General features: G+C 71.0%; 61 protein-coding genes (1 of these 61 only partly in view). 15 read left to right on the forward strand and 46 right to left on the reverse strand.

Translation table 11 applies throughout. The annotated features are described in order from the left end of the window. Nucleotides 1–630 precede the first annotated feature (630 nt). The 4 genes from ACWCQM_RS37630 (at nucleotide 631) to ACWCQM_RS37645 (ending at nucleotide 5,035) form a co-directional block, all read left to right on the forward strand. Entirely contained in the window at nucleotides 631–3,033 is a 2,403-nt protein-coding gene (locus ACWCQM_RS37630) for a Helicase associated domain protein (protein ID WP_450919584.1), read from the forward strand. Next, nucleotides 3,033–3,416 (forward strand): hypothetical protein, encoded by a 384-nt coding sequence (locus ACWCQM_RS37635; RefSeq protein ID WP_450919585.1) that lies wholly within the window; start codon nucleotides 3,033–3,035, stop codon nucleotides 3,414–3,416. The genes ACWCQM_RS37630 and ACWCQM_RS37635 overlap by 1 nt, the downstream gene beginning before the upstream one ends. Before the next feature lie 411 nt (nucleotides 3,417–3,827). Beyond that, nucleotides 3,828–4,727 carry a replication initiation protein gene (locus ACWCQM_RS37640; protein ID WP_450919586.1) on the forward strand — a complete coding sequence of 300 codons (900 nt, stop codon included), beginning with the start codon at nucleotides 3,828–3,830 and terminating at the stop codon, nucleotides 4,725–4,727. Continuing rightward, nucleotides 4,724–5,035 carry a DUF6115 domain-containing protein gene (locus ACWCQM_RS37645; RefSeq protein ID WP_450919587.1) on the forward strand — a complete coding sequence of 104 codons (312 nt, stop codon included), beginning with the start codon at nucleotides 4,724–4,726 and terminating at the stop codon, nucleotides 5,033–5,035. The genes ACWCQM_RS37640 and ACWCQM_RS37645 overlap by 4 nt, the downstream gene beginning before the upstream one ends. Before the next feature lie 13 nt (nucleotides 5,036–5,048). On the opposite strand, the gene ACWCQM_RS37650 is transcribed toward ACWCQM_RS37645, so the two are convergent. The 6 genes from ACWCQM_RS37650 to ACWCQM_RS37675 all read right to left on the reverse strand — a co-directional run bounded on the left by ACWCQM_RS37650 (nucleotide 5,049) and on the right by ACWCQM_RS37675 (nucleotide 8,661). Further along, a complete protein-coding gene (locus ACWCQM_RS37650) occupies nucleotides 5,049–5,741 on the reverse strand; it encodes a zinc finger domain-containing protein (protein ID WP_450919588.1) in 693 nt (230 codons plus the stop codon). Further along, nucleotides 5,738–6,250, reverse strand: a complete 513-nt coding sequence (locus ACWCQM_RS37655; RefSeq protein ID WP_450919589.1) for a GNAT family N-acetyltransferase — start codon at nucleotides 6,248–6,250, stop codon at nucleotides 5,738–5,740. The genes ACWCQM_RS37650 and ACWCQM_RS37655 overlap by 4 nt, the downstream gene beginning before the upstream one ends. Then, nucleotides 6,244–7,128, reverse strand: coding sequence for a protein kinase domain-containing protein (locus tag ACWCQM_RS37660; protein ID WP_450919590.1), 885 nt, complete (start codon nucleotides 7,126–7,128; stop codon nucleotides 6,244–6,246). The genes ACWCQM_RS37655 and ACWCQM_RS37660 overlap by 7 nt, the downstream gene beginning before the upstream one ends. Continuing rightward, nucleotides 7,044–7,742: a DUF6875 domain-containing protein gene (locus ACWCQM_RS37665; RefSeq protein ID WP_450919591.1), complete on the reverse strand. Its 699-nt coding sequence runs from the start codon at nucleotides 7,740–7,742 to the stop codon at nucleotides 7,044–7,046. The genes ACWCQM_RS37660 and ACWCQM_RS37665 overlap by 85 nt, the downstream gene beginning before the upstream one ends. Continuing rightward, nucleotides 7,739–8,140, reverse strand: coding sequence for a hypothetical protein (locus tag ACWCQM_RS37670; protein WP_450919592.1), 402 nt, complete (start codon nucleotides 8,138–8,140; stop codon nucleotides 7,739–7,741). Before ACWCQM_RS37670 ends, ACWCQM_RS37665 begins: the two co-directional genes overlap by 4 nt. A 122-nt stretch (nucleotides 8,141–8,262) precedes the next feature. Then, on the reverse strand, nucleotides 8,263–8,661 hold the full coding sequence (locus tag ACWCQM_RS37675) for a DUF6415 family natural product biosynthesis protein (RefSeq protein ID WP_450919593.1): 399 nt from the start codon (nucleotides 8,659–8,661) through the stop codon (nucleotides 8,263–8,265). A 181-nt stretch (nucleotides 8,662–8,842) separates the two neighbouring features. Between ACWCQM_RS37675 and ACWCQM_RS37680 the strand changes: the two genes are divergently transcribed. Both ACWCQM_RS37680 and ACWCQM_RS37685 read left to right on the forward strand, forming a co-directional pair. Further along, nucleotides 8,843–9,898 (forward strand): helix-turn-helix domain-containing protein, encoded by a 1,056-nt coding sequence (locus ACWCQM_RS37680; RefSeq protein ID WP_450919594.1) that lies wholly within the window; start codon nucleotides 8,843–8,845, stop codon nucleotides 9,896–9,898. Between the two features lie 14 nt (nucleotides 9,899–9,912). Then, the gene (locus tag ACWCQM_RS37685; protein WP_450919595.1) at nucleotides 9,913–10,485 is read left to right on the forward strand and encodes an HD domain-containing protein; all 573 of its coding nucleotides are present in this window, start codon (nucleotides 9,913–9,915) and stop codon (nucleotides 10,483–10,485) included. Nucleotides 10,486–10,608: 123 nt separating this feature from the next. Here ACWCQM_RS37685 and ACWCQM_RS37690 read toward each other — a convergent pair whose 3' ends face one another. From ACWCQM_RS37690 to ACWCQM_RS37700, 3 genes are all read right to left on the reverse strand, one after another. Further along, nucleotides 10,609–11,529 (reverse strand): hypothetical protein, encoded by a 921-nt coding sequence (locus ACWCQM_RS37690; protein WP_450919596.1) that lies wholly within the window; start codon nucleotides 11,527–11,529, stop codon nucleotides 10,609–10,611. Next, complete coding sequence (locus ACWCQM_RS37695; protein ID WP_450919597.1) at nucleotides 11,529–12,350, reverse strand: helicase HerA domain-containing protein; 822 nt, start codon at nucleotides 12,348–12,350, stop codon at nucleotides 11,529–11,531. Before ACWCQM_RS37695 ends, ACWCQM_RS37690 begins: the two co-directional genes overlap by 1 nt. Before the next feature lie 89 nt (nucleotides 12,351–12,439). After that, nucleotides 12,440–14,383, reverse strand: a complete 1,944-nt coding sequence (locus tag ACWCQM_RS37700; protein ID WP_450919598.1) for a helicase HerA domain-containing protein — start codon at nucleotides 14,381–14,383, stop codon at nucleotides 12,440–12,442. A 262-nt stretch (nucleotides 14,384–14,645) separates the two neighbouring features. Between ACWCQM_RS37700 and ACWCQM_RS37705 the strand changes: the two genes are divergently transcribed. After that, a complete protein-coding gene (locus tag ACWCQM_RS37705) occupies nucleotides 14,646–15,092 on the forward strand; it encodes a hypothetical protein (RefSeq protein ID WP_450919599.1) in 447 nt (148 codons plus the stop codon). Nucleotides 15,093–15,114: 22 nt separating this feature from the next. Here the strand turns inward: ACWCQM_RS37705 and ACWCQM_RS37710 are convergent, their stop codons facing one another. The 37 genes from ACWCQM_RS37710 to ACWCQM_RS37890 all read right to left on the reverse strand — a co-directional run bounded on the left by ACWCQM_RS37710 (nucleotide 15,115) and on the right by ACWCQM_RS37890 (nucleotide 44,884). After that, entirely contained in the window at nucleotides 15,115–15,417 is a 303-nt protein-coding gene (locus ACWCQM_RS37710) for a hypothetical protein (RefSeq protein ID WP_269288007.1), read from the reverse strand. 109 nt (nucleotides 15,418–15,526) lie between these two features. Then, nucleotides 15,527–15,811, reverse strand: a complete 285-nt coding sequence (locus ACWCQM_RS37715; RefSeq protein WP_450919600.1) for a hypothetical protein — start codon at nucleotides 15,809–15,811, stop codon at nucleotides 15,527–15,529. Between the two features lie 249 nt (nucleotides 15,812–16,060). Next, entirely contained in the window at nucleotides 16,061–16,795 is a 735-nt protein-coding gene (locus tag ACWCQM_RS37720) for a DUF402 domain-containing protein (RefSeq protein ID WP_450919601.1), read from the reverse strand. 147 nt (nucleotides 16,796–16,942) lie between these two features. Next, nucleotides 16,943–18,349 carry a replication-relaxation family protein gene (locus ACWCQM_RS37725; RefSeq protein ID WP_450919602.1) on the reverse strand — a complete coding sequence of 469 codons (1,407 nt, stop codon included), beginning with the start codon at nucleotides 18,347–18,349 and terminating at the stop codon, nucleotides 16,943–16,945. 1,769 nt (nucleotides 18,350–20,118) lie between these two features. Beyond that, entirely contained in the window at nucleotides 20,119–22,008 is a 1,890-nt protein-coding gene (mobF, locus tag ACWCQM_RS37730; protein ID WP_450919603.1) for a MobF family relaxase, read from the reverse strand. Nucleotides 22,009–22,547: 539 nt separating this feature from the next. Next, nucleotides 22,548–23,387, reverse strand: a complete 840-nt coding sequence (locus ACWCQM_RS37735) for a hypothetical protein (RefSeq protein ID WP_450919604.1) — start codon at nucleotides 23,385–23,387, stop codon at nucleotides 22,548–22,550. Continuing rightward, complete coding sequence (locus tag ACWCQM_RS37740) at nucleotides 23,387–24,109, reverse strand: ParA family protein (protein ID WP_138894425.1); 723 nt, start codon at nucleotides 24,107–24,109, stop codon at nucleotides 23,387–23,389. Before ACWCQM_RS37740 ends, ACWCQM_RS37735 begins: the two co-directional genes overlap by 1 nt. Before the next feature lie 214 nt (nucleotides 24,110–24,323). Then, nucleotides 24,324–24,854 carry a hypothetical protein gene (locus ACWCQM_RS37745; RefSeq protein ID WP_450919605.1) on the reverse strand — a complete coding sequence of 177 codons (531 nt, stop codon included), beginning with the start codon at nucleotides 24,852–24,854 and terminating at the stop codon, nucleotides 24,324–24,326. After that, complete coding sequence (locus ACWCQM_RS37750; protein WP_450919606.1) at nucleotides 24,851–25,270, reverse strand: RapZ C-terminal domain-containing protein; 420 nt, start codon at nucleotides 25,268–25,270, stop codon at nucleotides 24,851–24,853. Before ACWCQM_RS37750 ends, ACWCQM_RS37745 begins: the two co-directional genes overlap by 4 nt. A 94-nt stretch (nucleotides 25,271–25,364) precedes the next feature. Next, a complete protein-coding gene (locus tag ACWCQM_RS37755) occupies nucleotides 25,365–25,541 on the reverse strand; it encodes a hypothetical protein (RefSeq protein WP_450919607.1) in 177 nt (58 codons plus the stop codon). Beyond that, a complete protein-coding gene (locus ACWCQM_RS37760) occupies nucleotides 25,538–26,023 on the reverse strand; it encodes a hypothetical protein (RefSeq protein ID WP_450919608.1) in 486 nt (161 codons plus the stop codon). Before ACWCQM_RS37760 ends, ACWCQM_RS37755 begins: the two co-directional genes overlap by 4 nt. Next, on the reverse strand, nucleotides 26,023–26,229 hold the full coding sequence (locus ACWCQM_RS37765) for a hypothetical protein (protein WP_450919609.1): 207 nt from the start codon (nucleotides 26,227–26,229) through the stop codon (nucleotides 26,023–26,025). The genes ACWCQM_RS37760 and ACWCQM_RS37765 overlap by 1 nt, the downstream gene beginning before the upstream one ends. 24 nt (nucleotides 26,230–26,253) lie before the next feature. Then, a complete protein-coding gene (locus ACWCQM_RS37770) occupies nucleotides 26,254–26,535 on the reverse strand; it encodes a hypothetical protein (protein WP_450919610.1) in 282 nt (93 codons plus the stop codon). Continuing rightward, on the reverse strand, nucleotides 26,532–26,972 hold the full coding sequence (locus ACWCQM_RS37775; RefSeq protein WP_450919611.1) for a hypothetical protein: 441 nt from the start codon (nucleotides 26,970–26,972) through the stop codon (nucleotides 26,532–26,534). Before ACWCQM_RS37775 ends, ACWCQM_RS37770 begins: the two co-directional genes overlap by 4 nt. Further along, nucleotides 26,969–27,646: a GGDEF domain-containing protein gene (locus tag ACWCQM_RS37780; protein WP_450919612.1), complete on the reverse strand. Its 678-nt coding sequence runs from the start codon at nucleotides 27,644–27,646 to the stop codon at nucleotides 26,969–26,971. The genes ACWCQM_RS37775 and ACWCQM_RS37780 overlap by 4 nt, the downstream gene beginning before the upstream one ends. A gap of 88 nt (nucleotides 27,647–27,734) precedes the next feature. Further along, nucleotides 27,735–28,010, reverse strand: a complete 276-nt coding sequence (locus tag ACWCQM_RS37785; protein ID WP_450919613.1) for a hypothetical protein — start codon at nucleotides 28,008–28,010, stop codon at nucleotides 27,735–27,737. Nucleotides 28,011–28,133: 123 nt separating this feature from the next. Continuing rightward, entirely contained in the window at nucleotides 28,134–28,979 is an 846-nt protein-coding gene (locus ACWCQM_RS37790) for a hypothetical protein (RefSeq protein ID WP_450919614.1), read from the reverse strand. A 92-nt stretch (nucleotides 28,980–29,071) separates the two neighbouring features. Next, nucleotides 29,072–30,076, reverse strand: coding sequence for an AAA family ATPase (locus ACWCQM_RS37795; RefSeq protein ID WP_450919615.1), 1,005 nt, complete (start codon nucleotides 30,074–30,076; stop codon nucleotides 29,072–29,074). After that, nucleotides 30,073–30,411 (reverse strand): hypothetical protein, encoded by a 339-nt coding sequence (locus ACWCQM_RS37800; protein WP_443037101.1) that lies wholly within the window; start codon nucleotides 30,409–30,411, stop codon nucleotides 30,073–30,075. Before ACWCQM_RS37800 ends, ACWCQM_RS37795 begins: the two co-directional genes overlap by 4 nt. Next, nucleotides 30,408–30,992: a hypothetical protein gene (locus tag ACWCQM_RS37805; RefSeq protein WP_450919616.1), complete on the reverse strand. Its 585-nt coding sequence runs from the start codon at nucleotides 30,990–30,992 to the stop codon at nucleotides 30,408–30,410. Before ACWCQM_RS37805 ends, ACWCQM_RS37800 begins: the two co-directional genes overlap by 4 nt. Before the next feature lie 115 nt (nucleotides 30,993–31,107). Beyond that, nucleotides 31,108–31,527 carry an RRQRL motif-containing zinc-binding protein gene (locus ACWCQM_RS37810; RefSeq protein ID WP_450919617.1) on the reverse strand — a complete coding sequence of 140 codons (420 nt, stop codon included), beginning with the start codon at nucleotides 31,525–31,527 and terminating at the stop codon, nucleotides 31,108–31,110. Nucleotides 31,528–31,760: 233 nt separating this feature from the next. Then, nucleotides 31,761–31,976, reverse strand: coding sequence for a hypothetical protein (locus ACWCQM_RS37815; RefSeq protein WP_450919618.1), 216 nt, complete (start codon nucleotides 31,974–31,976; stop codon nucleotides 31,761–31,763). A 116-nt stretch (nucleotides 31,977–32,092) separates the two neighbouring features. After that, entirely contained in the window at nucleotides 32,093–32,902 is an 810-nt protein-coding gene (locus ACWCQM_RS37820) for a hypothetical protein (protein ID WP_450919619.1), read from the reverse strand. Between the two features lie 118 nt (nucleotides 32,903–33,020). Further along, a complete protein-coding gene (locus ACWCQM_RS37825; RefSeq protein ID WP_450919620.1) occupies nucleotides 33,021–33,554 on the reverse strand; it encodes a DUF6197 family protein in 534 nt (177 codons plus the stop codon). Nucleotides 33,555–33,621: 67 nt separating this feature from the next. Continuing rightward, on the reverse strand, nucleotides 33,622–33,810 hold the full coding sequence (locus ACWCQM_RS37830) for a hypothetical protein (RefSeq protein WP_450919621.1): 189 nt from the start codon (nucleotides 33,808–33,810) through the stop codon (nucleotides 33,622–33,624). A 75-nt stretch (nucleotides 33,811–33,885) separates the two neighbouring features. Further along, nucleotides 33,886–35,997, reverse strand: coding sequence for a chromosome segregation protein ParM (locus tag ACWCQM_RS37835; RefSeq protein WP_450919622.1), 2,112 nt, complete (start codon nucleotides 35,995–35,997; stop codon nucleotides 33,886–33,888). 80 nt (nucleotides 35,998–36,077) lie between these two features. Next, on the reverse strand, nucleotides 36,078–36,494 hold the full coding sequence (locus ACWCQM_RS37840; protein WP_450919623.1) for a conjugal transfer protein TraB: 417 nt from the start codon (nucleotides 36,492–36,494) through the stop codon (nucleotides 36,078–36,080). Between the two features lie 15 nt (nucleotides 36,495–36,509). After that, nucleotides 36,510–38,330, reverse strand: coding sequence for an ATP/GTP-binding protein (locus ACWCQM_RS37845; RefSeq protein WP_450919624.1), 1,821 nt, complete (start codon nucleotides 38,328–38,330; stop codon nucleotides 36,510–36,512). Nucleotides 38,331–38,914: 584 nt separating this feature from the next. Then, nucleotides 38,915–39,109, reverse strand: a complete 195-nt coding sequence (locus ACWCQM_RS37850; RefSeq protein ID WP_450919625.1) for a hypothetical protein — start codon at nucleotides 39,107–39,109, stop codon at nucleotides 38,915–38,917. Nucleotides 39,110–39,147: 38 nt separating this feature from the next. Then, a complete protein-coding gene (locus tag ACWCQM_RS37855) occupies nucleotides 39,148–39,645 on the reverse strand; it encodes a hypothetical protein (RefSeq protein WP_386855870.1) in 498 nt (165 codons plus the stop codon). A gap of 124 nt (nucleotides 39,646–39,769) precedes the next feature. Beyond that, nucleotides 39,770–41,983 carry a hypothetical protein gene (locus tag ACWCQM_RS37860; RefSeq protein WP_450919626.1) on the reverse strand — a complete coding sequence of 738 codons (2,214 nt, stop codon included), beginning with the start codon at nucleotides 41,981–41,983 and terminating at the stop codon, nucleotides 39,770–39,772. Nucleotides 41,984–42,043: 60 nt separating this feature from the next. Further along, nucleotides 42,044–42,409, reverse strand: a complete 366-nt coding sequence (locus tag ACWCQM_RS37865; protein WP_386855964.1) for a hypothetical protein — start codon at nucleotides 42,407–42,409, stop codon at nucleotides 42,044–42,046. Nucleotides 42,410–42,520: 111 nt separating this feature from the next. Next, entirely contained in the window at nucleotides 42,521–42,697 is a 177-nt protein-coding gene (locus tag ACWCQM_RS37870; protein WP_386855963.1) for a hypothetical protein, read from the reverse strand. A 95-nt stretch (nucleotides 42,698–42,792) separates the two neighbouring features. Further along, nucleotides 42,793–42,987 (reverse strand): DUF5999 family protein, encoded by a 195-nt coding sequence (locus tag ACWCQM_RS37875; protein ID WP_450919645.1) that lies wholly within the window; start codon nucleotides 42,985–42,987, stop codon nucleotides 42,793–42,795. A gap of 204 nt (nucleotides 42,988–43,191) precedes the next feature. Continuing rightward, entirely contained in the window at nucleotides 43,192–43,488 is a 297-nt protein-coding gene (locus tag ACWCQM_RS37880) for a WhiB family transcriptional regulator (protein ID WP_450919627.1), read from the reverse strand. A gap of 252 nt (nucleotides 43,489–43,740) precedes the next feature. Next, nucleotides 43,741–43,950 (reverse strand): hypothetical protein, encoded by a 210-nt coding sequence (locus ACWCQM_RS37885; protein WP_450919628.1) that lies wholly within the window; start codon nucleotides 43,948–43,950, stop codon nucleotides 43,741–43,743. Between the two features lie 166 nt (nucleotides 43,951–44,116). Beyond that, nucleotides 44,117–44,884: a hypothetical protein gene (locus ACWCQM_RS37890; protein ID WP_450919629.1), complete on the reverse strand. Its 768-nt coding sequence runs from the start codon at nucleotides 44,882–44,884 to the stop codon at nucleotides 44,117–44,119. A 479-nt stretch (nucleotides 44,885–45,363) separates the two neighbouring features. Between ACWCQM_RS37890 and ACWCQM_RS37895 the strand changes: the two genes are divergently transcribed. From ACWCQM_RS37895 to ACWCQM_RS37930, 8 genes are all read left to right on the forward strand, one after another. Next, nucleotides 45,364–46,173 (forward strand): GntR family transcriptional regulator, encoded by an 810-nt coding sequence (locus tag ACWCQM_RS37895; RefSeq protein ID WP_450919630.1) that lies wholly within the window; start codon nucleotides 45,364–45,366, stop codon nucleotides 46,171–46,173. Between the two features lie 83 nt (nucleotides 46,174–46,256). Further along, nucleotides 46,257–46,817 (forward strand): UTRA domain-containing protein, encoded by a 561-nt coding sequence (locus ACWCQM_RS37900; protein ID WP_450919631.1) that lies wholly within the window; start codon nucleotides 46,257–46,259, stop codon nucleotides 46,815–46,817. A gap of 82 nt (nucleotides 46,818–46,899) precedes the next feature. Beyond that, on the forward strand, nucleotides 46,900–47,226 hold the full coding sequence (locus ACWCQM_RS37905; RefSeq protein WP_450919632.1) for a hypothetical protein: 327 nt from the start codon (nucleotides 46,900–46,902) through the stop codon (nucleotides 47,224–47,226). Nucleotides 47,227–47,585: 359 nt separating this feature from the next. Further along, nucleotides 47,586–48,815 (forward strand): XRE family transcriptional regulator, encoded by a 1,230-nt coding sequence (locus tag ACWCQM_RS37910; protein ID WP_450919633.1) that lies wholly within the window; start codon nucleotides 47,586–47,588, stop codon nucleotides 48,813–48,815. A 338-nt stretch (nucleotides 48,816–49,153) separates the two neighbouring features. Further along, nucleotides 49,154–49,423, forward strand: a complete 270-nt coding sequence (locus ACWCQM_RS37915; protein WP_450911983.1) for a helix-turn-helix transcriptional regulator — start codon at nucleotides 49,154–49,156, stop codon at nucleotides 49,421–49,423. Nucleotides 49,424–50,349: 926 nt separating this feature from the next. Further along, entirely contained in the window at nucleotides 50,350–52,593 is a 2,244-nt protein-coding gene (locus tag ACWCQM_RS37920) for a hypothetical protein (protein ID WP_450919634.1), read from the forward strand. After that, nucleotides 52,590–53,429 (forward strand): DUF721 domain-containing protein, encoded by an 840-nt coding sequence (locus tag ACWCQM_RS37925; protein ID WP_450919635.1) that lies wholly within the window; start codon nucleotides 52,590–52,592, stop codon nucleotides 53,427–53,429. The genes ACWCQM_RS37920 and ACWCQM_RS37925 overlap by 4 nt, the downstream gene beginning before the upstream one ends. 113 nt (nucleotides 53,430–53,542) lie before the next feature. After that, nucleotides 53,543–54,465, forward strand: partial view of a protein kinase domain-containing protein gene (locus tag ACWCQM_RS37930; RefSeq protein WP_450919636.1) — the 5' portion only. 232 nt of this gene lie beyond the right edge of the window; the window shows 923 of its 1,155 coding nt (coding positions 1–923); it begins with the start codon at nucleotides 53,543–53,545; its stop codon lies off the right edge, out of view.

Below are 54,465 nucleotides of genomic sequence, written 5' to 3' on the forward strand. Positions count from 1 at the left end.
GGATCTCCCGGATGCTCTCCGTCAGATCGCGGAGCGCCCAGCTCACGTCGGTTCCCTGTTGCGTCATGTGGACTAGTCGCTCTCTGCCGGGTCATAGTGAATGAATTGCGCAAGCGCAATTCGAATTCCGGCGCAAGCGCCGGAATGGAATTCCGTAAACGGAATTCCGGAAGGGAATGCAATTCGCGCAAGCGCTCATTGCGGGCACCCGCGTAAGCGCGGTCGCCTGGGCTGGCAACAAGGGGAGGTGCATCACGTGCGGCCCTGTGTAGGGCTTGGGATTCCTGGCCACCACCCCCGCAACGGATGTGACGGACTGTCGGCCCGATCGGGTGCCGGCCTCGCCGCAGTGACGGGTTCCGCTGCGCTCCACCCTGACCACTCCCCCACCCTCGAAACTGCCCTGTCAAGCTCACCAATACCCCATCAGCATACAGGACAACCGGCCGCTTCGGGGTAGGATTCGGCCATGTATCACCCTGGGGGTGAAAGTTGGCGCGTGGGTGATGCATCACGGGTTGTGCCTGTGTAGTGTTTGGGTCCAGACATCACAACCCCGGGCCACACCATCGCGCCGGGACCTTCCATTCTGATTACGCGCGACATTCCGCGAAAAGGAGAACACGGGAAATGGCCGTGAAGTTGCGTGACCACCAGATCGAGGCCGTTGCCGCCATCGTGCGGGGCTTCGATATCCCGCCGGGCGGTATCCCCGTGAATGGCCTTCGCGGGCAGGTGCACGCTGCGTGCGGCACGGGAAAGACCATCATTGCGGCGACGTCGGCAAAGCGCATTGTCCCCAAGGGCCGCATTCTCGTCCTGGTGCCGACGCTGGACCTTCTGACCCAGACGGTGCAGGCGTGGCGCGGCGCTGGGCATTCGGGGCCAGCGGTGGCGGTGTGCAGCCTCACCGACGACCCGGAGCTGTGGAACCTCAAGGTGCGCTCCACCACGAATCCCGTGCAGCTGGCTCTGTGGCACAGCACAGGGCCGGTCACCATCTTCGGGACGTACGCCTCGCTGGGAGTCCTGGCGGAGGCTTTCGAGGGCGCCTACGGGCAGCAGCTGGCCCCGATGGACCTCACGGTGGTCGATGAGGCCCACCGGACGTCGGGCTCGATGGGTAAGGCGTGGGCCGACGTCCACAGCCAGGGCGTCATCCCCTCGCACCGCCGGCTGTACCTGACGGCCACGCCGCGGATCTGGGAGGAGCGGCTGAACCGCGAGGTCTCAGAGGGGGTGCGTGACCCGCTGCCGCGTGAGATGGCGGCCTCCATGGACGACGAGCGGGTCTTCGGGCCGGTCCTCTACAAGCTCTCGTTGGCGTCGGCCGTGTCGCGGAAGCTGCTGGCGCGGTACCAGATCATCGTCCTGGAGCTCCAGGACCCGGTCGTCACGCCTGAGCGGCTGATGGGCGAGGAGCGGCACAGCGAGAAGGTCCGCGGTGAGCGTCTCGGGGCGCTCCAGGCCGCGCTGCTGCACACGATGGCGCAGCACGACCTGTCGACGTGCATCACCTTCCACCACCGGACGATAGAGGCACAGGCGTACGCGGAGGGTCTGGAGCGCGTGGCGGCGAAGCTGCACGCGGACCAGCCCGAGAAGTACCCCGCCCGGATCTGGGCGGACTGGCTGTGCGGTGAGCACGTGCCCGAGCGCCGGCGGGGAGTCCTGGGCGGCTTCGGGTCCACCGCGCAGCGGGCCGTGCTCTCGAACTGCCGGGTCCTGGGCGAGGGCGTGGACATCCGGGCCGTGGACTCGGTGGCCCTCCTGGACCCCAAGGGCGCTCCGCACGACATCGTCCAGGCGATCGGCCGGGCACTTCGTCAGAAGCCCGGACAGGGCAAGGTTGCCTCTCTGATCGTGCCGGTATTTCTCCAGCCCGGAGAAAAGCCGGAAGACATGTTCACCTCCGGATCGTATAAGCCCCTGGTGAAGGTATTGGAGGGTCTGCGGGCTCACGACGAAGAGGCAATCGAATTGCTCGCGATTCCGCAGGAGCCTCAGAAGGACGTCGCGCAGCCGTCCGAGTACATCGGTCCGCCGCCCGAGGAAGGCGAGGATGAATCCCGTCTCCTGCTGCGTTTTGCGGCCCCGCGTGACCCGGTGATGGTCGCGGACTGGATTTCCTTCAACGTGATCGACACGGAGCGCCAGGACTGGGGGCGCGGCTGGGCGTCGCTCAAGAAGTTCGCGGATCGTGAGCTTCACGCCCGGGTTCCGTACGGGCACAAGGAGGGCGCGTACCCGCTGGGGCAGTGGGTCGCGGAGCAGCGACGGGCGTACGGGGCAGGGCAGATGACCGGCCAGCGCGCCCAGCGGCTGGAGAAGCTGGGCATGGTCTGGAGCCCGGCCGATGAGCGGTTCCAGGAGAACCTGGAGGCCGCCAAGGCGTACTACGAGCAGCACTGGACGCTGTGCGCGCCCCGGTCCGCGACGATGCTGGACCGGCCGGTGGGGCAGTGGCTGTCGAACCTGCGGCGTGCCGGTGCGCTGGAGGGTCACCCCGAGTGGAAGACGGCGCTGGAGGCCGTGGATGAGCACTGGAACCCGGCGTGGCCGGCGGAGTGGCAGAGGCACTACGCGGCGCTGCGGGAGCTGCTGACGGACGAGGAGGACCACTCCGACGTCCTGCCCGGCTTCACCGTGCACGGCATGGACGTGGGCAAGTGGCTGGCGAAGCAGCGTCAGCACACGGTCTGGGCAGGGCTGATGGACGGGCAGCGTGAGCTCCTGGAGGCGGTCGGCGTGGTGCCGCTGCCCCCGGAGCAGGCGGAGCCCGCCAAGGGCACCAAGAAGGCTGTGAGCGCCTTCGAGAAGGGCGTGGCGGCCCTGACGCAGTACAAGGCCCGCGAGGGCTCTGTGACCGTCCCCAGGGCTCATGTGGAGCGGCTGGGGGACGGGAGCGAGGTGAAGCTGGGGGTGTTCCTCAGCAACAGCAAGAGCCGCCGGGCCAAGCTGACCGCCGACAAGCTCGCCGCGCTGGCCGGCCTCGGGCTGGAGTGGGCGACGACGGAAGGGGCGGCGGCGTGATGAGCGGCGACCGCGGGGAAGAGCAGCGCGTGAAGGCGGCCGTACGGCGGCACGGCCGGGAGAGGGCCTTCGCGGAGGCGGAGCACGTCATCTCGGCTCTGCTGGCCGACCCTGGGGTGCAGCAGGCGGGGGCGCAGGTCGAGGCGGCGGAGACGGAGCTCGGCACGGAGCTGTGCGCCCGTCTCCAGCCGTTCCAGGACCGCTACGACCAAGCCGTGGCGGAGGGCGACGCGGCCGGGCTCTGCGGGGGCAAGCACGGCCGCTGGGGGCGGATCTGCGCGTTGCCCGACGGTCACGAGACCTCGATGGAGGAACCACACTGGGGCCGCACCAGCGAGGGCCGGCCGATCGCGTGGGTGGGCAGCGCACCCGACGACTGGTGAACGGCGGTGAGACCGGCGACAGGACCCCGGGGCGCGCGGGCGGCCCGGGGTCCTTCGCTGTCTGGGGCCAGGGGCACCGGCCCCAGGCTCTACACGCACTGGGGTGCGATGCCGGGGCTTCTGGGCCGCGAGCATCGCACTGGCGTGCGTGTAGGCCCTGGGATCTTCGGGGTGCTCTCCCGGCGAACTACGGGGCGGCCGGGGTCCGGGTGCAGCAGGCTGAGATGCCCCAACCATCTGACTTGGTTCGTGACGGACTTTGAAGATGCGGCCACTGTGAAGTCCTCCCGTGGGAGTTGCCGGGTGTAGCAGGCCGGGATACCCCCAACCATCTGACTTGGTTCGTGACGGACTTTGAAGTTCGCGGCGTGTCCGGCTCTCTCGGGTCCGCCGGATCGGGATGATCAGCGCATGAACGTCGAGTTGCCCGGAGTGCAGTGGGATGAGTTGTGGCTGCCGTTGCGGCCGTACGCGACGAACTGGCTGCAGGAGGGGATCCGGCGGGAGCGGCGGCCGGTGGCGATGACGCGTCGGTACGTCGAGGCGAACCCGTCGGCGATGAGCAATCTCCTCGTCGTGGACGTGGACCACTCGGATGCGGTGCTGCGGGCGGTGTCGTCGGTGGGGTCACATCCGCTGCCCAACGCAGTCGTGGAGAACCCGGTGAATGGGCACGCTCATGCGGTGTGGGCCCTGGCGGAAGCGGTGACGCGGACCGAGTACGCCCGGCGCAAGCCACTGGCCTACGCCGCCGCCGTCACCGAGGGCCTGCGCCGCGCGCTGGACGGCGATGCGGCGTACTCGGGGCTGATGACGAAGAATCCGCTGCACGCGGACTGGAGCACCGAGTGGCTCCACGGCGGACTCCACACTCTCGGCGGCCTGGAGGAGGCGCTGAGCGACCACATGCCGCCCACGCGCTGGCGGGAGACCAAGCGGTTCCGCACCAACATCACAGGGCTGGGGCGCAACTGCTCGATCTTCGAGACGGCCCGGACCTGGGCGTACCGCGAGGTACGCCACCACTTCGGCAGCCCCGATACCCTCCACACCGCCATCCACACGGAAGTGCACACCCGGAACGCCGAGTTCACGGAGCCGCTGCCGACATCTGAGGCCCGTGCGATCGCCAACAGCATCCACCGGTGGATCACGACGCGCTCCAGGATGTGGAAGGACGGTGCGGCGGTCTACGAGGCCACCTTCGTCGCCATCCAGTCCGCCCGCGGCAAGAAGAGCGGTCAGGCGCGCACCGCAGGCCGGGACGAGCGCACCGAAGCCATGCTCGAGTACATGAGGGGGAAGCCGTGACGCAGGAGCCCAGGCGTGAACGTCGCACCGCGACCGCCCGTGAGCTCGCGGACCGGTTCGGAGTGTCCGAGCGGACGGTGCAGCGCATGATCGCCGAGGAACGCACGGCGTACGAGGGCCGATCCCGGCAACGACGGGACCAGATCGTCGAACTGCACCGGCAGGGACTGAAGGGCTACGAGATCGCGCGCGAGCTGAATATTTCCAACGGTCTGGTGTCCACCCGGCTCAAAGAAGCCCGCTCGGCCGGTGTCGACCTCACCCGCTACGCCGCTGCCGGTGACACCCAGGAGCAGGGCCGGGCGTAGCGGGCCGACCGGGTCAACTCTCGGTGCGTTCCTTCTGGATCTTCTGCATCTTGCGGGCCGTGTCGATCTGCGCGCGGATCATCGTGTCGAGCAGGGCTTCCGGGTCGCCGTCGGGGCCGACGGTCGCGGCCAGCAGCGAGGCGATTTGGCTGGCGAGGACGGTGACCACGTCGGCCGTCCCCACCGGGCCGCGGACCTCGATCAGTTTGCGCACGGCGTCGTCGATGCGGTCCATGGCCTCCTCGCCCTGGAGGAGCAGCCCGAGCCGGTCGGCGAGGAACATGCGGACGACCGCCACACCGTCGGCCAGGGCGGTGTCCACGTTGAAGTCGGCGCGGGCCTTCTCCGACTCCTTGAGCACGGCCGGGATCGTGTACGTCCGCTGCTCCGGGATGAGGCCCTCCTTTCGCCACTTCGCGTACGGGATGGGGCCGACGGCGTCACGGCGTGCACGGTGTTCGTTGGTCGGGCTACCGCCCGCGGTGCGGCAGGCCCGCCCTGCGGCTGTCTTGCAGGCCGGGCATTCGAGGCGGCGCATCCAAGAGCGCACGAGATCCATCTCGGCGGCGGAGCGGAGGTGGCGTCGCCACTCGCCGCCCCACGGGATGCTGTCCGATCCGTTCTCCACGCCCATTACCCCCTGGGTCCGGTGGTGTGTGCCGTCGTCGGCGCCGTTGACGACCGTACCGGCGGTGGCGCCCCTCAACGGTCGATCGGGAGAATGCCGTTGCCGCCGGTCTCCAGCGCGTACAGCTCGTAGGGGACGGGTCCGGTCTCGGAGTCTCGGTCGGCCGTGCCGATGCGGGTGAACCCGGCTTTGACCAGAACGCGGCCGGAGGCGGGGTTGTCGGGGTGGTGCATGGCCTCCAGCCGGTTGAGGCCGGCCGTGGTGAAGGCGACGGTGACGACCTGGTGGGCGGCTTGGGTGGCGTAGCCGTTGCCCCAGGTGCCCTCGCGCAGGATGTAGCTGATGGTGCCCATGGACGGGGACCGTCGCCGCAGGGCGATCAGGCCGATCACCTCGGTTCCGTGGAGGATGCCCCAGCTCCACTGCGCGCGCGGGGTCTCGGCTGCTCGGGCGAGGCCGGTGCGGATCTTCTCGTGGGCCTGGTCGAGGGTGAGGGCCCTGCCGGTGGTGTGCCGGATGGAAGCCCCGCTGTAGATGCGGGTGAGGGCGGGTGCGTCGTCGAGGACCAGGGCGCGCAGGGTCACCATGCGGCGGTCAGCTCCTTCGCGGTGGGACGGGCGGCGGGGTCGGGTGCCAGGCACGCCGTGATGGCGTCCTCGAACGCGGGGAAGGGCCACGGCCGGACGTCGCGCAGCGCGGTGGTGGTGCCCCGGGCGATGGCGGCCAGCTTCTCCAGCCGGTCGAGGTCGTCGTCGTAGGCGACGGGGCGCTGTCCGGTCCAGCACCAGAACAGGGAGGCGCCCAGGCTCCAGATGTCGCCGGGCGGCTGTGCCTGGATGTGGGTGTCGGCGGGGGTGTCGAGGATCTGCGTGGCGAGCTCGGGGGCGGTGGTGTGGGTGAGCGCGCCCCGGTACGGGACGCGGCGGCCGTTGGCGGGGCCGCAGGCGAGGGCGTAGTCGATGACGGCGGCGTGTCCGTCGTGGGTGACCAGGGTGTTGGTCGGCTGGACGTCGGCGTGGGCCCACCCGGCGGCGTGCATGAGCGCAAGGTGCTCCGTCCAGGTACGGGCGATGCCCGCGAGCCAGGGGCGCACCGAGGCGCGGTCTCCTTCCGGGCCGCGGGCGAGGGTGAGGGCCCGCCACAGGGGCGCCCCGTCGATCCAGTTGACGGCCAGCCACCGGCCGCCGTCCCACGGCCCGGCGCTCACCCGGTAGTCGGGGTCGAGGGCGCCAGCGGCGGTGAGGCGAAGGAGGTGGTCGTCCTCCTGGGCCATCTCGGCAGCCTTGTCGCGCGCGTCGTCGCCGTCGGGGTCGTTGGTCTTCAACGCGACGGCGCGCTTGGGGCCCTGGAGTTTCCAGGCGCGGGAGCCGCGCCGGTCGCTCAGGAGCTGGATCGCGGTGGGCTCGCCGGTGTGTCCGGTGAGGAGGGCGACGGCTTCGCCGGGGGGAGCAGGTGCCTGGCCCATGTGCGGATCTCCGTCCACTCGGTGGGGATGTGCTCGAACACGTCGCGGCCGTCGTCGTCGGCCGCGGCGAGCGCGGCGGCCAGGTCGGGCGTCGCGCTCAGGAAGCGGGGGTCGCGGCGACGGACGGCGGCCCTCACGGGGAGGAACGAGGCGGGGGCGGCCGGGATCCGGTGGCCGGCCGCGGTGACTTCCTCTTCTCCCGCGTAGAACTTGCCGAACATCACCCCGACCGGGCCGTAGAGGTTCTTCAGCACCCAGTGCGGCCAGGCGAACAGGTCACGGTGCCGGGTACCGAGTACGTCGCCCAGCAGGACGATGTTCTCGCACCGCAGCAGGCCGTGCGGCCGGTTCAGCAAAGGGCGCAGCCACTCCGCGGCCTGGACGCCCGCGTGGAAGAGCTCCGCCTGAACAGCTTCGGCGTCGCCGTCGGCGCGGTAGACCGTCCAGGACGTCAGACCCCGCTGGAGGGAAGGGGCGAGGTAGGGGCAGTGGGCGGTCATCTGCCGCGCGTAGCCGCTGATGTCCACGGACCTGGGCCGGGTGGTGCTGGCCTCAACGAGGCGCAGCGCCCCGGCGGTGGGCCGGGGCGCTGCGCTGGTGCGGCTGGTGGTCACCGGCGGGCGGTCTCCGGCTGGTCCGGGGCGATGTCGCCGTCGCCGCCGGCGGGGCCGCAGTCCCATTCGGCGACCACGATGCCGCTCTCCTGGTAGCGGGCGATGGCGGCCTGGTCGACGTTGCCGTGGGTGTCGGTGAACCAGATCTCCGGCAGCGGTCCGTACGCCTCTTCGTAGGCGGTGACCCAGGCGATCGGGCCGTGGCCGTTGTTCGCGACGTGACGGATGGGTTGGCCGGCGGTCTCCTGGCACAGGGCCGCGTAGGCGGGGGTGCCGAGCTGCTCGTGCCACTCCTTGTCCACGGCCGGGGAGAACATCTCGGGTGCGCTCTGGCCGTTCCTGAAGCGTTGGCCGGTGATGGTCAGGAACCGGCGCAGCTCGGTCGTTGCGGTGCTCATGGTGGTGCCCCTCTCGGTGTCGAGTGGTGCTCGCCCCGTCCGGGTTGGAACGGGTGTGGTGCCTTGTGGTGCCGTGCGCCGCGCACCCGGGGTCGTTGGTCCCGTCCGGGTGCGCGGCGGTCTCAGGGGGTTGTGGCTGGCTCGGGGGCGGCGCTGACGAGGCGGTCCAGGCGTTCGTACAGGGCGCGTACGAGCCGGGCGTGGCGCTGGGTACAGCGCGCGGTGCCCTCCGCTGGGACGGACAGGCGTCGGTCGGCTTCCTCGAGGACGACGTCGGCGAGGACTCGGGCGGCGTGCTCTTGGGGCAGCAGGCCAGCGGCGCGGCGGACGTCGGCGGCGACGGCGCGGGCGGAGCCGGTGAGCAGCAGGGTGATCTGCTTCAGGTCCGCAGGTGGCAAGCCGGGGTCGCCGGTCCATCCCAGCACGGCTTTGACCAGACCCTTGTGGAGTTCCCGGTCCAGGGGGAGTTCCGCTTCGAGGCGTCCTTCGGGGTCGTGGAGGACCACGTGTGTGCTGCTCATCGGTGCCTCGCCGGGTCGTGGGTCGCGGGCGGCACGGTCTCGTTCGTCGGACGTCGACCGCATCCCGACCGTACGGGCGGACCCGATGCGGTAGGACTGACCGTGAGTACGGGTTTGAGTGCGCAGGGCAACCGGGGAGCAGGCCGGTATGGGCAGGCCGCGACGAACAACATTAGGAGCGGTGACCGGCTTCGTGCTGCGTCTGATCCGCGAGTCGGTCCCTTGCACGCAGGCCGCCCTGGCGGAGCTCCTGGGCGTCGACGTGGACACGCTGCAGGGCTGGGAGTCGGGACGGCGCCCGCTGGCGAACATGCGGGCCGGAGCGCTGCTGGAGCTGCGCAGACGCCTGCCGGCGCTCGGTGCGGACGTAGCGCTGGTGGTGTGGCTGGACGCGGCGATGGACGCGGACCGGATCATCGCGGCCGGGCTGGACAGCGAGGTCGGCGGGCCGCACCCGCTGGCCGGGTGGGTGCATACCCGGGACACCGCGCACATGTTGGCCTGGGCGCTGAACGGCACGGTTCCGCCGGCGCTCGCCGGACGCTTACCCCGGCCCCGGCGCGGCCCGGTCGCCGTCGCGCCGCAACTGGCGGCTGCGGACCGGGCGGTGTTCTTCGACCATCTGCGGGGCACGACCGAGGCGGCGGCCCTCCAGGGCGAAGGCGGGGCGCTGCTGCACCGCCAGGCGCTCTACCTCGCCTCGTACGACCGAGGCCCGGACGCAGCCGCGTGGACCGCGCACACCCTTCACCGGCGTCGTGACGTGCTGGCCCGGCGGGGCTGGTCGCCGCACTGGGCGGAGGCCCGCTCCACCGCCACGGCGCTCGCCCGGCTGGGAGATCCGCAGCCGCTGCTGGACTTCATCGACCGCGCCCTGGCCGACGACGACACCGCGGAGGCCGCGAACCTCAACTACTGGGCGCTGTGGCTGGGGGCGTTGGCGTTGCCGCAGCCCGACGACGCGTTCATGCGGGACCGGGACCTGTCGGGCTGGGATCCGGTGACGCTGCTGCGGGGCCTGGCCCTCGGGCTGCACCTGGCGCCCGGGTACGTCGACCTGTACGCGCACTCGCTGTGGGCGCTGCTGACGGCCTTCCCGTGGCTGCCGCAGGCCGCCGGGCCGCTCTCTGACCTGCTGCGCGAGCAGGCTGGCCAACTCCTTGACGGGACAGCGCTATCAGCGAGATCCCGGCGCGAGCTCGCCCACGTCCACTACGTTTTCGATCACAACCGCTGACACCGGAGGACCGCATGACCGACGACACCACCAGGGGTACCGCGAGCTTCATCTCCGAGATGGGTGTGCTCAAGCGCGTCGCACGGACCGGCTGGTGGTTCACCGGCAACAAGGCCCCCGAATCGGTGGCGGAGCACTCCTTCCGCGTCGGGGTGATCGGCTCCGTCCTCGCCATGATGGAAGGCGTCGATCCGGCCCGGGTCGCGTTGATGTGCCTGTTCCACGACTCCCAGGAGACGCGGATCGGGGATATCGCGCACATCGGCCGGAAGTACATCCGGGCCGCCCCGAACGGCGAGGTGACCGCCGACCAGGTCGCCAACGCCCACCCGGCCGTGCGCACCGGGGTTCAGAGCGCGGTCGACGAGTACGAGGCCGCCGAAACGCCGGAGGCGATCGTGGCCCGAGACGCCGACAAGCTCGAATGCCTGGTCCAGGCGGTGGAGTACCGGGAGCAGGGCTACAGCCTCACCCAGAACTGGATCGACACCAGCCTCGCCTCGCTCAAGACCCCGTCCGCGAAAGCCCTGGCCGACGCCGCGCTGAGCATGGACTCACTCCAGTGGCAGAAGAACTTCCTGCCCTAACCGGCCCCGGCGCGGTCCGTGACGCCGGGGCCGGGCACGTCATTGACCCGTACGGCTCCATCAAGCCGGGCCCCGGGATGTCATGGCTGATCCCCCGGGGCCCGTGGTGTGTCCGACTCGGGGTCAGCTCTCGTTGTCGTCCGGGTCGGTGAGCCAGTTGACGACGTCGGCGTTGGTCATCAGGACCGCCTGCGTTTCGTGGGTGGTGTCCTGCTGGACGACGTGGAAGCGGCCCGGGTGCGGGCTCTGCTTCGGGGCGGGGCCGGCCATCGGGGCGAGGCGCTGCCAGGTGTCGGCCGTGAACCGCGCCAGGATCACCGTGGCGAACAGCTCGCGAGCGGCCCCTTCGAGGACGGTGGCCTGGGGCCGTCCGTCGAAGATGACGTGGATGCGGGCCGCGCGTCCCACCCAGAGGGCTTCCTCGAGGGCGGCGATGGCGGGGGACGTCTTCGGGTCGTCCTTCTGCCGGAAGGTCTCCCAGTAGCGGGCGAGGTGGCGCAGCGTGGTGTTGGCCTCGTCGACCGCGACGATCAGGCGCGGCACGTCGTCCAGGTCGCCTTCGAGGTCGAGGCGGCGCTCCAGCTCGGAGGCGAGGTGGACCAGGGCGTCGTGGATGCCGGCGATGTTGCCGCGGTGGGTCACCGTGGGCAGGGACTTCGCCCACAGGTGGGAGATCCGCTTGGGGTCGAGGACCAGGGCGTGGGCGCCCTGGTGCAGGAACTGGGCGGTCAGGGAGCGCAGCATCGTGGTGCTGCCGCCGCCGGTGGCGGTGCAGACCAGGACGTGCGGGGATTCGGCGTCCAGGTCGACGGCGATGGCCCGCCCGGTGGTGCTGATGCCGATGAGCGCGGTCCCTTCGGGCAGCGCCTCTATCTGCTCGCGCAGGCCGGGGTCGGTGAAGTGCAGCACCTGCGGGAGCGCGGTGGTGTTCGTCATGGTGCGGTGTTCCTTTTCTGTGCGGTGCCTGGTGAACCGGGCGTTCTCCAGGACGAGGGGGATCGTGTCGGCGAAACCGGACAGGGCCCGGTCCGGCCGATTCGGCATCAGCCCTCTTCGCTCTGCGGGGCGGCGGCCCACGCCGCGGCTTCGGTCTCGCTCAGAAGCAGGACCTGCGTGGGGTGCGCGGTGGAGCGCTGCACGGCGTGGAAGCGGCCCGGGTGGGCGCTTCCCTTCGGGACGGTGGCGACCTGCGGGGCGGCCTGGCTCCAGGTGCGGGCGGTGACCCGTCCCAGGAGCACGGTGGAGAAGTGCTCGCGTCCCAGCGCGGCGCTGAAGCTCTGGGCACCGGCGAGGATGTGGATGCGGACCTCGCGCCCGGCGAAGAGGAGCTCCTCGTACGCATTCACGGCCGGGGACGTCTTCGGGTCGCCCGCCTGGCGGACCTTTTCCCAGTGGCGGGCCAGCTGCCGCAGGGTGTGGCCGGCGGACTCGAACACCACCGTCAGCCGGGGCAGGTCTTCGGTGTCACCGTGCTCGTCGGCGTGGTCGATGCGGCGCTTCAGTTCGGCGCTCAGGCCGAGAAGGGCGTCGTGGATGTCGTCGATGTCGCGGCGGTAGGTCACCGTCGGCAGGGCGCGCGCCCACGACTGGGAGATGCGCTTGAAGTCGAGGACCAGGACATGCCCGCCGTTGTGCAGGAGCTGGGCGGTCAGGGTGCGCAGGGCGGTGGAGGTGCCGCCGCCCGAGGCGGAGTAGACCAGGACGTGCGGCGATTCGTTGTCCAGGTCGACGCAGACCGGCTGCCCGTCGGTGCCGAGGCCGATGAGGACCTGGGAGGCGGGCAGCGCTTCCAGCTGCTCGCGGACGCCCGGGTCGGTGAGGCGCAGCTGCTGCGGGAGGGTGCTCTTCTGGGTGGTCTTCCACATGGTGGCGGTGTTCCTTTTCCGTGCTGTGCCCGGTGAACCGGACGTTCTCCGGGGCGAGGGGGCGTGTCGGCTGGAGCGGACAGGGCCGTTCAGTCGAGGTCGGTGGTGCCGGTGGCGGCGCGGGGCCGGTTGCGTGCCCAGTGCTTGAGGTCACCGGCGCGGTAGAGGAGTTCGGTGCCGCGCTTGTCGACCGGCTTGGGGAAGGTGCGGTCGTTGGCGCGGGCGTAGCGCAGGGCTGCGACGGTGATGTCCGGCAGGTGGTGCTGGTGGGCCTCGCGCAGTCCCACCGCCTGGTCGTCGTCGACCGCGGCCGGGTTCGCCGGCGGCGTCGCCGCGGTGGTGCCGGGGTCGGCGGCCGGGGGCTTGGTGTTCCAGGCGTCGGCGAGGACGTCGACGTCGGCGGCCTGCGCCGGATCGGGGGTGGTGGGCGAGAGGGCCGGGTCGCTCCAGGCGTCGGCCAGGGAGTCGGCGGGCGGGACGGCGGGCTTGTGCAGCACCGCCGGGCCCGGCTGCGCGGGGAGGCCCGCGTGCTGCGGTTCGGTGGCGGCCTTGCCGGTGCTGGCCCACTCGCGGGCTTCGGCCTCGGTGAAGAAGAGGATCTGCGTCTCGCGCGCGGACCCGCCGCTGACGACCTGGGCGCGGCCGTGGTGCTTCGTGGACTTCGGCGCGGGATGGACCTCTGGGGCGAGCATCCGCCAGGCGTTGACGCTGTAGCGGGCAAGGATGCGGGTGGAGAACTGCTCGCGGACCTCCGGGCCCCCGAGGGCGCGGGCGGTCGCGGACTGGGCGACCAGGAGGACGTGCATGCGCAGCTGGCGGCCCATGTAGAGGATCTCGTTGAGCGCGTCGATGGCCGGGGAGACCTTCGGGTCGCCGGACTCGCGGATCTTCTCCCAGTACCGGGCCAGCTGCTTCATCGTCGCGTTGACCTCCTCGAGGAGGATCAGCAACCGGGGGCCGATGGCCTTGGGGTCGGCGCCGATGCCCAGTTCGTCGGCGACCCGGGTGCGGCGCCGCCCCTCCATGCCGAGCGCGATGAGCTGGTCGTGGATGTCGGCGATGTCGGCGCAGTAGGTGACGTTCGGAACCCCGCGCGCCCACGGGTGAGAGATCCGCTTGGTGTCGAGGACGAAGACGTGGCTGCCGTGGTGGAGCATCTGGCAGGCGATACAGCGCAGGGTCACCGACTTGCCGCCGCCGGTGGAGGCGTTGACCAGGATGTGCGGGGATTCGGCGTCCAGGTCGACGGAGACGATCCCCCCGCCGGCACCGAACCCGATGATGGGCGCGGACTCCTTGGCCTTGGCCACCAGCTCCCGCGTCTTGGGGTCCTTGAAGAGCGCCTTCGCCGGGGGCTTGCGGGTCTTCTTCACCAGCACGTACGGCTTACGGCCCTCGGGGTGCCAGGAGAAGCTCACGCCCTCCAGGGCGAGCTTCTGGGTGATGAGGTCGGCGACGACCTCACGGGAGAAGCCCAGCTGACGGGGCAGGTCGATGCGTATCTCCGCGTCGTCGTCGGAGAAGTTCTTCGGGACGTGGAGATAGCGCCGCGGCTCGGTCTGCTCCGCCAGCCCGAGCGGCCGGTGGAGAGCGTCGTGCAGCGGACCGACCCACTCCCGCATCAGCTCCCGGCGCTCACGGGTCAGCACCATGTACGCCGCGCTGCCCACGGTCAGGACGGAGGCCGCGCCGATCCCGCCGGCCTCCAGCGCAGCGAGCGCCTGGTCCCTGCTCTCCCACAGCTCCTGGACGGTCTCCACGGTGGCGTCCAGGTCCTGGGTGGACAGGTAGCCGGTCTCCGCGACGCCCGCACCGAGGGCGAGGCGGAAGGACAGGCGGCGCCACCCGGGCTTGTAGGAGCGGCGCCGGACCTTGCCCTCCACCTTCGGCAGGACCCGGGTGCCCGAGCGCCAGAACGTGGCGTCGGTCCGCTTCACGCCGTCCAGGTCCCGGCCGGCCAACACCCTGCCGATCCCGAACACGAGGGATTCGGCGTCCTTCTCCACCTGCTTGTCGAACTTCGTCTGCGCCACGGCTGTCCGGCCCTTCGTTCTGGTTGTGCTTGCGGGCGTGACGGTGTCGCGAAAAGCGGACACCGACGCTCAGGCGCAGAACGTAGAACGGTTCACCTGTGGATAAAGGCCGCGAACCAGGAGATAAAACCATCCCGAACTGGGGCAGGCTGCGACGCACTGACCCGTCAGGCATCGCGCGGCCCTGAAATTCTTCGCGTTCCGAACCGGAGGAGGTCACGGATCGGGAGTCGCCAACTCACTCAGTGGCTACGGTGGCTGGATGTCCTTTGACGAAGGGTTCGGGTTCGACATGGCGCAGACCGACGCACCGAGCGGAGTGATCGTCAACGCACTGCGCTGGGAGATCCTCAACGACTGGATTCAGTACCAGCACGACGACAAGTTCGAGGACAAGACCGCCGAGATGTCGTACTGGTGGGGCTTCGTGAAGCGCGACACCGGCTTCGAGTCACTGAAATGCCTCTGGGCCAAGCACGAAAGCAACTACCCCATGTTCGCCGAGGCCATCTGGCTCCTGCACCGGGAGTTCAGCGAGGGCGCCGGGGCAGACCACCACCCGCTCTTCGCGAACGTTCCCCCGATCCCGGCCGAAGTCCTGTTCCAGAAGATCGCCAGCTGTTCCGCTCCGGTGCACCGCTCGCTCACCGAGGAACAAATGGTCGCGATCCTGCGCAAGGCGCCGCAGGACTACAGCCGCATGTCGTAGCGCCTCGTCTGACCCGCGTGGGTCAGGGTGTGTCGCCGGAGTAGTGGAAGCGGCACACGACACCCGGGCCGCCCGGCGGGCGCGGCTCGCCGGGGAGCGGGTCGTACAGCGCCCGACCGCCGGGCCAGCGCCCCAGCTCGGTCATCAGGGCGACGCCGTCCTCGATCTCTTCCGGCCGCCAACCCGTGATGTCGAGCAGTAGTCCGTCCAGCGGCCCGCCGACCAGAACGGCGTACGTCTGGTGCGGGAGCGGTCCCGGGTTGGGGGCGTCGTGGTCGTGGCCGTACACCCGGCCGCGCAGCAGCTGCTCGTCATCGGCGTTCATCCGACCAGCCTCCCAGCCACCCCCGACAGCGGAAGGCCGGCGGCGCCCCATAGTCCGGCCCCTCCCGCCCCACGGGAGGAGCCGGAGGGACCCTCCCTCGGGGCGGGCGTCAGGCGCAGGGCAGACGGTCGGGGACGGGCCAGTCGATGCGCACCCCGCGACGGATCAGCGCGGTGATGCTGTCGACCTGGCAGGCGGGCGGCTGCTCCTGGGTGAAGCGGCGCAGCGCCCGGTGCACGCCGTAGCGCAGTTGGGCGTCGGTCATCCTGGGCGCCTGCTCCTGGAGCTCGTCGAGAAGCCGCCCGGCGCGGGCCGCGCGGGACAGCGCGGCGTCGGCGAGCGGTCCTTCGGCGAAGCCGTTGCGTACGGACAGGCCGGGCTCGATGAAGGTCATGGTGGCGATCCTTTCCGCCCGGCCGCGCTGGTCTCCCGGTTGGAGACGCGGTCGCGGGACCGAGCGGGCGGGAACGTAGAGCACCGAGTTCGTTAGCGTCGCGTCCTGGCCGCCGGCCCCGGGCGGGAGCAGACCTCTACCCCACGGCTACTGCGTGGGAAAGAGGTGTCGTCGGCGCGGACAGGCTTGCCCACGGGGTCTGACCAGGGACAACGGGCGGTGTCCGTTTTGCCGGGCTCCCACTCCCGGTCACACCTTCGGTCCCCCGCCGTGAGCAACCCTCCGGGCAACTGTCCAGCCCCCTTCCGGTGCAACCCTCTCCGCGGCCGCCACCGGCCGGGGGAGGCGCGGCGTGGGCCAGGTCGGCTCCCACCGCCAGGACGCCCACCGCTCCGCCTGCGCGAAGATCCCGGAGCATTCGGTGAGCATCGCCAGGACCTCGCCGCGGGCGGCGTCGACGGCCCGGTGCTCGGTTTCGGAGACGATGCCGAGGCGTCGCACGTGGGCGTACTCGTCTTCGTCCTTCCACTCCCAGCCGGTGAGGTCGGGCGCGACGACCAGGTCCACGGTGAGGTCGAGGGTGTCGAACCCGTCCTCGGTGCGGCGGGTGGGGTGCTCGAAGTTGACGTACCAGTTCCGCAGCCTGCGCCCGCCGCCGCTGTCGGGGACGAAGAAGGCGTTGATGCTGAACCAGGACGTGGGCGGCTTCCACAGCAGCAGGTCGGTCTCCTGCCACATCCCGGCCGCGAGTTCCCACTCCCCCGTTGCCATCGCGTCGAATGCCTCCGTGCGCACCGCGCGGTCCCCCTGCGCGCGGGCCTGCGCGTACAGAGCGGGCCACCGGGCCTGCGCTCCGGGCGTGCAGGCGGTCACCAGCGCCTCGCCGGTGTCGTCGACGACCCGCACGGCCAGCTCGCTCCACACCCTGCCCGACCGGTGCACGTCCCGCCGTACGACCGTCTGGCCCGTCTCGAATCCGCGCACCGCGTCCCCTTCTCCGGTCCGGGGCCGTGGTGGCCGGCCCGGCTTGCCCACCTCAGCCTGTCCCGGCCGGGTGGGCAAGCCTCCATCCGAGGGGGGCTTGCCCACGCTCCCAGGGCTTGCCCAGGCTGCCCTTGGGCTTGCCCGCGTCTACCGGCGGCGGCCGAACAGGCCGCGGTTCTTCTTTACCTCCGCTTCGGCCGCCTCCCGGGCGGCCTCCGCCTGCTGGCGAAGCTGCTCCTGCTCCTGGCGCTCACGTTCGTCGGCTTTCGCCTGCTGCTCCGCTGCAACCGCCCGGCTCTGGCAGTCCTCGCACAGGTGCTTGTGCGACTCAGGGTTGCGGGTGTACCCGACCGCTTGCCACCGGTCGTCGGTGAACTTCGCCCCGCACTCCGCACACGTCGGCCGCCGCGCCTCCCGCTCTGCAGCTCGCTCTTCCTCGCGGCGTCGCTCCTCTTCTCTGGCGGCCTGGCGGCGGCGGGCGAGGTAGGTGTCCCGGCGGCGGTTGCCGATCGCGTCCCGCAGCGGCTCCAGGCGGTCGCGGTCGCGGCCGTAGCGCCAGAACGCGGGCCCGGCCGGGCCGTGCTCGCGCAGCAGCTCCAGGGTGGTCGCCACGACGGGGATGCAGCCGTCGTAGGAGTGGTAGCCGCGCTCCTTGTACCACCGGCCCTGCCAGTGGGAGCGGGTCAGGTCGGCGACCCTTTCCATCTGATTCTTCGCGGACCGCTTGCCGCCCTGATGGAAGACGAGCAGGACCGGCGGGTGCACCCGCTCGTACTCCTCCCACGGGGGCGCGGACCAGCGGGTGCGCCACATCGGCTTCTCTTTGCCGTCGGTGTCCTTCTCCTGCCGGCGGAAGAACCGCATGTACTTGTCGAACTTCCGGGCGATGAGGACGGCTTCCTCGGTGCAGTTGTCGACCTCGATGAACAGCAGCGGCACCCCGGCCTCCGGGGCGATCAGGACGACGTCGGCCCGCGCGCTGCCGATCGCGGGGTTCTTCCAGGTGCCCTTCACCGGCAGCGCGACCTCGGTGGCGTACGAGGTGAGGGTGCCGATCCCTTCGGGTGCGTCGACGGCGGCCTGCGCGGCGGCGACCGCTTCGACCGGCTGACCCACGAGCAGGTCGAGGTCGGGCTTCGGGCGGATCAGCGCGATGACCGTCTCGTTCACCGTCATCGGATGGGAAGCCCCCGAGCGGCCGGCGCTCTTGGGCATGCCGCCCATCTCCTCCGGCTCACGGTCCAGGTCGAGTCCGGCGGCAGCCAGCCCGGCCGCGGTGAGGATGCGGACCTCTTCATTGCCGCGCGTGCGGCCGCCGTCTATGAGCAGGCCGTGGCGCCGCAGATCGTTCGCCGCCCCGCGATGGGACGCGGTCCGCGCTTCCTTCCGCGTGGCCGGCGTCTTCTTGAGGGTGTGCCGGTAGCTCAGGTGCGGCGAGGCGAGGCGCTGTATCTGATCGGCGGTCGCGACCTTGAGCACTCCGAGCACGGACAGCACGTCCGCGCGCAGGTCGTTGGTCGATCCCGCCTCGTTCGTCTTCCTCTTCCCCGCCATCAGGCTCGCCCTCCCCGCAGCGGCGTCCGCACGGCGGCCGGGGGCGTGTTCCGCGTCGTCACGGGCGTCGGCCCCCCGGACCCGATGATCTCCTCCCCTGCCTTTTCTTTCAGGTTCAGTAGTAGAGAAGAGGGTTGTGACAATCCGGAGAGGGCGTGAAAACCGGCTCTGACAAGGGGAAATGCCGGTTGGCCGGACGTCGGGCACGGAAGTGGCTTCGGAAGTGGGAACGCAAGCGGCGGTGGCAGGAGCTCACCGGGGCTTACCCACCTCTGCGGGCCGGTCGCGGACGCCTCCGACGGGGCGACGCTCTCGCGATGTGCAGAGCTCCATCCTGCCCTGTCGGCACCGATGCAGGAAGGGACGGCCGGAGACAGCGCAGGGGCGGGTGCAGGCACGAGGACCTCGTTCCTCCCGGCCGGGCCGGGGTCGGCAGCGTTCATCCGTCCCACGCGCATCTGTCTCGCGTGCGGGACGGATGCCACCCTGCTCGATCACCCCTTGTCCGCCGTCCGACGCTCCACCCGACCGGCGTCCGCTTTCAATGGGTTGAGGCTTGCGCAACCGATTTGCCCGTGGCCGACGCCACACCGCCCGGCCGAAGGTCAGCGGGCGAGCTGGCTGCCGAACGGAAGAGCGTCCAGGGGACGGAGATTTCTCCTCCCCCGGGCGCTGTCCCGTTCGGGCGGGATGCCGCAGGTAGCGAACGTGGTCAAGGAGCGATGCGTGCCACCCGGGGCCGCTATCCAACCCGGTCAAGGAGCGATACACCCTCCTGCACTGGCCCGGCATCCGGTGCACAGCATCGGATGCTGTGCACTCCCCATCGCGATGTCGTGCACTCCCGAGGCGATGCAGGGCACTCCCACCGCGATGTCGCGCATCGGATGCGGTGCATCGTCCGGACATCGGATGCGGTGGCGGACATCGGGTGCGCTCCACTCCGCACGATGTCGTGCACTCCCGGGCCGGTGGTGCGCATCGAGGTGCGCGCGCCGTGCACCGTCGGTGGGGCGGTTCGCGGCCGGGTGCGGTCTGGTGCGCACACCGCCGGCGCGGCCGCGGGGATGGTGCGCGCACCAACCGTCCCGGGGTGCGCATCGCGGCGCGCGGCGCGCTTCCGGGCAGGCGCGCGAGGACTCCGCCGCAAGGGCCGGATCAAGCGAAGTCCCTATATCACATACCCCCTTGACTTCCGTCCCGCCGAAGTCCCAAATGCGCGTTATGGAACGGCTGACTGTTCGGCACGTCACATGGAATCGGCGCGAGAGCGGTCCTGGTGCGCGGACTTCGGGGTGGCGGCCAAGTGGTGCGCACCGGCTCGGACAGACGTTGCGCTGGGTGCGCGCGCCGAGGTGCGGTGCGCACGCCAGGGCCCACCGGTGCGCGCATCATCACCTTGGTGCGCGCACCACGGTGCGGTGGTCGGCGAGTGCGGCGCACCACGATGCGCGCCGGTGCGGTAGCCGGGAGTGGACGACATCGTCGGAGCGCACCGGTGCGCACGATGCCGTGCATCGTCAGCGCCGGTGGGCGCGATGCAGTGCACCGACGACATCGAGTAGGTGCACCGGGTGTCGGGATGTTCCACTCCCCCACCGGCCGGTGCTCCCGGGAATGGAGTCCACTGCCACCCGGTGGACATCGCGATGGAGTCCACTCCCACCCGATGCGCGCCACGATGGGCTCCACCCTCCGGGCAGTACATCGCCGGGCCGCACCCGCGGTCGCGCGGTCCGGCCTTCCGAGTCGCACCCGCGCGGGAACCCTCAGTGGTTCGGGCTCGCTCCCCTGCCCTGATCGGGCTGCGTGGTGTGGTGCTGCTGCTGGCGGGCGGGGTCGGCCGCTTCCTCGGCTGGCTGCTTCGGCTGCGGTCTGTCCGCGATGATGCGGCTCCGGGCTTCGGAGGCCGCCGTGAAGGCAGCCAGCCGGGCGAGGTTCTTCGGTGTGTACAGCCACGTCTCAGGGTCGGTCGTACGGCCCTCCAGGTACTCCTCGGGCATCGCGGCCTGCTGATGAACGTGCACGGCGGCGGCCTGCTGCGCCGGCGTGAGGGCGGCGTCCCGGTCCGGGTGGTCGACGGCGTGCGGCGCCGCCTGGTCGTGGTTCTGGTCATCAGCACGCGCGGTGGCCGATGCCGTCGCGGCGGGCGCTCCGTCCCGCGTGGAGGAAAGGATCCGGGCGTCGCGGATGGCGTTCTGCAGGGCGAGACTGGCGACCCGGGCGCGCTCGTACCGGGACGACTCCCGCGGCGGCTTGCCATCGGTGCCGGCTATCCACCAGCGGTGCGGCCAGGCGAAGTCGGCGGTGTAGGTGAGCCGGTCCGGGGATGGGGCCCGGCGGCCCTTCTGCTCCACGGTGAGCTGCCGGGAGTGCCGGGACAGGGCCGCGTCCGCGATGTAGTCGTCCAGGCCGCGTGTGAACGCCCGGCCGCGCAGGGTCTCCAGCAGGTGCCGGCGGGCTTCGGCCAGGACATGGCGGCGGGCGAAGGCGTTGCGGACGGTGTAGACGATGGCGGCGACGTCGACGGCGGCGAGCGCGGTGTCCACCACCGGGCCCACCCGGGCCCGGATCGCCTTCCCGGCCGCACGGCACCGCTCCAGCAGCCCGTCGACCATCGCCTGCCCGAACCGCAGGATCGCGGAGGCGCGCCACCACGCGCGCAGCTGCTCCAAGGGCTTGGGGTTCTTCTTCTCCCGGCGGGTGTCCTGCGCCGCCCACCAGCCCAGGCCGCTGCGGCCGCGCTCGCCGGGCAGCCGCTTGTGCTTCTTGACGTACTTGTCGGTGATGCGCTCCAGCACCGGCGCCATCTGCTCGCGGCGGGTGGCCGACCAGTCGATGAGCTCGGAGTCGACGCCCGCTATCTCCATGACGGGGCGCAGGCCGGGCGTCACCTCCCGGGGCACGGTCGCCAGCCCGAGCTCCTCACACACCTCGGTCGTCATCGTGAGGGTGTAGAGCGTCCCGGCGGCAACCACATTCTGGAAGAGACGGACCGTGTCCAGCGCGTACCAGGAGCCGTCCGGGCGCTGCGCCCGGTTGAGGACCAGACAGTGGTCGTGGAGCAGAGGAAAACCGTCGCGGTTGTCGAAATGCCGCCAGGCCGCGACCACCAGGCCCGGTGCCTTCGCGCGCTGACGACCCGACGACCACCGAGTCTCCGCGACTTCGTCCTCGAGCCAGCGCAGCGCGGTGTCGATGGCCCGCTCGTGGGCCCGCTCGATGACCCGCCGGGTGTGGTCGTCTCCCAGCGCCCACAGCACGATCAGGGACGCCTGCGCCCGGAAGGTGAAGTCCAGCGCGAACAAGGGGGTCGCCTTGCGTCGCTCGATCTCTTCGACCGGCTGCCCGAGCACGGTGGCCAGCCGGGCCGTCTCAGGGTCGGCCCCGTCGTCCAGGAGCTCGCGCTCGATCCGGTCGGCATCCGGGTGCCGAAGCTGCCCAAAGACCAGCTCCATCTGCCGCTCAGTCACCGTCTGCCCGGCGGCCAGCCCGAGCGCGGCCAATCCGCGCCCCATCCACACCCCGGGCGGTAGCCCGGCCTTCTCCAGGGCGCCCTTCAGGGACTGGCCGACCGGACGGCGGCCGTCCCCGAAGGCGACACCGCGTACGTAGTAGCGCCAGGAATTTCGCTTCTGGACCTTCGCAACACTCAGCATCCCAGCAGCGAACACGGCCCTGACCTGCAAAAACAGTCCGATCCCGTGAGGCGGGAGGGTTCACCGGAACTTCACGGCCGATCCCGCCCGACGGGCATCCGCGGCGACGTCATGCCCGCCAGGCGAACCCCCGCCCGAGGCCAGGCAAATGCTGCGCGACAACCAGCCCCACACGCCTCACACCCCCCGAAAAACACCAGTAGACGACCCCACCGTCAACCAGCGCGCATACACGTACCGCTCCCCCACCCGACCCGTCGGCAGAGCCGATTCCGCCAAAAGACAGGGGACTTCCCCAATTGGGGAAGTCCCGCCCTACAGACGGCATCGACGTCGGCCTCAGCCCTCACTCCTGGCACTTTCACGCGTGAAACCGAGGCGGTCTTCCGGCCGGAGCTGAACGTCAGCGGACCACCACTGGAGGGTGGTGGGCCGCTGACGTGTCCGGCGAAGCTCTGCGGAAGTGTGCCACTGTGACACAGTTCCGGAGTCGCTGCGCGGGCCCGAAACTGTGCCACTGTGGCACGTTTTCTGGAGCGTCAGTCGATGGTGATGCCTGCCTCTTCCAGGGCTGCGGTCAGGGTCCGTGCCAGCAAGAGGACCTTCTCCGGGTCCTCCTTCACGGCCAGTCGCACAGTGTCCGGGACGAGGATCTTGACGGCCTTTTCGACTTCCGCGCCGGGGTTGGCCTGAGTCAGGGCCGGCTTCTCGTCTTCGTCGTCCTCCGCCCTGACCACGAGGCCGCAGAGAGTCACAGCCTTGGTCAGTTCGTCGGGCGAGGGCACGACCCCCTTCTTGGTTGCCCAGGCGGTCCCCCAGACCTTGAGCACGCTGTCCTCGCCGTGCTGCCGCCGTACCGGGTGCAGCACCTGAGTCTGTCGCGACGACAGGTCACCGACTGGGTGATCGGCCTTTGCGAGGATGTTCAGCAGGGGGATGACGCGGGTGATCCGGTAGCCGCTGGAGCGGGAGATGCCGTGCTGCTCCTGGCAGTAACGATTGAAGCTCCGGTACGGCTTTCCGTTGTTGTCCTTCAGGTGCTTGTAGAGCTTGTTCTCGTGGACCCACACGAAGTAGGGCCCCGCCTCATCGAGGAACGCAGCCATGGCCTTGTCCGCGGCGTCCCGCCATTTGACCTTGGCGTCGTGGATCGCTCGCTCGCACACGACGAGCTGCTCGGTGGCCTTCGCCTTCGGGTCGGGGAGACCGGTTCCAAGTCGCGCCGCCGGCACCTTGGTGTTCTTGGCGTTGGCAGGGGCTTCCTTCCCCTCGGAGGGCTTGCTGCCGTTCGCTTCTTCGGCTGGGGCCTCTGTGCCGTCGGCGTGCGGGGAAGTGGCGGGGCTGGAGTCGTCAAGGCTGAAATCGGCAAGGCGGGCCATCAGGCTGCGACCTCCAGAGTCTCCACCAGGTTGAGGTAGTGCCCCAGGTCCTTCGGGCATGTCTCCATGGCGTCCTCGTAATCCACGAGGTCGGGCACTTCTGAGCCCAGCAGGTCGTAGCCGGCGCCACGGACCAGGTCGCGTGCGGCTTCATTGTGGGAGCCGCGGGCGTTCTTGACCCGGGTGAAGACCACGTACGCGTCGATCTCGGCGATGCGGTCCCTGGCGGCCGACAGGGCGCCATCGAGCGAGCCCTTGATGCGGCGCATCTCGGCTTTCCGCGGCGAGGTGACGAAGAGGACCTGGTCGCAGACGGCTACGGCGGATCCGAAGATGTCGCTGGACTCGCCGCCGCAGTCGATCACCACGACGTCATAGCCGTCCGTGTCGTCGAGGACGCGCTGGCCGACACGAGCGTGGGGCCAGGTCTCGATGTCGAAGGGCAGCGGGTCACCCTTCTTCTTGGCCAGGCGGTGCCAGTCGTACGCGGTCTGCGACAGCGGGTCAGCGTCGACCAGGAGGACACGCAGGCCGTAATGCACGGCGTAGACCAAGGCGACGAAGACGCTCATGGTGGACTTGCCGACCCCGCCCTTGAGGCCGCCGACAGCGATGACCTTCTTCTTGCCGGGGCGTAGCCAGACGAGCTTGGCGCGGGCCTGCGTCTGGGCCTCGCTCAGTGCCTCCGAGCGGGGGATACTCTCAGGGTTAGTGGTCGTCATTCTCTTCCTCGCGGTTGATCGTGATGGCGGCCCTAACGGGGCCCCGTCTGGCAGAAGACGGGGCGTCCGTGTTTCCGGCCGGGTTGAGCGTAGCGCCGCCGCTGCGGCGTGCAGCTCGTTCGTCAACGTGGCGCGAGGCGTCCAACCAACCCCTGAAACACAAAAAGGCCCCGTCTCCCGGCAGTTGCCGGGAGACGGGGCCTTCTTGGGGGACTCACTTTGCCCAGGTCGCGGGCGCTCCGTCGTCAGGGTTGGGGATGTCGGCTGCGGTCACCAGGGCGGCGGGGTGCCGCAAGGCGGTGATCGGGACAGCGCCGGGCTCGGTGCCGGGTGTCCAAACCATGCGCCAGGTGTCGTCCCACTCGCAGGCGCATCCGTGGTCGGGGTGCGGGTGCCGTAAGAAGACGCCGTGGGTGTGGACGGCGCGCGGGATGCGGGGGATGAGCACCGACGGGTCGTCGCCGGGGTAGAGGTGCAGGTTCCGCCAGCCGTGGACCCGTGCCATGTACGCGGCGGCGGCCTCGATGACGTCGGCCCACCGCTGGTGCCCAAGGACGACGAACGCGACCGGGTAGAGGTGATCCTCGGTGGCGTCGTCGATCCCGGTGACGTGCAGGCCGCGATGGGCGACGAAGCCGCTGTCAGCCGCGTCGTCGGCGCACGGCATCCAGAGCTGTTCGACGGGGTGCGGGGTGCCGTCGTCGCCCTCGCTGGTCTCAATCTCGTACGGAGCCGTGGTGGTCATGCGCTCGCTCCGGTGCTGGTGTCGGCCGCCTTCAGGACGCGCGGCAGATGGACGTGGAGATGTTCGACGTCGACCTGGCGGCCGCGGGCGCGAAGTTCGCGGGCAAGCAGTTCCGTGAGACCAGATGCCCTGTGCCTACCTCCTGCACAGCCGATCGCGATCCGGCGGGGGCCGGCGGGCAAGTCGGCGTAGTCGGCGAGGTTGGCGAGCAGCTCGCGGGCGCCGGGGGTGTTGAGGACGACGTCCTGGACGCGGGGGTGGAAGCCGTCGAGGTCGAGGATGTCGCGGGCGGCGGCCGGGTCGCGGAGCCGGGCTCGGACGTCCTCGATGCGGTCGGCGGCGGGCGGTACGGGGGAGCCGTCCGGGCCGGTGGGCAGGTGCAGGTAGCCGAACGAGATCAGGCGGATCGGGCGCAAGGGGTTCTCCTGCTCGGTGATGAAGGACGAGGAACACCAGAGCGCCACGTCCGGCCTTCCGGCTCGGGTGCGGCGCTCTGGTGTCGGGCGCGGGCTATCGGGTGGTGGTGCCGGTGACCACGAGGAATTGGTCGGTGGTCAGATCCATCACGACGCGGGCGTCACGGCCCTGGGCGCGCTGGGCGGCGGCGTATTCGTCGGCGGGCCAGGAGCCGCGGGGGTGGCCGGCGGGGAAGCGCTCCAGGACGGTGCGGGGCGCGGCGGTGGTCATCGGTCGTCACCGCCGTGCACGCGCTCGTGGATGTCGATCAGGGTGGTGATGGCGTCCGGGTTGTCGGCGAGGCCGACCCACGTGCCGCGCGCGGTGAAGACGGGCACGGCGTCGGTGTCGGCGTCGAAGATCACGCAGTAGTCGCCGTACCGGTCGATGACCATGTCGCTCAGGACCAGCATCGGCGCGATGTCCAGGACCTCCAGGACCTCCACGGCGAGCCGGGCGGGCGTACCGGGGTGCTGGGGCTGGACCAGGTTGCCGGTGACGCGGAGCAGGTCGCCGGGCTGTATGCGGGTCAGTAGCTCGTGGACGATCCCGGCGGCCGTGCTGGTGCAGGAGAGGACCGTGTCGGGGGCGTCCTCGGGGAGGGTGTCCGCGTCGGCGGGACAGACGGTCAGGTCGAACGTGACGGTGCCGTGCGGGCTGGGGGCGGGGATCGCGTCGACCCAGCCGTCGACGGTGCAGTGCGTGGTGTCCATCAGCTGGCCTCCGCCAGGGTCTGGGTGGGGCGGGGGGTGCGGGGTCGGGTGGTGCGCTGCGCGAGCACCAGGAGCTCGGCGTTGCGCTTCTGCTCAGCGGGCGTGAGGGGCCGGGCCTTCGCTGCGCCGTGGCGGTGCCAGAGCGGAGAGGCCGGCGGCTCGGGGTAGGCGAGAGCGTGGTCGACGTCGCGGTCGGTGCTGCTCATGGGGACCTCCGGGGGGGGAGGGGTTCAGGCGTGGGTGGCGCGCTTGGTGCTCTTGGGCTGGGTGTCGGAGGCGAAGCGGCCCTCACGGCGGGCTTCAACGGGGTTCGCGGCGATCCAGTCCTCAGCGCACGCCTTGTGGACGGGCTCCCCGGCGTGGGAGCGCATCGGCGTGGGCTGGTCGCACAGCACGCAGGGGCGGTCCTGCCAGCGGTCGTAGTGCTGGCTGTCGCGCCATTCCAGGAGCGCGCCGGGAGCCGGGACCAGGCCCGGCTCGAACGGCGGCTTCTTCTTGGCTCGGGTGGTCACGGCCGGAAGCCGGGCAGCTGCTGGAAGACGCGCTCCAGCAGGTCCGGCGTCGGCTTCCAGGGCACGACCTGTCCGCGCGCAGGAACCGGCAGGGGCAGCTCCTGGACGTTCTGGAGCACGAGGTGCCAGGCCCCGGGGTGTGCCCACTCCGAGCAGAGCGGCGCTCCCTCGAGGTCCTGGTGGCAGTCGGTGATCCGGGCGACGCCGACGACCGCTCCGGTGACCAGCTGGCGGTCGCGGACCGTGCGGCCGATCAGCGGGACACGCAGGGCGGGCCGGTCGACGGTCTGGCTCGTGTGCAGCAGCACCCAGCCGGTCCGCCACCGGACGGGCCTGTTCTCCACCGTCTTGGCACCGGTGAGGATGCAGGCCGCGTACGGCTGCCGGATGCTGATGCCGCGGATCCAGTCGCCCTCGGGCAGGGGCGCGGCGCTCATGCGGCCCGCCCCCACACCGCCGTGCCCGTACGACCGGCCCGGCGCCCGTTGATGGACGGCACCGTGACGTGCTGCGCCATCGCGAGGACCGCGCGGCCGGAGTGCTTGCCGTCGTAGAGAGCGGCATCGGCGGCCCTCTGCAACGCGCTCAGGTCGCGCGAGCCTACCGAGGCCGGGGCCGCGGCGCCGACCGAGGCGGCGACGTCGACGGTACGGCCGTCGTCCAGGGTGACCGGCGTGTGCATCATCCGGACCAGCTGTGCGAGGCGCTGTTCGCGGCGGTCGGAGGTCAGCTCCAGGACCACAGCGAACTCATCGCCCCCGAGCCTGCCGATCGCTGCGCGCGGGCCCGCCCAGGCGGTGAGCCGGGCGCCGATCGACGCGAGGACGGTGTCCCCGGCCTCGTGGCCCATGCCGTCATTGATCTGCTTGAAGTGGTCGGCGTCGACCATGACCACGGTCACCTTGTCGCCGTGGCGGGCAAGGAGCCGGCGGGCGCGGGCGGTGTAGGCGTCGCGGCGCAGCAGCCCGGTCAGCGGGTCCTTCTCCTTGGCGGCGATCTGCTTGTACAGGGTGACGGCGTGGACCGCCCAGCCGGTCAGCGGGACGGCGGCGGCGGTAATCAGGAGGGTGCGTGGGCCGAACCGGCCCGTCGTGTGCAGGACGGAGTCCATACTGGGATCTCCCTCTCGTCTCGTACGGGATGGGGAACCCGGGGCAGGCGACGGTTTCGACGCCTATGGCGCCTGCCTCGGGGCGAATTCACATCAGGCTGTTGGGGTTGACCCACGCCGTGGCGGTGGCCTTGTGCCAGTCCAGGACCCAGTCGGGGCGCAGGCCGCGCGCGGCCCATCCGTTGCTGGAGTCGTCGGGGGCCGGGCGGCCAGCGGACACGTACTGCACGGCCCGGTCGTAGGCGCTGTGCGCGGCGGCCAGAGCCTCGCCCGGTCCGGCGGCACGGCCGTTGAAGACGTGATGTCCTCGCCGGTCCTGGTCCGTCGCGTGGTGTATCGGGACGTCTACCTCGTATCGGCGCATGACGTCCAACTCCTTTCTGTGTTGAGGGACCACCGCGACCGCCCCGGCCTCCGACATGCGGAGAGACCGGGGCGGCACGGAGCGTCCGTCAGGCAGCAGCCGGGACGGAGGGCGAGTTGGCGGTCAGGCGCGGTAAACGGGCGGGCGGACTCCGGCACGGAGCTCACGGATGAGCGAGCAGGGGCCCTTGGTGGCGCAGTACGCGTCGTCGGTGTCCGGGAGGGCGTTGCCCGTGGTGCCCCACATGTCGCGGGCGACCGCGTTCACGACGCGCAGCATCTCGCCGTTGTTGGGGCGGCAGGCGCTGTTCGTGTCGCCGACGCCGTGCCGGTGGGCGCTGGTGATGTGCTGGCGGGCCTGGCGGGCGGCCCAGCGTCGGCTGCTGGGGCCGGTGTTCTCGTGCACGTGCCCGCTGTCGTGGAAGGTGTCCAGGTGGCAGGCGGTGCAGTGGTAGGTGACCAGCTGCTGAGGCTCGCTGTCGGGAAGCCACTTGCCTTCGAACTCGTAGACGATGACCTCGGCACCCGGGATCTCGGTGTGCGCGAAGGCGGTGACGAGGCCGACGCCGTCCGCGATCCCGCCGCGTGCAGCCACGTTCCAGAAGACGCGGGGAAGGAAGCCGTCCCAGCCCTTGCCGTGGGGCCACTGGGCGTACATGACGCCCTGCGAGGCGTCGAAGGACGCTGTGCCGTCGGCGTTGTCGCGCCTGTACTGCTCGATCTGGGCGACCGAACCGAAGTAGGTCGCGCTGAACTCCTCGGACTCCAGGAAGATCAGCCCGTATCCCTCGGGGCGGGTGTCGTGGCCGCCTTCCTTCAGCATCTCCACCATGTCCCCGTAGCCGGGGTTCCCGGGGGTGATGGTGGCGACGAGCGGCAGCCGGTACCGGTCGCAGCTGGTGACGTGGGCCGGGTTGGTCTCGCTGACGTTGTGCGCGGTGCCGTACGTGTTCGTGATCGTGATGCTCATGGCTGGGTGTCCTTCCCGGGGTAACAGCGGGCGCCCGGCGTGGCCGGGTCGTGGCGGGTTCGGGGTGTTCGGTGAAGCGCCGGCGGTGTGGCTCACGCGCGGACCGTGTCCGCGTACTGCGCCTCCAGGTCCGCGCGGCCCTCGGGGTCGTTGTCCTGGAGGGCCTGGTCGTCGGCCTCCTGGTCGACGTCGTCGGGCCCGCCGTGGACGGTGCAGCGCACGTCCGGGTCGGTCATCAGTTCGCCGGTCAGCGCGCGCAGAAGGTCGGTGACGTTGTAGGCCGGCGCCCACGCCTGGCCCTCGCATTCGGCGTCGGCCGCGCAGCCGACCAGGATGTCGAAGCCGACGTCGCCCTCGCCGTCGATGTCGTTGCGCTGGGCGAGGACGATGCGGTCGGCTCCGAGCCGGATCTCCGCGACGCGGTCGCCGCCGGCGAGCGGCGAGTTGTCGCGCCAGCCCCACATCGGCAGGATCTCGGGGCCGAAGGTGCGGCGGACCAGGAGCAGGTCGCCCAGGCCCTCGTTGTCGTCCCAGCCGAGATCCGCGCGCCGGGCATCGCTCAGCGGCTTCAGCAGCGCCTGGAGGCGGTAGACGTTCTCCGCGACAACGACGTGGTCGAACCCCTCAGCGGGCAGGCTGGGGAACGCGTCGACCATCGCGGCGTGCTGCGCCCGTACGACGTGCTCGGGCACGCGACGGTTCGCGGGCCGGCCTTCCTGGCGCTCCACGCACACGGAGAGCGGGGTCGGGACGACCAGGGCGACCGTGGGAACGCCGTGTCGGCGGGCGGTCGCGATCAGGTCGGCGCGTACGGCGAGCTCACAATTCGTCGCGTCGACGACCGTCATCTTGCGGCGGGCGAGGCGCGCCTCGAGGACGGCCTGGAGCGCGAACACCGCGTCCTGGGTCGATTCCTGGCACCCGCCGTCGTCGCTGACCATCGCCCTGAACCTGTCGAGCTCCAGGACCTGCGTGGCGGGCCAGGTGGAGGCCCACGTCGACTTGCCCGAACCGGCCGCGCCGATCAGGCACACCAACGACGGCTCCGGGATCGTCGTGTCGACGGGCAGCGCGTTCTCCAGGCGGAAGGTGGTCATTCGGCTTCTCCCTGCGGGTCAAGAGCACGGGTGGCGTAGTAGGTCTGCAGGCCGGCGTTCTCGGTGATGAGGGCCGCGGCCTCGTGCAGCGGGCACGACATCTCGCCGTCGCGGTCCGGCTCGATCCGTCCGGCGGCCTGCGCGGCGACGGTGAGCAGCTGCGCGAGGGAGCCGAAGACGCCGTCCTGGCGGTGGTCCTCGTGGTGGAGCTCGCGCAGGATCTGCGCGAGCTCCTGGGCGCCGACCTCGCCGCGCAGCTCGTCCTCGATCTGCTGGAGGGCGAGCTGGACGATCCCGGCGGAAGCGCGGACCCGGTCCAGGCGGGTGCGGGTCACCGGCGGGAGCCGGGACGGGTGGTCAGCCAGACGGTGACGGCCGCCGCACCGACGCCGATCGCGCGGTGCAGAGCGGCATCCAGCTCCATCCACGCGCTGCCGGGCCCGGTGAGCTCCTTGGTGACCGTGCCTTCGTCGTCGAGGCGGACCGCCTGGCAGTGGTCGATGTACCCGGTCTTCCGGGTCTTCTTCGCCAGCCACAGCAGAGCGGCCCCGCGGTCGATCGCCGCGTGCGTCCCGGCGTTGATGGCCGCGCCGGCGAGCAGCGCGGTGGGCGTGACGCGGTAGCCGAACGCGCGGGTGATCGCGACGGTCGCCCCGAGCTGCACGGCGGTGTACGAGGCGACGTGGCAGGCCACGGCGCGCCTGCCGAGCGCGCTGGTGGTCATCGTCGGGCGGCTGGAGTCCTCGGTGGCGGGGGAGCCGTCGGCGTGGACCAGGTCCTTGCCGTACAGCCGCTTCCGCGAGGCCGTCTTACTGCCCTGGACCCAGTGGTCGCAGGCAGGATGCAGCTCGCCGAAGGTCGCCAGCAGGGTGCCGAAGAGGGCCAGGCGCTCGGTGGTGAGGGGCAGACGGTGCATGCTGGGGTTCTCCTGATCTCGATGGGTGAGGGAGCGGGCGGCCGGCTCTTTGCCGATGCTGCGGCCGCCCGGTGGTACTCCCGTCCCGGCCTGTGCGGCCGGGACGGGGTCCGCGCTACGCGGCCAGCCGGTGAGCGGCGGGTGCCGAGGGCGCGAAGTAGCTGCTGGGGTCCACCGGGGTGCCGTCGAAGCACTCGATGCAACAGCCGAGCTTCTTGGAGAGGCAGAAGTAGAACCGCCGCCCGCAGTCGCCGCAGGTCTGGCGAGCTGCCATCGCCTTGTCCAGGGCCCATTCCTGAGCGAGCGTCGGCGTGCGCTTGGGTACCGCCAGGTCGACGCGGAGCAGGAAGCCGCGGGTCGGGTGACGGCAGGACCACTGCGGGCGGGTCGCGCACAACCTGCACCGCAGGATCGCGACCGGGCCCTGATTGCTGCCGGGACTCAGCTGCATGTCCCGTAACTTCCGTCTGGTCACGAGCCCTTCGGGCACCGTGCCGCGGTCGAACTCCGGCAGCGCCGCGTCACTGCGCAGCACCCGGGTCACCTCGCGGCGGCGACGCCTCGTTCGGCGGCGCGGCATCACCGGCGCCAGGTGCCGGGCAGCCGGTCGGGACGGTACGGGTAGCGGGGTCCGGGACGCTGCGGGCGGGGCCGGCCGATGCGGCGACGCGGGCGGGGGATGAGCACGGGCAGTTCCTCCAGAGGTCGGTGCACAGCGCCGCGCCCCCGCCGACATCGTTCGTCGGCGGGGGTGCGGCGGGTGACGGATCAGGCGGGCGTGTGCGTGCGGTGCGCGCCGGGCGTGGTCGGTGCCGGCGTGGTGTGGCTCGGGCGCGGGTGCTGGGGCTGCTGGTCGGGGGCGCCGTGCAGGTGGGTGCCGATCAGGTAGCCGATCAGCAGTCCGCCGGTGCCGTAGACCTTGTGCCGGTTCGCCTTCCACCAGGTGGGCGGGGTCGGCTCCGTCAGCACGCCTATGACGGCCACGTGTTTCTCCGTTCGGTTGGGGACAGGGCGGGTGGTACGTGAGGCCGGTCGGCCTGTCCGGCCCTCGCCCGGCCCGCGGCTGCGGGGAGGGCGAGGACCAGGCGGAGCGACCGGGGTCAGCGCTGGAAGGGGTGGACGTTGTCGGGGGCGTCGTCGTCGGGCGCGGTGGCCGGGGCGGGGATGTGGATCTCGGGCCGGATCTCGATCTGGGGCTGGAAGGCCGGAGCGGGCGGGGGGAAGTTGTTGATGTTGATGAAGGGGCGCAGGCTCAGGCCCCGCAGGGCAGCGGTGGAGGCGATGGTCCAGGCGAGGACGGCGATGGCGGTGGCGACGGTGCGCCCGTCGGCGGGGGTCGTGGTCCACACGACCGAAGCGGTTGCTGCGCCCCAGCAGGTCCATGTGAGGCGGGCGCCGGTGGCGCCGATGAAGCCGCCGATCAGGCCGAACAGGCCCGTGGCCTGCCAGAAGATGTAGATGGCGGCGCCGCTGACCGGGAGGCCGGCGGTGTGCTGGGCGATGTAGGTGCGGATCGGGTTGTCGACCACGCCCCAGAACTCGCCGGTGGCGCTGGTGCCGACCTGGGTGGCGGGCACCGCGTCGGCCAGGCGGTTGAGGGCGGCGTCGAAGATGTCCCCGGCGGTGTCGAGCAGGATGATGACCGCGCACATCCCGGTGAGGATCAGGACGGCCTTGATCCAGTTGGCCATGCCGTGCCAGCCGGCCTGCGGGACCTGGCGCAGTTCCTCCCACCGCCCGTGCAGGAAGCCGCCCTGCTCCCAGGAGGCGTTCCACGCGGCGCGCAGCTGGGCGAGGTTGGTGCCGGGGTCCTTGTCCGGGCCGTTGGCCGGCGGCGGGGCCGCCTGGTCGAGCAGGTCGAGGAAGCTCGGGTTGTTCTGGCCGTTGATGGGCTTGTCGTCGGACTGCATGGCGGGCGCTCCCTTGATTCGGGTTCGTGTGGTGGGTCTGTGGTGTGCAGGCCGGAGGGCCTGGCCCGCACCCGACCGCAAGGGGTTCGGGTGCGAGGCAGGTGGTCCGGAGCAGGGTTCAGAGGCCGCGGGCGTCGGCGAGGCCGGCGGCCTGGTCGAGCATCCGCATCGGGATGCGGCCGCTGGCGAAGGCGTCGTTGAAGGACGGCACGGAGTCGACGTCGCCGAACTGGCGGCGGATCGCGTCCATCAGGACCTCCAGGCCGCGCGACTCCAGGCTCTGGTCGCCGCGGGCTTCGATGTGGATCGCGCCGTACAGGCAGCGGGCACCGTCCTCGTCGACCAGGGCGCCGGAGCACCAGCCGCCGGTGAGCAGCCGGTGGTGCGCGCGCTGGAGGAGCGCCGCCACCGGGGTCGGGTACGGGGTGGGCGGCGGCTGGAGGGTCGGGGTGAGCGGGAGGGTGACGATGTCGCTCAGGTCGACCGGCTCGATGGGGATGTGCGCGGTGTTGACCTCATAGGCGACGGCGGCTTCCTCCAGCCGGATGGTCATCGCCGCGTCCGTGGCGGCCATGCGGGCTTCCAGCGAGAGTTCGGCGGGCGGCGCGCTCGTGCGGGCCGGTATGGGCGGGGCGTGGGTGGGGTGGGGCATCGGGGCTCCTCGGAAGGCGTCGGAGGTGCAGGGGGCGGCGGCCGTCGACGCCGACGGCCGGGCGGTGTCAGAAGGTGGAGATCCAGCCGGTGACGCCGCTGATCGCGTCGGTGATGAAGGGCGCGGCACCGGTGGAGGCGAGGAAGAAGCCGAAGGCGGCGCAGGCCAGGGCGTGCCAGAGGCGTACGGAGCCGCCTCGGATGAGGACGACCACGACGATGGCGAGCAGGACGACGACGGAGATCGATACGGCCACGAGCGGTGTGTCCTTCCAGAGGTGAGCAGGGCCCGGCCGATGTGGCCGGGCCCTGCGGGGATGTGCGGGGTGGGGTCAGACGCCGGAGAGGTTCTTGATGGCCTCCAGCGCCTGGCGGGGCGAGGTGACCGCGTCGCGGCGCGCGGCGGACTTCCCTCCGCCGCGAGGCTTGCCGCCGCCCCTCTTCGGCTTGTCGTCCCCGTCCCCGTCCTCGTCATCGCTCGGTTCGGGGCCGAATTCCCCGGGCCGGGGCGGCTCGGTCCAGTCGAACCAAAGGTCCCGCGCCTCGAGCTCGCGGATCTCGTAGTCGGTGAGGCTGGCGACCATGTCGGGGAAGTAGTCGTCCAGGCCGGCCTTGAAGTCCATGAACAGCGTGCGCAGGACCTCGGGCTGCTTGGCTTCGACGATCCACCCGGCGCCGCCGGTGTTGGAGTTGGCGGGCGGCTCGGGCTCTCCGGCCATCACCCGCTCGATCCGGCCCGCCTCCGCAGGAGAGAAGGAGCGGGGGAGCGGCTCGGGGGTGTTCTCGGAGGAGATGCCGAGGGTCTTGAACATCTCGGCGACCTTCTTCGGCGCGACCTTCAAGACGACCGGGATGCAGTTCTCGCGCAGGTTCTCGCACAGCAGCTGCGTGAACCCGTCCTGCACGTAGATGGACTGGCCGGCCACCTTCAGCCCGATGCCGTACTTGCGGCCCTTGACCGACACCTTCTCGGCGAGGTCCATGATCTCCGCGCCGTAGTCGCCGTTGCGGGCGGCGGAGAGGAACTCATCGAGGTAGGCGGACAGCATCCGGTAGGGGCAGCCCGGCAGTTTGGGGTCCCAGTCGTAGACCCGTCCGTCGTCCCACGGCATCTCGCCGCGGATCTCCATCAGCGCGTCCAGGGTGCGCAGGAGCCGGATCATGTAGAGCGCGCCGACGCCGTAGCGGTCGGTGTACTCGCCCAGCTTGGCGGCCTTCTCGTCCGGGGCTTCCGCCGCCAGCCACACCACCGCGCCGAACAGGGCGTCAGCGGCGACGTGCAGGCCCATCAGCTGGGTCTTGCCGCCGCCGGACGGGGCGACGAACAGGCCGTGAGCTGCGCCCCGGTCGGTGTAGACGCGGTTGCGGGCGGGCTGGCCGTTGCCGAGGTATCCGGTCACCCACCGTCCGTCCTTGTCCGGGGTCAGCAGCTCCTTCGTGGCGGGGAAGATCTGCGCGAGCGGGCTGGAGTCCCACAGGGAGACCAGGACCTGGTTGCCGTCGACGGTGACGAACAGCCGGCCTTCGTCGTACTTGGTCTTCAGCGCGGCCGCCAGGCCGTGCTGGTTGACGCGCGGCTCGCCCATCTCGTCGGGGACCTGGGCGATGTAGTGGGTGACCTTCCGCTCGTGGTCGCGGATCTTCTTGATGAACTCCGAGCCGGGCACGGGCCCGCCGGCGATCCGGTCGGCCCACCACTCGTGCGTGGTCGGGGCCTTGCGGCGGCGCTCGTTCAGGTCGGGGGTGACGTGGACTTCCTTCCAGCCGGGGCCGCCCTCACGCCCGTACTGCCGGACCACGTCCTCGATCCGCACGTCGGAGATTTCGACACCGAACGCGGCGGCGACCGCTTCCTGGGTGAGGCTGGAGATCGGCCGTCCGGCCTCGGAGGCGCGCAGCAGCAGGGACAGGTCGTTGGGCATGCCCGCGTGCGGGGTGGCGGTGACGACGATGGTGCGGCCGGGCAGACCTCGGGCCTCCCACAGCCAGCGGACCTGGCGGGTGAAGGAATCGGCGCCGTCGTCCGGCTGCGCAAGGGACGGCTCGGGGGCGGCCTGCAGCTGCGGCGCGGGGGCCGGGGCGGCGAGCGCGGGACGGTGACGGCGGCGGGTGTGCCGGGAGAAGGGCATCACCAGCAGGCCGGCCGTCGCCCATCCGGCGGCGAGGATGCCGTCCAGGCACCACGGACCCCAGCCGACCGTGTTGCGGGCGGCGATGTCGACGGCGGCCGCGAGCACGAGCGGCGACCAGCGCAGGATCTTGCGTCCCGCACCGGAGTCGGTGCTCTTGGCGGCCAAGACCCAGCCGCCGACACCGGCCGCGCCCGCCAGCTGCACGACCGTGTTGACGGGGCTGTCGGCGAAGAGGTTCGGGGCCGCGGCGAGGACCGGGGCGGTCAGGGTGTAGAAGGTGCGCTCCAGGGCGACGCTGCGCGGCACGGACACGGGCTTTCTCCTTCGGGTATGGCGATGGGCGGCCCGCCGTTACGTGGCGGGCCGCCCATCAGGGGTTTCGGTGGGTCGGGTCAGCGGACGAAGAAGCCCGGCTTGGGGGTCCGCTCCGGGCGGCTGGAGCGGATGTCGTCCAGGCCCTCGTACAGCCGCGCGTGGGTGCGCCGCGTGTCGTGGGCGAGGCCGGAGACCTCCTGGGCCGTCTCGTGGAGCTTCTTCACTTCGACGGCGGCGCCGCCCAGGGCGACGGACACCTGGTTCGTCATCTCGATGAACTTGCGGTCCAGCTCCGCGTTGGCGATGTCGACGGCCAGGCCCTCAGAGCGCTGGGCGTTCTTCCGCATGCTGAGCAGCAGCACTTCGAGCTCGTTGCCAGCCAGGTCCATGGCCGTGGCCAGCGTCTTGAGCTTTTTCTGGACGGCCTTGTAGCGGTTGTCGCCGTCCGTCTTGGCGGCGGCACCGCCGCTGGTGGTGGGTGCGAGGTCGCTCATCAGCGGACCTCCCTTCTAGTCGTGGTGGGCGGCGGAGGAAGCGGTGGCCAGGCCCGCGTCGTCCATGGCGTCGATGTCCTGGCCGTAGACGTGACCGACCGACATGGCGGCGATCCGGGCGGCCTCCGAGGCGATCTCGCACTCGGTGGCGCACCGTTCGGCCAGCTGCTTCATGCGGTCCGCGGCGTCGGCCAGGTCGGTGATCTGGTCGACGACCTCGGTCGCGATGTTGTGGTCGCCGACCAGGTCGGCCGCCATGTCCCGCAGCGCGTCGGCGACCTTGCCGAGCGCGACGGCCAGCTCCTGGGCGCGGTCCTTGTCGAGCGCTGCGGCGATCGCGATGTTCACGATCTCCATCAGGTACTCGCCGAAGGTGATGTCGGTGCGGTGCTGGGCCGCCATGCCGGTCTGGCCCGACGCGGGCTTGTTGACCTCCGAGGCCACGGGATCCTCCTGTGCGGTGGGTCGGCTGGTGCCGGGACGCTGGGTGTGCGGCTCGGGCGCGCGGGGGAGGCTCGCCGGACTGCTGACGTGCGCCCCGAAGGGGTCGGACGGGTCGTCGACGATGACCGCGTCGGGGATGTCTTCCTCAGCCGGTTCGGGCTGCGGGGTGCGGGTCGGGCCGCCGGGGCGGTCCACCGTGACGTCGCCCAGGTCCTCGGGCCGAAGCCTCGAGGGCTCCTCCGGCTCGGGCGGGGCGTTGTCCTCGCCGGCCTTGGTGAAGAAGTCCTTGAGCTTCTCCTTGAAGGAGCGCTCGTCGTCGCTGTCTTCGGCGTCCGGCGGGTCCTTGACCTCGTCGGCCTTGGGGTCGGTGTCCGTCCCTGTGCCGTCCTTCGCGTCCGTGTCTGCGGAGGCGTCAGACGGCTTCTCTCCGCTCTTCGTGTCGTCGTCCGGCTCCTTGGCCGCGGAGTCGTCCTTCGGACCGTCCGAGGGCTTCTCAGGGTCGTCCTCGGTCATCTTCTTGGTCGTGGCCTCGGAGTCCTTGTCGCCGGTGGCGCCGGTGGCGTCCTTGGCGTCGTCCATGGCCTTGTCGTCCTTCGAGGCCTTGTCCTTCTCCGCCGCGCGGCGCTTGTCCCAGCGGCGTTGCGCCTCCTGCCCGAGGGCCGCGCCCAGGGTGGTGCGGTCGTCGGCGGCCTTGGCCGCCTCCCGCTTCGCCCGTGCCGCGGCCTTCCGCTCGGCTTTCACCCTGCGGCGTTCCTCGCGCGCCGCCTGGACGGCGGCGCGGTCCTGGTCGCGGTCCTTGCTGCGGTCGGCGAGGTTGGCGGCCTGGTCGGCGCTGCGCCGCTGATGGCGTGCCGCCTGGCGGGCGGCGGCGCGCTCCTGGCGGCCGCGGGCCCGCTCGGTCCGAGGGCTGGCGGCCGGCGAGTCCTTCGACTTGCCGCCGTCGCCCTTCGAGCCGCCCTTGCCGGTCCCGGTACTGCCCGAGCCGTTCTTGCCGCCGGAGCCGCCCGAACTTCCCTTGCCCGTACCGGCCTTGCCCGACCCGGAGCCTCCAGAGCCGTTCTGGCGGCCTTTCGGCCCGCCGGACGACTCATTGCCCTTCGAGGGGCCCTTGCCGCCGCCAGCGGAGCGATCAGAGCCCTTCCCGGCGCCCTTGGGGGAGTTGCCGCCCCCGGAACCGCGACCGGAGCCGCCGGACCCGTTCGTTCCCGAGCCCCGGCCGCCACCGCGGCCGGAGCCGCCGGAGCTGCCCCCGCCGCCGGCCTTCGAGCGGCCGCCCTTGTCGGCGCCCAGGCCGGAGCCGGAGGACCGCGCCGCGTCGGTCTTGCCGCGCGCCGCCGCCTTGTCCGACTTCGCTTTCATCTGCGCGGCGTGGAACTTCGCGTTCTGTTCCATCAGCGCGGTTTCCTGAGCGGTGCGGGCCTCCAAAAGCGCGGCCTTGCGCGCTATTTCCGCCTCACGGAACGGCGCTTCACCGGCATGCCGGTCCCGCGCCACTTCCAAACGGAGTTCCAGCCAGTCACCGAGGCGATCGGCGAGAGAACGAGGCTGTTCGTATTCACCTTCCTCGTATTCCTCATCGTCAGCATCGGGGGCGTCAGGCATTCCCGTTTCCCGCAATGCGACTTCCGGGGAAATAGGGCCGCGAATGGCCGGAAGTTCCCTGCTCGCTCCTTCCGGGGATGCCGGAGGAGCACCGTCGTCCGGACTGCTGACGGACGGTTCGGAATAAAAGAGATCCCCGCCATCGGGGGCATCCGGCATTCCGCCGGAATCGCCGCCCCGAGTGGGGAGGCTGATCACGTTGCTGTCGGTGTCGTCGGACACGCGACCCCTCCTCCTGGGCTTGACAGTCGGCATCGGCCTCGCGTACACGCGCGCACGCCACGCGCGGCACGCGACACGCGCGGCACGCGTTGGGATCGCCGAAGGGCCGCCCCCGGGGATCGGGAGCGGCCCTTCGTACGGGGCGCGGGAAGCTAGCCGACGTGGCGGCTGAAGACGTTGTGCAGGGCGAGCGCGGCCTCACGGATGAACTCCGTGTTCCCGTCGCGATATGCCTGGGTGCCTCGGATGTTCGTCACCCGGAGCCAGTAGTAGAAAGTGCCGAGGTCCTTGCCGTGCTGCGCGATCAAATCCTGTTTGATTTTGCGCTCGTGTTCCGCACGGTTCATTTGCTTCCGCTCTGCTTTCGTGAGCGGGCGACCTGCACTCACGCCGACTCCCTGCGGTCCAGGTTGTAAATCGACGTGGGACCACCATAGCCCGGATTCGGGCTCTGTGCACCCTGCTGACCCGGGTTTTCCGGGGCGGCCTGGAGCGTCGGGTTGTTCTTACGCGCCTTGATCTGCGCCTTTTCCTTTCGAATCTTCTTGACCTCCTTCACCTTTTCGTCGTGGGCGTGGCGCTTATGCGCGCTCTTTTCCAGTCCCGAAGTGGCGCTCTTGAGGTCCTTAAGGACTCCATTCAGCGAGTTTTCCACCGGGAAAGAGCGCAGGAAAGCCTGCCCCCACTTGTCACCGTCCACGCGGACCCCGCGGCAGTGCACGCGGGCCTCGCGCTGGAGGATCTCCAGCTTGGCCTGCATGTCCAGCACGACCCGGTGGAAGTCCGCGAGGTAGTGCGCGTAGGCGTCGGGGTTCCGCGCGATCTCGCGCAGCGCCGCGTGCGGGTCGTCGAAGAAGGGCTGGCCGTTGTTTTCGGTACTCACGGGGTCCTCCGTGGGGGTCGGATCTGCTGTACTCGGGGGGCTGTGGACTGCTTCCGGCAGTCGCAGCGAGGGCCAGCCCAAACTCCAATTGGGCTGGCCCTCACTGGTGTGTGCCGGACTCGGATCACGTCAGGTGCTTGTCCGCGTCCTCGGGGCGCAGCAGGCCGGCCTTGGAGAGCAGGCGCACCGCGCGGTTGTTGTTGACGGAGAGCTGGTTGCGGACCTGGTAGAGCGTCACGAACCCGTCCTCGCCGCGGGGGAGGTTCTGTACGAGCGGCAGGAGTTCCTCGTCCGTCCGTACAGGCGTACCGGGACGCTCCGCGCCTGCCGTACTGCCCGTTCCGGTTGCGGGAGAGGACGTGGCGTCCGTCCCTGTACGGGCCCCCGGCACACCCTCGTTGCCGGGCTGTGTACGGACGCTGATGGCGCCGGTGCGTCCCTGTACGGCCGCGCTGGCCGTCCCGGTACGCCCGACAGTCGCCGTACCTGTACGTGCCGCCCCCTCGGAGGGGGTGTGTACGCCGTATGTACGGTCGCTGTACGCCCTGGTCACCGCCGCTTCGGTGCCGCCGTCGTGCGGCGGGTGCGAGGCGGGGTGTACAGGGTCCGTACCGTCCCATCCAGCGCCCGAGCCGTCCGGGCGAACCGTGTTGGGCGCGGCGTACAGGTCGTGGTTCGCGCCCTCTGTACGGCTGGACGATGCGGTGTCCGTTCCGTCAGTACGCCGGTGCGTAACTGTACGGGCGGGCATTCCGTTTCCGCCGTCCGTACCGGTACGGACGCCCGCAGTGGCCTTACCGCCGTGGCCGTCCGTACCGTCGTCGTGCATGAGCGTGTGGACGCGCCAGATGACGGCCACGAAGATCAGCACGACGAACGTGGTCAGCTGCCACGGGGCCGACTGGCCGTCCTGGACGAGGTGCGCCTGCTCGGACAGGTGGTAGGTCACGTTCGCCGACGCCATCAGCAGCAGCGCGTAGGGGATGTCCTTCTTGGCCCGGAACGCGGTGACGCAGTAGACGTCGATGCTGACCGGCAGCAGCGGGGCGACGTACTGGTTGATGCCGACCATGCGGGCCAGCTCGTACTCGCCGGAGGCGGCGAGCCCGACGCCGGCGGCGAGCGCGATCCATGGCGCGGTCTTCCACGCCTTGCGGCTGATGTTCTGCTGCCAGCCGTTCCAGCGGGAGGCGGACTTCTTCGCCTCCCGGGCCTCATCGAGCAGTCGGCGGGCACGGGCCTCATCGGCCTTCGCCCGCTCGGTGACGGCCTTCGCCTTGCGCTCCGCCTCGGTGGTGATGCGGTCGGCCTCCTTCTGGGCGGCCTCGCGCAGCTGCACCGCGACGGTCTTGGCTTCGTCCCTCAGCCGCTCGCGCTGCTTGTCGCACGCCGCCTTGAGCCCGGCGAGCTCGTCGGCGAGGGCCTTGCGCTTGGTGGCGGCCTCCGCGTCGAACTGGTCGGTGAGCGCGCGCAGCTTCGTCCGCAGCTCGGTGCGGGCCGCCTCCGCCTCGGTGTGCGCGGCCGCGACCCGGTCGTCGGCCTCGCGGCGCCGGTCGTCGGCGGCCTTGACCGCGTCCGCGTACAGCGCCTCCGCCTCCGCGCGGCGGCCGTCGTACTGTTCGGCCGCCGTCGCCGCGAGCTGGGCGAACCGCTCGCGGGCCTGGTCGACCTCCCGCTGCGCCGCGGCGACCAGGTCGTCGGCCTGCTCCTGGGCGCGGGCGAGGATCTGGCCGGCCTCGGTGCGGCGCTGGTCGACCAGGGTGCTGATCTCGGTGAGGTCAGCCTCCGCCAGGCGGCGCAGCTCGGCAACCGCCTTGCCCGTGGCCGCGCGGTCGGTGGCGGCCAGCTCGGTGAGGTCGGTGACCTGCGCGCGGGCCTCCCCCACCAAGGTGTTGGCACGCTCGCGGGCCTCCGTCAGGAGCCGGTCGGCCTCGCCGCGCGCCGCCTCCAGGTCGACCTTGGCGGCCTCGCGCTGGGCGGTGGCCTCCTGGTCGGCGTCGGCGGTGATGCCCGCGGCGCGGGCCTGCGCCTCGGACATCAGCACGGTGACCTGCTCGTGCGTGTCAGCGACGGTGCGCGCGGCCGCCGTCTCCGCTTCGGCCTGGAGGGCGGCGGCCTGCTCGCGCGCGGTGTCGATGACGTCGGCGGCCCGGTCCCGGGCGGCCGCAACGCGGGCCAGCGCCTCGAGGTCGACGACCTCCGCCTCCGGCTCCGTCGTCGTGGCCGGGGCCGGGGAGACGTCGGGGGTGGGGGAGGCGGTGGGCTGCGGCGTCGGACGGGTTGCCGCCGGCTTCTTGCGGGTGGGGGTCCTCTTGCGGGCGGTTCGTGTGGCGGCCACGCCGCCTCCTTCCGGGTCGGGTGCCGCCCCTGGGCGGGGGCGGCGGTTCAGGTGGTTCGGTCAGTCGCGCTGGGCGGGCAGTTCCGCGCGCTGATTGGCGGTCGCGTGCTGCTGGGTGAGCCAGGCGATGGCGGCCGCGGTCATGTCGTCGGCCGCGCCGTCGGTGTTCAGCGGGGCGGTGTCGATGTCGCGCATCGCGTCGACGGACGGCAGCAGCCGCATGTACTCCCCGCTGGCGTAGTGGACGTAGCGGTCGGAGGCCAGGGCGATCAGGTCGTACTTGCCGTCCATCCAGGCCCGCTCGACCTTGCACACGAAGGTGTGGCCGGCCTGCCCGGTCCAGAACATCTCCGGGTCGCGGAACAGGACGAACTGGCCCTGCTGGAACTTGATCGCGGGGGTGGTGCTCTGGGCGCTGTTGCGCATGGCGACTCCTGGCGGGTTGTTGGTCCGGGCTGTCCGGCTCCCAGTCACCGCCTGCACCGGCCGCCGGAGTGCGGTGGCCGGTGCAGGCGGATCAGGCAACTGGCAGTCCGCTCACCGCGGAGTGGTGGTCACCTCGTCGCGGGTGGGGAAGTTGTGGCGGCCGTCGTCCATGCGGACGGTGAGGTGGCCGCCGGTGTGGACCTCTTCGACCGTCCCCTGGGCCCCGGCCTGGTGCCGGGTGCCGAGGGCCTCGATGTCGGTGGTGAGCGTGACGCGATCTCCGCGCATGGCCATCCCTTCGTGGTCCGGACTCTCCGGCTCCCAGTCACCGCCCGACCCGGCCGCCGGGGTGCGGCGGTCGGTGCGGGCGGATCAGGCAGCCGTCAGGCCGTGGCGGCGACGAGGGGGCGGTGCGGGGCGATGATCTGGCCGTCGGGCAGCAGCTCCCCGGTGTCGTCGAAGAGCACCAGGGCGTTGCACAACAGGCTCCAGCCCTGCTCCGGGTGGGCCGCCACGACCTGCGCGGCCTCGCGGTCCGGGCTGGCGGCCGACGGGCACTTCGGCATGTGCGTGCACAGCGAGCCCGGCATCTGGGAGGCGCCGGTGGGGGTCGTCGCGGTGTCGAGCTGGTGGCTGCTTTCCATGGGGCTCTCCTGCGGGGGAGGAAGCGATCCCGGGATTGTTCCGGGCTGGAGACGTGCGAAAAGGCCGGCGGCCCGTCGTGCGGACAGCCGTTGTGCGGCAGTGCTGTGGGGCGGGCCGGAAGTTGGCCGACGCTCCCGTCAGGCGGTGCGGTTGCGGGCGGCGCGGCGCTTGAGGGAGCGGCGCTCCTTCTCGGACAGCCCGCCGAACACGCCATAGTTCTCGCCCCGCTCCAGCGCGCCCTGGAGGCAGGACTCCATCAGCGGGCAGCGACGGCAGACAGCCTTCGCTTCCTCCTCCTGGAGAAGCGCCGGGCCGGTGTCCCCGATCGGGAAGAACAGCTCGGGGTCCTCGTCGGCACAGAGCGCACGCGGGACCTCGGTGTCGCTCGTGGCGACGGCGCCGTAGTAGGGGGTGCGTACGATGGTGCTGTTCATCAGGGCCTCCCAGAAGGTCCGTACGACAGCCCCGGGGGTGCATCCCTGGGGCTGTTTGCGTGGTGGCGGCCGGACGGCCAGAGCGAAGGTGAGCTCCCGACGCTCTCCGCCGGCCCCGCCCGTGTGGGCGCGGGGACGACGGGCAATGCCGGGGGATCGGTCAGCGGCGGTTGTTCTCCGACCGCTGGTTCTGTTCCTGGTTCTTGCGCGAAAGCTCAGCGCGCTCCGCGTCGGTCAGGCTCGTGATGGCGTTCACCGGGTCGCCCCCATCTGCGCGAGGGTGCGGCGGGCGCGGCGGCCGGCCTTCGCGGCGCGGGAGTCGCCGTCGGCCACCAGGTGGCGGACCAGCTGGTGGAACTGGTCGGTCTCGTCGCGCTCCGGGCCCTTCTGGTTGTCGGCGTCCTCCATGTCGTCGTAGAGGCCGTTCGACGGGGCGGGGATGGTGCGTGTCATGCTGGGCATCAGGTCCTCCGAGTCAGGTCCTGGACAGTCCGAGGGCTGCAATCCCAAGGGCTGTCGCGATCACTCCCCATTTGGGGAGTCGACTGCTGTACGAGCAGCCACGGCCCCGGCCGCCCCCTTTACTGCGGGGCGGCCGGGGCCGTGGTCGTTCGTCTCGGTGTGCGAGTCAGAACTGGATGCGCATCCAGGCCGGGAAGCGGCCAGCGCACCGACCGCAGTGGGTCCGGCGGAGGACCTGGCGCCATCCGGCAGCGGCTGCGCGGACGAAGTTCAGCTCGGTGGTCCCGCAGTTCACGCACTCGGGCTGCACAGGAGCCTCTTCCGCCGGATGGCCGTTACGGGCGTGCCTGCCCAGCTCGGCCTGCCGCCGGTCGTGGCGTTCCAGGTGCTCCGGCTTCAGCGGGAGCTGGGGGCCATCAGCCGGGCGCTCCCCGTCCGGGAGCTCCTTCCGTGCGGCGTCGGTGTCGCCGACCTGTACCTGAACCGCCTTCCAGTCGGCCACGCGGCCGGCCGGGGTGCGCTCGGCACGAGCCCGCAGGGTCCGGTCGGTCGCCGGGCTGAATGCCTTGGCCAGCACCGTGGTGGCCGTTCGGCTGGAGGCTTCCGTGGCGGCGTCGGTCAGGGCCTGGCGCCACTCGGGGATCGTCATGTCGAACTCGATCCGGCGGTTGCTGCTCCGGCAGTGGAGTGCGGCGGCGACGTCGGCCTTGCCGGTGTGGTGCGGGACGAGCTTCTGAACCTTGCTCTGCATGCCGGTGATCGGCACCCAGGTCTCGCAGTCCTCGCAGACCAGCACGGCCTTGAGCGGGTCGCGGAGGTCGATGTGCGACGGCAGGATCTGGGAAATCTTGATGGCGGGGAGGGCGCTGACCCGCTTCGTGCGGGTCCGGCGGAGACGTTCCTTGGCGGTGGGCACCGCGGCGGTGATGGACATGCGGGATCTCCTCATGTGCGAAGGGGTGGGAGTGCGTCGCGGTGCTCTCTCCGCCCGCCAGGCCGCGCGGGAAGTCCCGGCGGCCTGACGGTCGGACAGCGCATAGCGCTGCGACTTGCAGTAGGGAGTCGAGAACCCGGGGATTTGCTCTTGCCATCAACCCGGCCCCCTCTTGCGAGGCGGACAACTTCCTACGGTCTTGCGGTGACGCAAGTGGTGACTACTCCCTGCGCTCAGCTACTCGCCCTGCGCCGGGAACACCTTGATTAGAGCCCCCTCCCGGGGGTCTCGTCAACCTGTCTAGCTAAGTAGATTCACAACATCGCTCTGACCTGCACTTTTATCTCGCCACATAGACGTTTCGCCGTGTCCCGAACCGGCCCGTGTCGCGCCCGGCTTTCGGGAAACAACTAGACATGCCATGCTGTGCGGACCGGCAGCGATAGACGCTCGCCGCGTTGGGATCGAAAGGGCAGGGGATGGTGACGAAGAGAGAGCCCGGAAAGGTCGAGCGGATCGCCGCCGACATCCGGGACAAGATCGAGCGGCGCATACTCGCGCCGGGGTCCCGCCTGCCCGGCGTCCCGCAACTCCAGAAGCAGCACGACATCGCCTACCAGACCGCCCGAGAGGTCTACGGGCTCCTGGAGGACGAAGGTCTGGTGTTCTCTCGGCGCGGCAAGGGAACGTTCGTGTCCCTGGTGATCGGGAAGATGATGTCCGACCGCACCAAGCGGTACCTACCCGCGCTGCGTGAGGCCGGCGGCGCCGTCGGTGCCTTCGAAGCCGAGATGAGGGCCATGGGCCTCGAGCCCAAGGACGCCATCGTCACGATCGGGCGGGACGTCCCGCCGAAGAAGGTCGCCGACATCTTCGAGATGCACCACCGGGCGAAGACCTTGAAGCGCGAGCGCATCATGCCGGTCGGCATTCCTGGCGACGCTGAGGCATTGGAGGTCGTCCAGGTGGCGACGTCCTGGTTCCCGCCGGACGTCGTGGACGCCTGCCCCGTGCTTGCCGAATACGAGACCGGCACCGGCGGCAGCAAGTCCCGCATGGCGGAGGCCGGCTTCCGGCAGGTACGTCTGCGCGAGGAGATCGAAGTCAGGTCTCCCACGAAGGAGGAGGCCGAAGCGCTCGGCATCCCTGCTGAACAGGCAGTCCTGGAGATCACCCACAAGGGACTGACCGCCGAGGGCCGGATTGTGGAGATCTGCCTGCACGTACTGCCCCGCTCGAAATGGAAGCTCGCATACGAGTGGGTCATCGACTCGCCGGAAACCGGCTGAGTAGCAAGAACTCCCGTCCTGACGTCGCAAGCGCCAGGACGGATCGAGCATCCACCACCACACCAGCAAGGAGCATTCAGCACATGGCTAGCAACCGAATCGACGACAACGGCGTGATCCTGCGCGACGCGCGGACCCGGTACACCACCGGCCAGCGCGAAGAGAACGGCGCCCGCGGAGCGTTCGACGCTGAGCTGCGCCGGTCCGGCCGCAGCCCCCGCACGGAGGTGACCGTCAGCCGTGCCGCCGCGCCGGCGGATGTCGCGGAGCTCCTGGGCGTCGACGGCGACGTCGTCGTGCGGGCCCGCGAGATGTTCGACGGTGAGCGCGTCATCCAGCTCGTCACCACGTACATCCCGGCCGACGTCGCGGAGGCCGCGGGCATCGAGCAGGAGGACACCGGCGTCGGGGGCATCATCAGCCGGATGAAGGAAGCCGGGTACGACCAGGGCGACACCGCCACCGAGGACATCGAGCTCCGCGAGGCGACCCCGGAAGAGGCCACCCGCCTCGGGCTGCCCGAGGGCTCTGACGTCCTCACCATCAACCACATCGGCGCGACGGCTGATGGCCGCGTAGTCGAGGTCACCCAGCACATCCTGGGGAAGGGCTGGAAGCTGCGCTACGCCGCTCCGCTCGCCTGACGCACCTCCGCCAGCGGCGTCCCGGTCTCGCCGGGGCGCCGCCGCAGCTGGCCCTTCTGGACTTCTGGAAACGGACCCCCGAATGAACGAGCAGCGCCTCACCGCCCCCGAGCTGGTGGAAGAACTCCGCAGCTCCCTGGACACAAACACGGGGTGGATTCCCGCGCTCGCGGGCATCGAAGGGGCAAACGGCCTTCCCGAGGGCGTCGGCCTCACCGAGGTGGCGGGAGCGCTGCGGGACTTCGCCGCCGCGGACATCCCGGCCTCCGTCGCTCGCCAGTTGGAGCGCGCCGCCGAATCGGCAGCGTCGGCCCTCGCGGGAGACGACAGCAGCACGTACGGGCACCTCGGGACGGCATACGCGTACGTGCTCCAGGCCCGACGTGCCGCCTCGGAGATCGCACCGTAGAACGCAGGGAAGATCCGCTGATTCCGATCCCCATGACCGCAGCGAAGGAGGAGCCGTGGAGCACCACCCGCTGCACTTGGTGCTTCTCCAATTCGCCGACGCCGGACGGAACTCGGCATACGCCGTTCGCCTCCCTCTGGGACGTGGATCGACTCGTGTGAACGGCACACACCGTGCGCCCCTTGAGACGCTGCGCAAAGTGACGACCGCCGGTGACATCTGGAATGTCACCCCCACTTGTCACCTCCGCGCGATCAAGGGGCCGTGCCATGCTCGGCCGCAGAAGGGCCGGCCTCCGCTCGGGCATCACCCTGTTGGGCAGGCTGCGCCACTGGACCGTACGGGGAAGGGGAACCGCAATGGACGAGCGTCCTGACTGGGCACGCCGGATGGTCGAAGAGCGCGCGGCGCGCGACTGGTCGCAGGCCCAAGCGGTGGATGCGCTGATGGTCCGGCTCCCCGGCGACCAGGAGGTCAGCAAGCAAGACCTTCTTCGTCAGTGGAAGAGGTGGGAGCGCGGTGACGCACAGCCGACGAAGTACCAGTCGGCCATCGCAGCCGTCTTCAACACGACGACGGGCGCCTTCTTCCCCGAACGGGGCCGCCGCGACGGGCGAGCCGAGATTTTGCAGGTCAGCGGCATGGACACCGTCGACATCATCGCCCGACTGCGTGCCTCGGACGTCGACGTGGCCACCCTGGACGCTCTGCGGATCACCGCGGACCGGCTGTGCTGCGAGTACGCGTACATGCCTGCCGACCAGTTGCTCCTTGAAGGAAAAGCATGGCTGGCGCGAGTCGTGGGCCTCCAGCACCAAAGGGTCAGCCTGGCGCAGCACCGCGACATCATCGCGCTCGCCGGGAAGTTGTCGCTGCTGGTGGGCTGCGTGGAGTACGACTCCGGCCGACCGCGCGACGCCGAGGCCACCCGGCAGGCCGCGCTGATGCTCGGGCAGGAGGCCGGCGAACTGAGCGTGCAGGGATGGGCGCACGAGATGCGGGCCTGGTTCAGCCTGACCCGGGGCGACTACCGCGGCGTCATTGCGGCCTCGGAGGCCGGCATCGCGGTGGCGCCCAACGAGAGCGTCGCCGTGCAGCTGTACGCGCAGAAGGCGAAGGCGTGGGCGCGACTGGGGGACCGGACCCAGACCGAGGTGGCATTGGACCAGGGCCGCCAGCTCCTCGAGCGCATGCCCTACCCGGAGAACATCGAGGACCACTTCGTCGTCGACCCCGCCAAGTGGGACTTCTACCGCATGGACGCGCTGCGCAAGGTCGGCGAGAACCGCCTCGCTGAGCAGCTGGCCCGCGAAGTGATCCGGGCGGGAACGGACTTCGACGGGACGGAGCGCTCGCCCATGCGGATCGCGGAGGCCCGGGTCACGCTGGGCGTGGTCGCGGCCCGCGAGGGCGATCTGGACTCCGCGCTGGCGTTCGGGGAGCGGGCTCTCGCGGGTAGCCGGCGCTCGTTGCCGTCGCTGGCGATGGTGTCTGCCGACCTCGGTCAGGCCCTCCAGTCCCAGTACGCGCACGCATCCGAGGCCCAGGCATTCGTCGCCCACCTCCGCGAATTGCGAGGCGGCCAGTGACCCATCGACCGGCCCTCGTCCCGGGCCCGCTGACGGGCGATCAGGGCGCGCTTCCCGCGTGGCGGGACGGTTCACGAACCAGCGTCCCGTCAGGCGGGAGCGGCGGGGTTACAAGTCGGCGAACGCTGGAACTGCCGCTCGAAATCTGTTCCGATTCAAGGGCACCAAGGGGTCCTACCTGCACGTTCTCACGTCAGGAACGGAGCGGACATCGAGGAAGGGCGGGGGGTCGGGTGGGGTCGGTCGGTATCTCGTGCGGCAACACGCTCGTTCTCGTTAGCGAAGATCGTCCGGGGCGTGTATGTTTTGGGGACTGTTTCCCTATGGTGGAGGTCCCGATGTCTGATCCGCTGAGGCGAATTGACGCCCTGGTGGAGGAGGACACCCTCCCCACGCTCAAGGTTCGGCAGCAGCTCCGGCTCGCCGCCGGCCTCACCCAGGCCGAAGTCGCAGAGGCCATCGGCGTCAAGCGACTCGCGGTCGCGCAGTGGGAGGCAGGGCGCGCCCAGCCTCACCGCGGGAACCGTCGCGCGTACGCGCACTTCCTTCGGAAGCTCGCCGTGAAGTACCCGGACGCGGCCATCGAGGAGGCATCCGATGAGGGGTGATCTCGCGGCTGCGACCGTTTTCGGGTTCGCCGACTCCGCCTTCGGAATCGAGGGGGTCGGGATGACCTAGGTCATCGGCCGCGCGCGCCAAACGAGTGGACTGGTAATCCGCTCCGGCCTCGCGCGGCCCGTCAGCGCCGACCACTCACAAAACGGGTCGGCTGCCTGGTCCCGGTTGGCCCCGGTTCCAGGCTCCAGCTCATCGAGCTGGTTCTACATATCGCAGTACCCCGCCTTGGTAAGCGGGTCGCACCACCGGTCCGCGAGGACCGAGCAGTACCGCAGTCGCCCCCTGGCAGGGGCGTCCGCTTGCTCCACCGGCCCCTGGCAGGGCCAACAGAACACCAGCACGACCGGCCCGAAAGCCGTCCGCACTACGTCCAGCCCGAGGGCTGTCCGCATCACCCGTCCGAATCACCACGAAAGGAAGGAAGGCCCGCCTCTGGTTCTTCGTCCGGTGCCCGCTCCTCACGGAGGGGGCGCCCACACATCCACACGAACGGATAGGCCCAGCCCCGCTAGGGGCTCGGTCGGTCCACGCATATGGAAGTTGGTTCCTTCATAGTGCCCGATCTCGTGTCCCTCTGTCAGCTTGGCTTCGCCCGTTTCACCCCGGTTCGGGGGTCGCGGGCGTTCCGCGCGACGGGATTCCCGGAGCCGTTTTTCCCGGTTCGCGCAGTTCGTCCGTCATGTGCCCACGGTTCGAAAAACTTCGGCGGGAGCGTCACACGCGACCCGATTTTTCAACCTGTAGAAGATGTGACCCCCTCTTTTCGTTCTGACCTGTCCGCCCTCGCTCTCGTTGTCCACAGGCCCGCCGCTGCTCGCCGGACTCTGCCCACAGGGGAAGCCTCCGAAGCTGCCGGGATGATCGTTCGTGCCTGCCCGCCCGTGTCCACGCGCCGCCCTGTCGTGGCGGTGGGCCGATGAGCGCCGTGGCGGCACCGGCCGCCGTGCTCCCGCGCCCTCGTACGAAGTTCGCCGGCGGGGCCTCGCACCGTCGGCTGCGGTCGGTCCCGGCGCAGGCCGGTCCGGTCATTCCCCTGGAGCTGGGCAACCCGCTCCAGCTGTCGAAGACGATGCGGGCCCGGCTGCTCGCCGCGGTGCGCGCGCTGGTGTCGTCTCCGGCGCTGGCCGGTGCGTCGGACGGAGCGCGGCTGGCGTCGGTCGTGCTGACGGCAAAGGCGAAGGTGTCCAACGGCTACCAGGCGAAGATCTGGGCGGCGGAGCTCGGTCGGTGGCTGGGGGTCTCCCAGTCGACGGTCGCGCACACCGTGCTGCCCGAGCTGCGCGGCGCGGGGTTCCTCGGCTCGAACGTCGCGACGAACGCCTTCGGGCACGCGACGGGCCTGGAGTGCTGGGTGATCCCGATGTACCGGGCGCAGCAGGCCGGCGACCGGCGGCACGCCCTGGCGCTGTCCCGTTCGGAGCTGGCGGTGCTGCTGAGCCTGTGCGAGGTGCTGTTCGGTCCGGGGTGGGCGCCGAAGGACAAGGCGCCGGTCCCGGCCGGGCTGCTCGCCGGTCGTACGGGCCGGGGTGCGGCGACGGACCGGCTCGGGCTGCTGCTGATGGTGCTCACGACGGGTTCGGCGGGCTGGCTGCAGCTGTGCCCCGGGTCGGTGGACACCGACCGGGGTCGTCCGGCGGCGACGGTGGCGCGGCTGCTGGGCTGCACGGCGGCGGCCGGGGCGAAGGTGCTCAAGCGCCTCCAGGAGCACGGCGTCGCGGACGTGGTGCGCCAGGAGACCGGCTCGGGTCTGCACGCGCGGTCGCGGGTGCGCCTGGTGCCGGTCGCCAAGGCCCACGGCGTGGCCGTACGGGAGGCCCGCCGGGTCGCGGACACCGTGTTTTCAGACCTCGCCGGTACTGCATCCGGAGATCTTGAGTCCAGCGTGACGGGCGAGACCCTTGTGGTTACTGGGATCGAGGGTGCCGGGCAGGACGGGATCGCCGGATCGGCAGACCTCGCCGCAACTGCACAGCACCACGCTCTCCACGCTTCTGGGGTTACTCCTGGGGGTTCTCTTGCGCTCTCTCGTGGTTTTTCCGGCGAAGGCCGTGGTGGGAACCACGGTCTGCCGGACCGCGCGTGCGAGCGCGAGGACCAGGCCGTGGACGGCGATGCCGCTGCCCGGCTGACGCTGGTCGACGGCGAGGGTGGCCCGCTGCGCGGGGAAAAGCCGAAGAAGTCCCCGGTCGTTGAAGGCGGGAAGGGCAGCTGCGGGCCGGTGGCCGGCGGCAGCGTGCGGGCCGTGGGGAGCCGGGGTCAGGGCAGGCAGCAGCAGGGGAGGGTGGCTCTGCCGTCGCTGGATCTGCGGGCCGTCCTGGCCCCGGTCCGGCTGGTCTGGGCTCGCCTGGAGCGTCCGGCCGTCCGGCGCCTGGTGGAGGGCAAGGTCCGTACCGAGCTGGCCCGCGTGGTCGGGTTCGCCGGTCACGCCGACGCGCCGCAGATCCTCGCCGACCGGCTCGCCCGGCGCCTGGAGAGCCAGATGCGGCTGGGCGGTCCGATCACGGATCCGGTGGGCTGGCTGATCGGCCGGGGCCTGCCGCAGATCCAGTTGTGTGCGGAGCCGCGGTGCGATGAGGGCGCGTTGCTCGACTCCGGCCGGGACTGCCCGCGCTGCGAGGACCGGCAGGTCGACAGCCGTGCCACCCGCCACGCGGTCGCGGCCGCCGTCGACGCCGCGATGCCCGGTGCCTCCGAGACCGAGCGGCGGGCGGCCACCGACCGGCAGCTGCACGAGACCGTGACGGCCAGGGCGTGGGCGAAGGCGTACGAGTGGGAGCAGTACCGCGCCCGGCAGGCCGAAGCGAAGGCGGCCCGCGCCGCAGCAGCCGCCGCGCAGCCAGCTACCGACGTCCCGGCCGCGCCGGTGGCACCGGTCGTGCTGCCCGCGCCCCGCCCGGTCGCCGCCGTCCCCGCCCCGGACCTGGAGAGCGCCGACGTCGACGACGACCAGGAGCTGGTCCTCGAGGACCTGACCCCCGACCAGGTGCGCGACTGGCGGGTGCGGGCGATGAAGGACCACAGCGTCGTCTTCGACCACATCGACCGCTACGGCGAGCCGTCGGCCCGGCGCCTGTTCAGCAACCAGCTGGTCAACGAAGCGCAGCACCTCTCCGGGCTCGGGCACCTGAACCTCGGCTACTCCACCTGGGGGCAGTCGTGAGCGGCGGCGAGGTGTCCGGCGTCGACCTCGCGCGCCAGGCCCTGCTCGCGGCCCGGGAAGCGGCGAAGAAGAACGGCGCCACCCGCCAGAAGCCGAAGCGGCGCACCGGCACCGCCGTACGACGCGATGGCCGGGAGCCGCTCGGGCTGGGCAGCGCGATCGGCATGATGATGACCGAGCGCGGCATGGTCACCCCGGCCGCCGGCGGGAACGTCCTCGCACGGTTCGACGCCATCCTCGCCACGGCCGTGCCCGAGCTCACCGGCCGGGTTCGAGCAACGGCGTTCGACGCGGAGACCGGCCGCCTGGACGTCGTCCCCGACACCTCGGCGGCTGGCACGACACTGCGCTGGAGCGCGCCGAAGCTGATCGCGGCGGCCAACGACACGGTGCCCGGCGCGGACGTCCGCACCCTGCACGTCCTGCCACCCGCACCCACCGCCAGCCCCGCCCCGGCGGCCGCCGAACCGGGCCCTCAGCCGACCGCGCCCGCCGCGCCGGCGCAGCGCAGGACTCCGCCGGACGGCTACCGCCGTGCGATCGAGGCGCACCGCGAGGCCGCAGTGCCGTCACGGATCGACCCGGGCATCGCGCAGGCGGTGGAGCGGCAGAACCGGGCCATGCGCGAGCTCAGCCGCCAGGCGTTCCCCGAGCCGCCCGTAGTGCCGGATGATGCGCCGGCCCCGATCAACGCTGCCCATCTCCAGCGCCGCCGTGAAGCCGCAGCCACCGAGGAAGCAGCCCTCCGGCGTGCCCGCGCGGAACGTGCCGCCCGGCAGGCCGGGACGGCTGCCTTGGTCCCCAACGCGCCCGCTCCGCTGCGCACCACGGCCTGACCAGCCGGTGACACCCGACCAAGTCCCCTGCCGTAAGTGGTTCCTGCGGCGTAGCGTGACGGGTACACGCCTGGTAGACACCGTGCGTCGCGGTGACCACCGGAGGGGGAGTCGTGCAGGAAGGGACCGTGCTGGACGGCCGCTACCGGCTCATCCAGGCGATCGGTGCGGGCGGGTTCGGCCAGGTCTGGGCAGCGCACGATCCCAAGATCGACCGCCTGGTCGCGGTCAAGGTCCTCACCGGTGACGCGAGCAGCAGTCGGCAGGTGGCCCGGTTCGCTCGCGAGGCCGCAGTCGCGGGCGGCCTCGCCCACCCGAACATCGTCACCGTCCACGACTTCGGCTCCACGACGCACAACGGGCAGGTATGCGCCTACCTGGTGATGGAGCTCCTGCCCGGCAAACCGCTCAGCGCCGTCCTGGAAGCCGGGAGGCTGCCCCTTCCCAGGGCCTTGAGCGTCGCAGCCTGCGTCGCGGACGCGCTGAAAGCCGCACACGACGCGGGCCTGACGCACCGGGACATCAAGCCGTCCAACATCATGATCCGCCCCAACGGCAAGGCCACAGTGGTGGACTTCGGCATCACCAAGGGCAGCGACGGCCGCAACGACGTCACCACCGGCGTCCTGATCGGCACGCCGGCCTACATGGCACCCGAAGCACTCGCCGGCACCTTCGACCACCGCTCCGACCTGTACTCGCTCGGATGCGTGCTCTACGAGATGGTCACCGGCCGCCGCCCCTTCACCGGCACCTCCTGGCACCTGGTCAACCAGCACATCAAGGAGCAGCCCGCACCGCTGCGCACCCTGCGCCCGGACGCGCCCGTACAACTGGAACGGCTCGTCAGCCAGCTCCTGGCCAAGGACCCCGCTCAGCGGCCGGCCTCAGCTCGGAAGGTCCGGGACGTCCTCAACGAGATCAATGACCGGCACTTCGGGGCCACACCGCCCCGCCGCGGCCGGGACGTCGCGCACGACATGAGCGTCAGCGCGGCGGAAGCCGCAGAGGGTGCGATCATCCCGCTGCGGTTCAC

This window comes from Streptomyces sp. NPDC002125 (assembly GCF_053593715.1).

Coding starts and splice junctions, on each gene's coding strand:
- ACWCQM_RS37630 (WP_450919584.1), top strand. CDS start 631: ATGGCCGTGAAGTTGCGTGACCACCAGATCGAGGCCGTTGCCGCCATC.
- ACWCQM_RS37635 (WP_450919585.1), top strand. CDS start 3,033: ATGAGCGGCGACCGCGGGGAAGAGCAGCGCGTGAAGGCGGCCGTACGG.
- ACWCQM_RS37640 (WP_450919586.1), top strand. CDS start 3,828: ATGAACGTCGAGTTGCCCGGAGTGCAGTGGGATGAGTTGTGGCTGCCG.
- ACWCQM_RS37655 (WP_450919589.1), bottom strand. CDS start 6,250: ATGGTGACCCTGCGCGCCCTGGTCCTCGACGACGCACCCGCCCTCACC.
- ACWCQM_RS37660 (WP_450919590.1), bottom strand. CDS start 7,128: ATGGGCCAGGCACCTGCTCCCCCCGGCGAAGCCGTCGCCCTCCTCACC.
- ACWCQM_RS37670 (WP_450919592.1), bottom strand. CDS start 8,140: ATGAGCACCGCAACGACCGAGCTGCGCCGGTTCCTGACCATCACCGGC.
- ACWCQM_RS37675 (WP_450919593.1), bottom strand. CDS start 8,661: ATGAGCAGCACACACGTGGTCCTCCACGACCCCGAAGGACGCCTCGAA.
- ACWCQM_RS37685 (WP_450919595.1), top strand. CDS start 9,913: ATGACCGACGACACCACCAGGGGTACCGCGAGCTTCATCTCCGAGATG.
- ACWCQM_RS37690 (WP_450919596.1), bottom strand. CDS start 11,529: ATGCCGAATCGGCCGGACCGGGCCCTGTCCGGTTTCGCCGACACGATC.
- ACWCQM_RS37695 (WP_450919597.1), bottom strand. CDS start 12,350: ATGTGGAAGACCACCCAGAAGAGCACCCTCCCGCAGCAGCTGCGCCTC.
- ACWCQM_RS37705 (WP_450919599.1), top strand. CDS start 14,646: ATGTCCTTTGACGAAGGGTTCGGGTTCGACATGGCGCAGACCGACGCA.
- ACWCQM_RS37710 (WP_269288007.1), bottom strand. CDS start 15,417: ATGAACGCCGATGACGAGCAGCTGCTGCGCGGCCGGGTGTACGGCCAC.
- ACWCQM_RS37715 (WP_450919600.1), bottom strand. CDS start 15,811: ATGACCTTCATCGAGCCCGGCCTGTCCGTACGCAACGGCTTCGCCGAA.
- ACWCQM_RS37725 (WP_450919602.1), bottom strand. CDS start 18,349: ATGGCGGGGAAGAGGAAGACGAACGAGGCGGGATCGACCAACGACCTG.
- mobF (WP_450919603.1), bottom strand. CDS start 22,008: ATGCTGAGTGTTGCGAAGGTCCAGAAGCGAAATTCCTGGCGCTACTAC.
- ACWCQM_RS37735 (WP_450919604.1), bottom strand. CDS start 23,387: ATGGCCCGCCTTGCCGATTTCAGCCTTGACGACTCCAGCCCCGCCACT.
- ACWCQM_RS37740 (WP_138894425.1), bottom strand. CDS start 24,109: ATGACGACCACTAACCCTGAGAGTATCCCCCGCTCGGAGGCACTGAGC.
- ACWCQM_RS37745 (WP_450919605.1), bottom strand. CDS start 24,854: ATGACCACCACGGCTCCGTACGAGATTGAGACCAGCGAGGGCGACGAC.
- ACWCQM_RS37755 (WP_450919607.1), bottom strand. CDS start 25,541: ATGACCACCGCCGCGCCCCGCACCGTCCTGGAGCGCTTCCCCGCCGGC.
- ACWCQM_RS37760 (WP_450919608.1), bottom strand. CDS start 26,023: ATGGACACCACGCACTGCACCGTCGACGGCTGGGTCGACGCGATCCCC.
- ACWCQM_RS37765 (WP_450919609.1), bottom strand. CDS start 26,229: ATGAGCAGCACCGACCGCGACGTCGACCACGCTCTCGCCTACCCCGAG.
- ACWCQM_RS37775 (WP_450919611.1), bottom strand. CDS start 26,972: ATGAGCGCCGCGCCCCTGCCCGAGGGCGACTGGATCCGCGGCATCAGC.
- ACWCQM_RS37780 (WP_450919612.1), bottom strand. CDS start 27,646: ATGGACTCCGTCCTGCACACGACGGGCCGGTTCGGCCCACGCACCCTC.
- ACWCQM_RS37785 (WP_450919613.1), bottom strand. CDS start 28,010: ATGCGCCGATACGAGGTAGACGTCCCGATACACCACGCGACGGACCAG.
- ACWCQM_RS37790 (WP_450919614.1), bottom strand. CDS start 28,979: ATGAGCATCACGATCACGAACACGTACGGCACCGCGCACAACGTCAGC.
- ACWCQM_RS37795 (WP_450919615.1), bottom strand. CDS start 30,076: ATGACCACCTTCCGCCTGGAGAACGCGCTGCCCGTCGACACGACGATC.
- ACWCQM_RS37805 (WP_450919616.1), bottom strand. CDS start 30,992: ATGCACCGTCTGCCCCTCACCACCGAGCGCCTGGCCCTCTTCGGCACC.
- ACWCQM_RS37820 (WP_450919619.1), bottom strand. CDS start 32,902: ATGCAGTCCGACGACAAGCCCATCAACGGCCAGAACAACCCGAGCTTC.
- ACWCQM_RS37825 (WP_450919620.1), bottom strand. CDS start 33,554: ATGCCCCACCCCACCCACGCCCCGCCCATACCGGCCCGCACGAGCGCG.
- ACWCQM_RS37840 (WP_450919623.1), bottom strand. CDS start 36,494: ATGAGCGACCTCGCACCCACCACCAGCGGCGGTGCCGCCGCCAAGACG.
- ACWCQM_RS37845 (WP_450919624.1), bottom strand. CDS start 38,330: ATGGAACAGAACGCGAAGTTCCACGCCGCGCAGATGAAAGCGAAGTCG.
- ACWCQM_RS37850 (WP_450919625.1), bottom strand. CDS start 39,109: ATGAACCGTGCGGAACACGAGCGCAAAATCAAACAGGATTTGATCGCG.
- ACWCQM_RS37865 (WP_386855964.1), bottom strand. CDS start 42,409: ATGCGCAACAGCGCCCAGAGCACCACCCCCGCGATCAAGTTCCAGCAG.
- ACWCQM_RS37870 (WP_386855963.1), bottom strand. CDS start 42,697: ATGCGCGGAGATCGCGTCACGCTCACCACCGACATCGAGGCCCTCGGC.
- ACWCQM_RS37880 (WP_450919627.1), bottom strand. CDS start 43,488: ATGAACAGCACCATCGTACGCACCCCCTACTACGGCGCCGTCGCCACG.
- ACWCQM_RS37885 (WP_450919628.1), bottom strand. CDS start 43,950: ATGCCCAGCATGACACGCACCATCCCCGCCCCGTCGAACGGCCTCTAC.
- ACWCQM_RS37890 (WP_450919629.1), bottom strand. CDS start 44,884: ATGTCCATCACCGCCGCGGTGCCCACCGCCAAGGAACGTCTCCGCCGG.
- ACWCQM_RS37895 (WP_450919630.1), top strand. CDS start 45,364: ATGGTGACGAAGAGAGAGCCCGGAAAGGTCGAGCGGATCGCCGCCGAC.
- ACWCQM_RS37900 (WP_450919631.1), top strand. CDS start 46,257: ATGGCTAGCAACCGAATCGACGACAACGGCGTGATCCTGCGCGACGCG.
- ACWCQM_RS37905 (WP_450919632.1), top strand. CDS start 46,900: ATGAACGAGCAGCGCCTCACCGCCCCCGAGCTGGTGGAAGAACTCCGC.
- ACWCQM_RS37910 (WP_450919633.1), top strand. CDS start 47,586: ATGGACGAGCGTCCTGACTGGGCACGCCGGATGGTCGAAGAGCGCGCG.
- ACWCQM_RS37915 (WP_450911983.1), top strand. CDS start 49,154: ATGTCTGATCCGCTGAGGCGAATTGACGCCCTGGTGGAGGAGGACACC.
- ACWCQM_RS37920 (WP_450919634.1), top strand. CDS start 50,350: ATGAGCGCCGTGGCGGCACCGGCCGCCGTGCTCCCGCGCCCTCGTACG.